Origin of the sequence: Enterobacter sp. RHBSTW-00175, from assembly GCF_013927005.1 — a bacterium.
Classification (GTDB): domain Bacteria; phylum Pseudomonadota; class Gammaproteobacteria; order Enterobacterales; family Enterobacteriaceae; genus Enterobacter.
Window position 1 is genome coordinate 1725355 of sequence record NZ_CP055930.1, and the last position, 57378, is coordinate 1782732.

General features: G+C 54.7%; 52 protein-coding genes (2 of these 52 cut by a window edge). 15 read left to right on the top strand and 37 right to left on the bottom strand.

Annotated elements, in window-relative coordinates; all coding sequences use genetic code 11:
• Positions 1-2554: the 3' portion of an HTH-type transcriptional regulator MalT gene (malT, locus tag HV107_RS08235; protein WP_182063486.1), read on the top strand. Its footprint begins 152 nt before the window's first position; 2554 of the gene's 2706 nt are visible here — the last part of the coding sequence; its start codon lies off the left edge, out of view; it ends in the stop codon at positions 2552-2554.
• 176 nt (positions 2555-2730) lie between these two features.
• Here malT and HV107_RS08240 read toward each other — a convergent pair whose 3' ends face one another.
• Genes HV107_RS08240 through glpE form a run of 3 tightly spaced genes read right to left on the bottom strand, consistent with a single transcriptional unit; the run spans position 2731 to position 4721 of the window.
• Positions 2731-3489: a DeoR/GlpR family transcriptional regulator gene (locus HV107_RS08240; RefSeq protein ID WP_182062817.1), complete on the bottom strand. Its 759-nt coding sequence runs from the start codon at positions 3487-3489 to the stop codon at positions 2731-2733.
• Positions 3490-3505: 16 nt separating this feature from the next.
• Complete coding sequence (gene glpG, locus HV107_RS08245; protein ID WP_182062818.1) at positions 3506-4336, bottom strand: rhomboid family intramembrane serine protease GlpG; 831 nt, start codon at positions 4334-4336, stop codon at positions 3506-3508.
• 52 nt (positions 4337-4388) lie between these two features.
• Positions 4389-4721, bottom strand: a complete 333-nt coding sequence (gene glpE, locus HV107_RS08250) for a thiosulfate sulfurtransferase GlpE (protein WP_014072135.1) — start codon at positions 4719-4721, stop codon at positions 4389-4391.
• Between the two features lie 249 nt (positions 4722-4970).
• Between glpE and glpD the strand changes: the two genes are divergently transcribed.
• Positions 4971-6479: a glycerol-3-phosphate dehydrogenase gene (gene glpD / locus HV107_RS08255; RefSeq protein ID WP_182062819.1), complete on the top strand. Its 1509-nt coding sequence runs from the start codon at positions 4971-4973 to the stop codon at positions 6477-6479.
• A gap of 95 nt (positions 6480-6574) precedes the next feature.
• Here the strand turns inward: glpD and glgP are convergent, their stop codons facing one another.
• The 6 genes from glgP to asd all read right to left on the bottom strand — a co-directional run bounded on the left by glgP (position 6575) and on the right by asd (position 17281).
• Positions 6575-9022, bottom strand: coding sequence for a glycogen phosphorylase (gene glgP / locus HV107_RS08260; RefSeq protein ID WP_182062820.1), 2448 nt, complete (start codon positions 9020-9022; stop codon positions 6575-6577).
• An 18-nt stretch (positions 9023-9040) separates the two neighbouring features.
• Entirely contained in the window at positions 9041-10474 is a 1434-nt protein-coding gene (glgA, locus tag HV107_RS08265; RefSeq protein WP_182062821.1) for a glycogen synthase GlgA, read from the bottom strand.
• The gene (gene glgC / locus HV107_RS08270) at positions 10474-11769 is read right to left on the bottom strand and encodes a glucose-1-phosphate adenylyltransferase (protein ID WP_182062822.1); all 1296 of its coding nucleotides are present in this window, start codon (positions 11767-11769) and stop codon (positions 10474-10476) included. Before glgC ends, glgA begins: the two co-directional genes overlap by 1 nt.
• A gap of 17 nt (positions 11770-11786) precedes the next feature.
• On the bottom strand, positions 11787-13760 hold the full coding sequence (gene glgX, locus HV107_RS08275) for a glycogen debranching protein GlgX (RefSeq protein ID WP_182062823.1): 1974 nt from the start codon (positions 13758-13760) through the stop codon (positions 11787-11789).
• Positions 13757-15943: a 1,4-alpha-glucan branching enzyme gene (gene glgB, locus HV107_RS08280; RefSeq protein WP_182062824.1), complete on the bottom strand. Its 2187-nt coding sequence runs from the start codon at positions 15941-15943 to the stop codon at positions 13757-13759. Before glgB ends, glgX begins: the two co-directional genes overlap by 4 nt.
• 234 nt (positions 15944-16177) lie before the next feature.
• Positions 16178-17281 (bottom strand): aspartate-semialdehyde dehydrogenase, encoded by a 1104-nt coding sequence (gene asd, locus HV107_RS08285; protein ID WP_182062825.1) that lies wholly within the window; start codon positions 17279-17281, stop codon positions 16178-16180.
• 177 nt (positions 17282-17458) lie between these two features.
• On the opposite strand from asd, the gene yhgN reads away from it, so the two are divergent.
• The 3 genes from yhgN (at position 17459) to HV107_RS08300 (ending at position 20033) form a co-directional block, all read left to right on the top strand.
• Positions 17459-18052, top strand: coding sequence for an NAAT family transporter YhgN (gene yhgN, locus HV107_RS08290; protein ID WP_003861574.1), 594 nt, complete (start codon positions 17459-17461; stop codon positions 18050-18052).
• Positions 18053-18192: 140 nt separating this feature from the next.
• Complete coding sequence (locus tag HV107_RS08295; RefSeq protein WP_182059485.1) at positions 18193-19347, top strand: IS481 family transposase; 1155 nt, start codon at positions 18193-18195, stop codon at positions 19345-19347.
• A gap of 245 nt (positions 19348-19592) precedes the next feature.
• The gene (locus HV107_RS08300) at positions 19593-20033 is read left to right on the top strand and encodes a hypothetical protein (protein ID WP_182062826.1); all 441 of its coding nucleotides are present in this window, start codon (positions 19593-19595) and stop codon (positions 20031-20033) included.
• Between the two features lie 127 nt (positions 20034-20160).
• Here the strand turns inward: HV107_RS08300 and gntU are convergent, their stop codons facing one another.
• The 5 genes from gntU to HV107_RS08325 form a co-directional block, all read right to left on the bottom strand.
• Positions 20161-21501, bottom strand: a complete 1341-nt coding sequence (gene gntU / locus HV107_RS08305; RefSeq protein ID WP_182062827.1) for a gluconate transporter — start codon at positions 21499-21501, stop codon at positions 20161-20163.
• 3 nt (positions 21502-21504) lie between these two features.
• Positions 21505-22032 carry a gluconokinase gene (gntK, locus tag HV107_RS08310; RefSeq protein ID WP_182062828.1) on the bottom strand — a complete coding sequence of 176 codons (528 nt, stop codon included), beginning with the start codon at positions 22030-22032 and terminating at the stop codon, positions 21505-21507.
• Positions 22033-22158: 126 nt separating this feature from the next.
• Positions 22159-23154, bottom strand: coding sequence for a gluconate operon transcriptional repressor GntR (gene gntR / locus HV107_RS08315; RefSeq protein WP_152082572.1), 996 nt, complete (start codon positions 23152-23154; stop codon positions 22159-22161).
• 100 nt (positions 23155-23254) lie between these two features.
• On the bottom strand, positions 23255-23950 hold the full coding sequence (locus HV107_RS08320; RefSeq protein WP_014072147.1) for a pirin family protein: 696 nt from the start codon (positions 23948-23950) through the stop codon (positions 23255-23257).
• A gap of 123 nt (positions 23951-24073) precedes the next feature.
• On the bottom strand, positions 24074-25111 hold the full coding sequence (locus tag HV107_RS08325; RefSeq protein ID WP_182062829.1) for an oxidoreductase: 1038 nt from the start codon (positions 25109-25111) through the stop codon (positions 24074-24076).
• Positions 25112-25366: 255 nt separating this feature from the next.
• Between HV107_RS08325 and yhhY the strand changes: the two genes are divergently transcribed.
• Positions 25367-25855 (top strand): N-acetyltransferase, encoded by a 489-nt coding sequence (yhhY, locus tag HV107_RS08330; protein ID WP_182062830.1) that lies wholly within the window; start codon positions 25367-25369, stop codon positions 25853-25855.
• 106 nt (positions 25856-25961) lie between these two features.
• Here the strand turns inward: yhhY and ggt are convergent, their stop codons facing one another.
• Entirely contained in the window at positions 25962-27704 is a 1743-nt protein-coding gene (ggt, locus tag HV107_RS08335; RefSeq protein WP_182062831.1) for a gamma-glutamyltransferase, read from the bottom strand.
• Between the two features lie 125 nt (positions 27705-27829).
• On the opposite strand from ggt, the gene HV107_RS08340 reads away from it, so the two are divergent.
• Positions 27830-28210, top strand: coding sequence for a DUF2756 family protein (locus HV107_RS08340; protein WP_182062832.1), 381 nt, complete (start codon positions 27830-27832; stop codon positions 28208-28210).
• On the opposite strand, the gene ugpQ is transcribed toward HV107_RS08340, so the two are convergent.
• The 11 genes from ugpQ to livK form a co-directional block, all read right to left on the bottom strand.
• Positions 28191-28940, bottom strand: coding sequence for a glycerophosphodiester phosphodiesterase (gene ugpQ / locus HV107_RS08345; RefSeq protein WP_182062833.1), 750 nt, complete (start codon positions 28938-28940; stop codon positions 28191-28193). The two genes, HV107_RS08340 and ugpQ, sit on opposite strands and share 20 nt — an antisense overlap.
• On the bottom strand, positions 28937-30007 hold the full coding sequence (locus HV107_RS08350; protein ID WP_014072153.1) for a sn-glycerol-3-phosphate import ATP-binding protein UgpC: 1071 nt from the start codon (positions 30005-30007) through the stop codon (positions 28937-28939). The genes ugpQ and HV107_RS08350 overlap by 4 nt, the downstream gene beginning before the upstream one ends.
• Position 30008: 1 nt before the next feature.
• On the bottom strand, positions 30009-30854 hold the full coding sequence (gene ugpE, locus HV107_RS08355; RefSeq protein WP_028015153.1) for a sn-glycerol-3-phosphate ABC transporter permease UgpE: 846 nt from the start codon (positions 30852-30854) through the stop codon (positions 30009-30011).
• Complete coding sequence (gene ugpA / locus HV107_RS08360) at positions 30851-31738, bottom strand: sn-glycerol-3-phosphate ABC transporter permease UgpA (RefSeq protein WP_182062834.1); 888 nt, start codon at positions 31736-31738, stop codon at positions 30851-30853. The genes ugpE and ugpA overlap by 4 nt, the downstream gene beginning before the upstream one ends.
• Positions 31739-31851: 113 nt before the next feature.
• Positions 31852-33168, bottom strand: coding sequence for a sn-glycerol-3-phosphate ABC transporter substrate-binding protein UgpB (gene ugpB / locus HV107_RS08365; RefSeq protein ID WP_182062835.1), 1317 nt, complete (start codon positions 33166-33168; stop codon positions 31852-31854).
• Between the two features lie 253 nt (positions 33169-33421).
• Positions 33422-34576, bottom strand: coding sequence for an IS481 family transposase (locus tag HV107_RS08370; protein WP_182059485.1), 1155 nt, complete (start codon positions 34574-34576; stop codon positions 33422-33424).
• A 137-nt stretch (positions 34577-34713) separates the two neighbouring features.
• Positions 34714-35427: a high-affinity branched-chain amino acid ABC transporter ATP-binding protein LivF gene (gene livF / locus HV107_RS08375; RefSeq protein ID WP_182062836.1), complete on the bottom strand. Its 714-nt coding sequence runs from the start codon at positions 35425-35427 to the stop codon at positions 34714-34716.
• Between the two features lie 17 nt (positions 35428-35444).
• Positions 35445-36212, bottom strand: coding sequence for a high-affinity branched-chain amino acid ABC transporter ATP-binding protein LivG (gene livG / locus HV107_RS08380; protein ID WP_182062837.1), 768 nt, complete (start codon positions 36210-36212; stop codon positions 35445-35447).
• Positions 36209-37486 carry a branched chain amino acid ABC transporter permease LivM gene (gene livM, locus HV107_RS08385; RefSeq protein ID WP_182062838.1) on the bottom strand — a complete coding sequence of 426 codons (1278 nt, stop codon included), beginning with the start codon at positions 37484-37486 and terminating at the stop codon, positions 36209-36211. Before livM ends, livG begins: the two co-directional genes overlap by 4 nt.
• Positions 37483-38409, bottom strand: a complete 927-nt coding sequence (gene livH / locus HV107_RS08390) for a high-affinity branched-chain amino acid ABC transporter permease LivH (RefSeq protein WP_182062839.1) — start codon at positions 38407-38409, stop codon at positions 37483-37485. Before livH ends, livM begins: the two co-directional genes overlap by 4 nt.
• Positions 38410-38455: 46 nt before the next feature.
• Complete coding sequence (gene livK / locus HV107_RS08395) at positions 38456-39565, bottom strand: high-affinity branched-chain amino acid ABC transporter substrate-binding protein LivK (protein WP_182062840.1); 1110 nt, start codon at positions 39563-39565, stop codon at positions 38456-38458.
• Positions 39566-39988: 423 nt separating this feature from the next.
• On the opposite strand from livK, the gene panM reads away from it, so the two are divergent.
• Positions 39989-40372, top strand: a complete 384-nt coding sequence (gene panM / locus HV107_RS08400; protein WP_182062841.1) for an aspartate 1-decarboxylase autocleavage activator PanM — start codon at positions 39989-39991, stop codon at positions 40370-40372.
• 110 nt (positions 40373-40482) lie between these two features.
• On the opposite strand, the gene livJ is transcribed toward panM, so the two are convergent.
• The 6 genes from livJ to ftsY all read right to left on the bottom strand — a co-directional run bounded on the left by livJ (position 40483) and on the right by ftsY (position 47550).
• Positions 40483-41583, bottom strand: a complete 1101-nt coding sequence (gene livJ / locus HV107_RS08405) for a branched chain amino acid ABC transporter substrate-binding protein LivJ (protein ID WP_182062842.1) — start codon at positions 41581-41583, stop codon at positions 40483-40485.
• Positions 41584-41812: 229 nt separating this feature from the next.
• Positions 41813-43078 (bottom strand): 4-aminobutyrate--2-oxoglutarate transaminase, encoded by a 1266-nt coding sequence (locus tag HV107_RS08410; RefSeq protein ID WP_182062843.1) that lies wholly within the window; start codon positions 43076-43078, stop codon positions 41813-41815.
• A gap of 146 nt (positions 43079-43224) precedes the next feature.
• A complete protein-coding gene (rpoH, locus tag HV107_RS08415) occupies positions 43225-44082 on the bottom strand; it encodes an RNA polymerase sigma factor RpoH (RefSeq protein WP_166718417.1) in 858 nt (285 codons plus the stop codon).
• Between the two features lie 252 nt (positions 44083-44334).
• Positions 44335-45390, bottom strand: a complete 1056-nt coding sequence (gene ftsX, locus HV107_RS08420; protein WP_182062844.1) for a permease-like cell division protein FtsX — start codon at positions 45388-45390, stop codon at positions 44335-44337.
• Positions 45383-46048 carry a cell division ATP-binding protein FtsE gene (gene ftsE, locus HV107_RS08425; protein ID WP_014072167.1) on the bottom strand — a complete coding sequence of 222 codons (666 nt, stop codon included), beginning with the start codon at positions 46046-46048 and terminating at the stop codon, positions 45383-45385. The genes ftsX and ftsE overlap by 8 nt, the downstream gene beginning before the upstream one ends.
• Positions 46049-46050: 2 nt before the next feature.
• Positions 46051-47550, bottom strand: coding sequence for a signal recognition particle-docking protein FtsY (ftsY, locus tag HV107_RS08430; RefSeq protein WP_182062845.1), 1500 nt, complete (start codon positions 47548-47550; stop codon positions 46051-46053).
• Positions 47551-47677: 127 nt separating this feature from the next.
• Here ftsY and rsmD point away from each other — a divergent pair, with 127 nt between their 5' ends.
• Both rsmD and HV107_RS08440 read left to right on the top strand, forming a co-directional pair.
• Positions 47678-48277: a 16S rRNA (guanine(966)-N(2))-methyltransferase gene (gene rsmD / locus HV107_RS08435; RefSeq protein WP_182062846.1), complete on the top strand. Its 600-nt coding sequence runs from the start codon at positions 47678-47680 to the stop codon at positions 48275-48277.
• Complete coding sequence (locus HV107_RS08440) at positions 48261-48542, top strand: DUF1145 family protein (RefSeq protein ID WP_010436509.1); 282 nt, start codon at positions 48261-48263, stop codon at positions 48540-48542. The genes rsmD and HV107_RS08440 overlap by 17 nt, the downstream gene beginning before the upstream one ends.
• 48 nt (positions 48543-48590) lie before the next feature.
• On the opposite strand, the gene HV107_RS08445 is transcribed toward HV107_RS08440, so the two are convergent.
• The 3 genes from HV107_RS08445 to HV107_RS08455 all read right to left on the bottom strand — a co-directional run bounded on the left by HV107_RS08445 (position 48591) and on the right by HV107_RS08455 (position 50649).
• Positions 48591-49097 (bottom strand): DUF1240 domain-containing protein, encoded by a 507-nt coding sequence (locus HV107_RS08445; protein ID WP_182062847.1) that lies wholly within the window; start codon positions 49095-49097, stop codon positions 48591-48593.
• A gap of 1 nt (position 49098) precedes the next feature.
• On the bottom strand, positions 49099-49980 hold the full coding sequence (locus HV107_RS08450; RefSeq protein WP_259349690.1) for a hypothetical protein: 882 nt from the start codon (positions 49978-49980) through the stop codon (positions 49099-49101).
• Between the two features lie 309 nt (positions 49981-50289).
• Positions 50290-50649, bottom strand: a complete 360-nt coding sequence (locus tag HV107_RS08455) for a DUF2500 domain-containing protein (protein WP_182062849.1) — start codon at positions 50647-50649, stop codon at positions 50290-50292.
• Between the two features lie 129 nt (positions 50650-50778).
• On the opposite strand from HV107_RS08455, the gene HV107_RS08460 reads away from it, so the two are divergent.
• Together HV107_RS08460 and zntA are read left to right on the top strand one after the other, a co-directional pair.
• Positions 50779-51405, top strand: a complete 627-nt coding sequence (locus HV107_RS08460) for a lysoplasmalogenase (RefSeq protein WP_182062850.1) — start codon at positions 50779-50781, stop codon at positions 51403-51405.
• A 76-nt stretch (positions 51406-51481) separates the two neighbouring features.
• On the top strand, positions 51482-53668 hold the full coding sequence (gene zntA, locus HV107_RS08465; protein ID WP_182062851.1) for a Zn(II)/Cd(II)/Pb(II) translocating P-type ATPase ZntA: 2187 nt from the start codon (positions 51482-51484) through the stop codon (positions 53666-53668).
• A 40-nt stretch (positions 53669-53708) separates the two neighbouring features.
• Here zntA and tusA read toward each other — a convergent pair whose 3' ends face one another.
• Complete coding sequence (tusA, locus tag HV107_RS08470; RefSeq protein ID WP_008503071.1) at positions 53709-53951, bottom strand: sulfurtransferase TusA; 243 nt, start codon at positions 53949-53951, stop codon at positions 53709-53711.
• Between the two features lie 167 nt (positions 53952-54118).
• Between tusA and HV107_RS08475 the strand changes: the two genes are divergently transcribed.
• Entirely contained in the window at positions 54119-54784 is a 666-nt protein-coding gene (locus HV107_RS08475) for a 7-cyano-7-deazaguanine/7-aminomethyl-7-deazaguanine transporter (protein ID WP_014072175.1), read from the top strand.
• 72 nt (positions 54785-54856) lie between these two features.
• Positions 54857-55414 (top strand): DcrB family lipoprotein, encoded by a 558-nt coding sequence (locus HV107_RS08480; protein WP_182062852.1) that lies wholly within the window; start codon positions 54857-54859, stop codon positions 55412-55414.
• Between the two features lie 4 nt (positions 55415-55418).
• On the opposite strand, the gene HV107_RS08485 is transcribed toward HV107_RS08480, so the two are convergent.
• Entirely contained in the window at positions 55419-56636 is a 1218-nt protein-coding gene (locus HV107_RS08485) for an MFS transporter (protein ID WP_182062853.1), read from the bottom strand.
• A gap of 144 nt (positions 56637-56780) precedes the next feature.
• Here HV107_RS08485 and HV107_RS08490 point away from each other — a divergent pair, with 144 nt between their 5' ends.
• Positions 56781-57378, top strand: the 5' portion of a protein-coding gene (locus tag HV107_RS08490; RefSeq protein ID WP_182062854.1) for an AI-2E family transporter. 452 nt of this gene lie beyond the right edge of the window; the window shows 598 of its 1050 coding nt (coding positions 1-598); the start codon lies at positions 56781-56783; its stop codon lies beyond the right edge, outside the window.

A 57378-nucleotide genomic window follows, 5' to 3' on the forward strand; every position in this document is an offset into this window, starting at 1 on the left:
ATGGGCCGCAGGGAAAAATGATCTGGGCTGGTACTCCCTTGATGAGGGCGATAATCAGCAGGAGCGTTTTGCCAGCTATTTGATTGCCGCTATTCAGCAGGCGACCAACGGGCACTGCGTCACCAGCGAAGTGATGGTGCAAAAGCGCCAGTATGCAAGCCTGTCCTCCCTTTTCTCACAGCTGTTTATCGAACTGGCCGAATGGCATCGTCCGCTGTATGTGGTGATTGATGATTATCATCTGATTACCAACCCGGTTATTCACGAGTCGATGCGCTTCTTCCTGCGCCATCAGCCGGAAAACCTGACCCTGGTGGTGTTGTCGCGCAATCTGCCGCAACTGGGCATTGCCAACCTGCGCGTGCGCGACCAATTACTGGAAGTTGGCAGCCAACAGCTCGCCTTTACCCACCAGGAAGCCAAACAATTCTTCGACTGCCGTTTGACGTCCCCGATTGAGGCTTCCGAAAGCAGCCGCCTGTGTGATGACGTGGCTGGCTGGGCGACCGCGCTACAGCTGATCGCCTTATCAGCACGCCAGAACAACAGCCCGACACATCAGTCTGCACGCCGTCTGGCAGGGATCAACGCCAGCCATCTGTCGGATTATCTGGTGGATGAAGTGCTGGATAGCGTCGATCCTGCTACCCGTAATTTCCTGCTGAAAAGCTCCCTGCTCCGCTCCATGAACGACGCGTTGATTGTGCGCGTCACCGGCAGCGAGAACGGCCAGCTTCAGCTCGAAGAGATTGAACGTCAGGGCCTGTTCCTGACCCGCATGGACGACCCCGGCGAGTGGTTCAGCTATCACCCGCTGTTTGGCAGTTTCCTGCGCCAGCGTTGCCAGTGGGAGCTTGCCGTCGAATTGCCGGAAATCCACCGCGCCGCCGCCGAAAGCTGGATGGCGCAAGGTTTCCCGAGTGAGGCCATTCACCACGCGCTTGCCGCCGGTGATGCCAGCATGCTGCGCGATATTCTGCTCAACCATGCGTGGGGGCTGTTTAATCACAGCGAACTGACGCTGCTGGAAGAGTCCCTGAAAGCTTTGCCGTGGGAAAGCCTGCTGGAAAATCCGCGCCTGGTGTTGTTACAAGCCTGGCTGATGCAGAGCCAGCACCGCTACAGCGAAGTAAACACCCTGCTGGCTCGCGCCGAGCAGGAGATGGAAAGCGACATGGATACCACTCTGCACGGCGAGTTCAACGCGCTACGTGCACAGGTGGCGATTAACGATGGCGATCCAGAAGAAGCTGAACGCCTGGCGATGGTCGCGCTCGACGAGCTGCCGCTGGCAAACTTCTACAGCCGCATTGTGGCCACATCGGTTCACGGTGAAGTGCTGCACTGCAAAGGCGATCTCACCCGTTCGCTGTCGTTGATGCAGCAAACCGAACAGATGGCGCGTCGCCACGATGTCTGGCATTACGCGTTGTGGAGCCTGATTCAGCAAAGTGAAATCCTGTTTGCTCAGGGGTTCCTGCAAGCTGCCTGGGAAAATCAGGAAAAAGCCTTCCAGCTCATTCGCGATCAGCATCTGGAACAACTGCCGATGCATGAGTTCCTGTTGCGTATTCGTGCCCAGCTTCTGTGGGCGTGGTCGCGTCTGGATGAGGCAGAAAGTTCTGCTCGTCAGGGCGTGGATGTTCTCTCCAGCTTCCAGCCGCAACAGCAGTTACAGTGTCTGGCACTGCTGGTGCAATGCTCGCTGGCGCGCGGGGATTTGGACAACGCCCGCAACCACCTTAACCGCCTGGAAAACCTGCTCGGTAATGGCCAGTACCACAGTGACTGGGTATCGAACGCCGATAAAGTACGGGTGATTTACTGGCAGATGACCGGCGACAAAAAATCCGCCGCCAACTGGCTTCGCCAGACGCCAAAACCTGAATTTGCCAATAACCACTTCCTGCAAAGCCAGTGGCGCAATATCGCCCGTGTGCAGATCCTGCTCGGCGAGTTTGAACCTGCCGAAATAGTACTGGAAGAGTTGAACGAGAACGCGCGCAGCCTGCGCCTGATGAGCGACCTGAACCGCAACCTGCTGTTGCTTAACCAGCTCTACTGGCAGGCAGGGCGTAAAAACGATGCTCAGCGTGTGCTGCTGGAAGCATTACAGCTTGCTAACCGCACCGGCTTTATCAGTCACTTTGTGATTGAAGGCGAAGTAATGGCACAGCAGCTACGCCAGCTCATTCAGCTGAATACGCTGCCGGAGCTGGATCAGCACCGCGCTCAGCGTATTCTGCGTGAAATTAACCAGCACCATCGCCACAAGTTTGCGCACTTTGATGAGAACTTTGTTGAACGTCTGCTGAATCACCCGGAAGTGCCGGAGCTTATTCGCACCAGCCCGCTCACCCAGCGTGAATGGCAGGTGCTTGGACTGATTTATTCAGGCTACAGCAATGAGCAGATTGCCGGTGAACTGGCCGTGGCGGCAACCACCATCAAAACGCATATCCGAAATCTGTATCAGAAACTGGGTGTCGCACATCGTCAGGATGCAGTGCAACATGCGCAGCAGCTGTTGAAGATGATGGGGTATGGTGTGTAGGTTTTGTGTGGCCTGATGCCCTCACCCCAGCCCTCTCCCACAGGGAGAGGGAGAAAACATTAAAAAAGGCAACTTGCGTTGCCTTTTTGCATTTACCCTGGCCTAATGCCCTCTCCCACAGGGAGAGGGAGAACAATTTGTAGGTCGGGTAAGCGCAGTGCCACCCGACACAACCGTTAGCACAGTTCCAGCTGCAAGTTATTATCTTTAATCACCTGCATCACACCCGCTGGCGGCATCACGTCGGTATACACCGCATCCACCATGCTGATGCTGCCCATATTCACCATCGCGTTACGGCCAAATTTAGAGTGGTCCACCACCAGCATCACATGGCGGGAGTTCTCAATAATCGCGCGCTTGGTGCGCACTTCGTGGTAATCAAACTCCAGCAGTGAGCCGTCGGTGTCGATGCCACTGATCCCCAGAATGCCGAAATCCAGACGGAACTGAGAGATAAAATCGAGCGTCGCTTCGCCAATGATCCCACCGTCGCGGCTGCGCAATTCACCACCTGCCAGGATGATGCGGAAATCGTCTTTTTGCATCAGCGTGTTGGCCACGTTCAGGTTGTTGGTCACTACTCGCAGGTTCTCGTGATCCAGCAGTGCGTGCGCGACCGCTTCAGGCGTAGTGCCGATGTCAATAAAAAGCGTGGCCCCGTTCGGGATCTGGCTGGCAACTTTACGGGCAATACGCTCTTTTTCTGCCGTTTGCGTCGCTTTACGGTCGTGCCACGAAGTGTTGACGGAACTGGACGGTAACGCGGCTCCACCGTGGTGGCGCAGGATACGGCTTTGATCGGCAAGGTCGTTCAGGTCACGGCGAATGGTCTGAGGGCTGACGGCAAACTGCTCTACCAACTCCTCGGTGCTAACGTATCCCTGTTTTTTAACCAGTTCGATAATAGCGTCATGACGTTGTGTTTGTTTCATGAAATATCCCTGGAAATTATGTTCGTTTACGCGCATGGAGCGTGTCGGCAAAGGCCATCGCCAGCCCAACGGCCAGCCCGGTAACGTGTGCACCGTTAGCGATAGACATGCCAAACAGATCAAACCATCCGGCAATAAGCCATATTAACGCAAAGGTTATTAAACCGCGTTGCAGATAGATGCCGCTTTGTGGGTCACGCTCTCCCCGGAGCCAGACGTACCCCATCAGCGCATAGACCACACCCGATAACCCGCCAAACCACGGGCCGCTAAATTTGTGCTGCACATACCCGCTTAACAAGGCGCTAATCAGGGTAATGACAATCAGTTTTCCGCTGCCAAGCCGCTTCTCCACTGCACCGCCAAGATACCACCACCACAGAAGGTTAAAGAGGATATGCATCACTGAGAAATGCATCAGCGCATGGGTAAAGTAACGCCAGACGTCAAATTCCAGAGAGGGATCGTACGGCCATGCCAGGGCTATCATCACACTCTGGTCGCCCACCACATTCATTATGATGAACACCAGAATACAGGCGGCCATCAGCAGCAGGGTAAATGGCCCTGCTCGCTCACGCACGGTGGCAAGAAAAGGAAAGCGACGATAGTGCAATCCGCTGCCCGTATGGCCGGATTGCCAGCTGGCGGCCAGATATCGCGGATCGCCAGGGTTCTCAAGAAAGCGTGCCAGTTCGGCATTCACGCGTTCAGCCTGGCTTTCATCTGCCAGCCAGACATCCGTTTGCGTATGTTGCTGAATGGTCAGGATAACGCCCTGCGTCGCCATGTAATCGACAAACGCCTGGGCAACGCGCGGGTTGGTAAAAGAGGTAATCATCAGCATTGCAACAGTCGCTTATTTCCACACAAAAGGGGACAGTATAGAGCGAATGGTATTAGCCGCCAAACGCGTGCTCAACTTCTGCCGGGAAATGGCGATGCCAGGCATCGAAGCCACCATCAACGCTATATACTGCGTCGTAACCCTGCTGGAGCAGATACTGCGCTGCACCTTTACTGCTGTTGCCGTGGTAGCACATGACCATCACTGGCGTTTCAAAGTCGTTATCGCGCATAAACGCACCCAGCGTGTCATTGGTCAGATGGAACGCGCCTGGCGTGTGGCCCATTGCAAAACTCTGCGGATCACGGATATCCACCAGCACCGCCGTTCCCTGGTGCATCTTCTGATGGGCTTCTTCTACGTTAATACATTCAAAGTGATCCATGGTGTTCTCTTTCGGTTGCTCAGGTTGGGTGCGCGCTAATGCCCTGACCCCAACCCTCTCCCACGGGAGAGGGGGAAAAGTTAGTCGCACTATTTTACCCCGTAGTGTACGTCCTGGCGGCGGGTAAACGCCATTATGTTATCCATATCACTCTAAATTGTTTTTTTGATGTTACCAAAAGCGCGTTCGTTTGCTATTATGAGCGATATCGAACATTTCTGAGCTTTAACGAAAGTGTGTGAGGGTGACATGGAAACCAAAGATCTGATTGTGATAGGCGGTGGCATTAACGGTGCCGGTATTGCGGTCGATGCCGCAGGACGCGGTTTATCCGTACTGATGCTGGAAGCTAACGATCTCGCGTGTGCGACATCGTCCGCCAGCTCAAAACTGATCCACGGTGGCCTGCGCTACCTGGAACACTACGAATTCCGTCTGGTCAGTGAAGCGCTGGCTGAACGCGAAGTGTTGCTGAAAATGGCACCACACCTGGCCATCCCGATGCGTTTCCGTCTCCCTCATCGTCCACATCTTCGCCCGGCGTGGATGATTCGAATTGGTCTGTTTATGTACGATCATCTGGGTAAACGCACCAGTCTGCCAGGTTCGAGTGGTTTGCGTTTTGGCTCAGAATCGGTCCTTAAGCCAGAAATCGTGCGCGGATTCGAATATTCTGACTGTTGGGTGGATGATGCACGTCTTGTGCTGGCGAACGCACAGATGGTGGTGAAAAAAGGTGGTGAGGTGAAAACCCGCACCCGTGCCACTTCTGCCCGCCGTGAAAACGGCCTGTGGATTGTCGAAGCCGAAGACGTGGATACCGGCGAGAAATTCAGCTGGAAAGCCCGCGGCCTGGTCAACGCCACCGGCCCATGGGTGAAACAATTCTTCGACGAAGGAATGCAATTGCGTTCCCCGTACGGCATCCGTCTTATCAAAGGCAGCCATATTGTCGTTCCGCGCGTTCATGCCCAGAAACAGGCTTACATCCTGCAGAACGAAGACAAACGCATTGTGTTTGTGATCCCGTGGATGGACGAGTTCTCCATCATTGGCACTACCGACGTAGAGTACAAAGGCGATCCGAAAAATGTCGAAATCGACGAGAGCGAGATCAACTACCTGCTGAAGGTCTATAACGCGCACTTTAAGAAACAGCTGGCACGTAACGATATCGTCTGGACGTACTCCGGCGTACGTCCACTGTGCGATGACGAGTCAGACTCTCCGCAGGCTATCACCCGCGACTATACGCTTGATATCCATGATGTAGATGGCCAGGCTCCGCTGCTGTCGGTGTTTGGCGGCAAGCTCACCACCTACCGCAAGCTGGCCGAACACGCACTGGAAAAACTGGTGCCGTACTACAAAGGCATTGGCCCGGCGTGGACGAAAGGGGCGGTATTGCCTGGCGGCGACATTGACGGCAATCGCGATGACTTTGCGGCAAAACTGCGTCGTCGCTACCCGTTCATCACCGAATCTATGGCGCGTCACTTTGCCCGTACCTACGGCAGCAACACGGAGTGGATCTTAGGCGAGGCGAAAGAACTTGCAGATCTGGGCGAACATTTCGGGCATGAGCTGTACGAAGCCGAATTGCGCTATCTGGTTGAGCACGAATGGGTTCGCCGTCTGGACGATGCTATCTGGCGTCGCACCAAAGAAGGGATGTGGCTTAATGCGGAACAGCAGTCTCGCGTAGCGCAGTGGCTGTTGCAAAACGCGGGGAAACGCGAGTTGTCGTTAGCGTCGTAATGCGATCGGTGCGGGCTGATGCCCTCACCCTGCCCCTCTCCCTGTGGGAGAGGGAACAAACACTAAAAACGGCAACCAGGGTTGCCGTTTTGCTTTTATAACCTCACCGGATCAATGTGCCAAATCGAATCGGCATACTCTTTGATGGTCCTGTCCGACGAGAAGTAGCCCATATTGGCGATATTATACATCGCAGCATTGGTCCACTTCTCTTGATGACGATACAGTTCATCCACCCTGTCCTGGCAATCCACATAGCTACGATAATCCGCCAGCACCTGATAGTGATCGCCAAAGTTAATCAGCGAATCCACCAAATCACGGTAGCGGCTTGGCTCTTCAGGGTTAAACACACCGGTCGCGATTTGCATCAGAACCTGGCGTAACTCTTCGTCCTGCTCGTAATATTCACGTGGTTTGTAACCCTTCTTACGCAGCTCCTCCACCTCTTCCGTCGTATTACCGAAGATAAAGATGTTATCTGAGCCCACGTGTTCGAGCATTTCGACGTTAGCACCATCCAGCGTGCCAATGGTCAGCGCGCCGTTCAGGGCAAACTTCATGTTACTGGTCCCGGAGGCCTCCGTCCCTGCAGTGGAAATCTGCTCGGAGAGATCCGCTGCCGGTATGATCAGCTGGGCCAGGCTCACGCTGTAGTTCGGGATAAACACCACCTTCAGCTTATCGCCAATATCCGGGTCGTTGTTCACCACCTTCGCCACATCGTTGATGAGGTGAATGATGTGTTTCGCCATGTAATAAGCGGAAGCCGCCTTACCAGCAAAAATTTTCACGCGCGGAACCCACTCGGCTGTCGGATCGGCCTTGATGCGGTTGTAGTGCGTAATCACATGCAGCACGTTCATCAGCTGGCGCTTGTACTCGTGGATACGTTTGATCTGCACATCGAACAGCGCTTTCGGGTTGGCGACCACATTCAGGTGCAGCGCGAGGTAAACCGACAAGCGTTTTTTGTTCAACAGCTTGGCTTCACGTACGGCTTTGTTCACCGTCGGGAAATCAATATGCTGTTCAAGCTCGCGCAACTGCCCCAAATCGGTACGCCATGTCCGGCCGATGTTGGTGTCCAGCACCTCAGACAACGGCTGGTTTGCCAGCGCCAGCCAGCGGCGCGGCGTGACACCATTGGTCACATTGCAGAAACGTGTCGGGAAGATCTTCGCAAAGTCAGCAAACAGCGACTGCACCATCAGGTTCGAGTGCAGCTCAGACACACCATTCACCTTGTGACTTATCACCACCGCCAGCCAGGCCATACGCACGCGACGGCCATTTGACTCATCGATTATCGATGTGCGGCTCAGCAGGCCAGTATCATTCGGATACTGCTCCTGAAGCGTTTTCAGGAAATAGTCGTTGATCTCAAAGATAATCTGCAAGTGGCGCGGCAGGATCTTACCCAGCATGTCCACCGGCCAGGTTTCCAGCGCTTCGCTCATCAACGTGTGGTTGGTGTAGGAGAACACCTGGCAAGTGACTTCAAACGCGTCATCCCAGCTGAACTTATGCTCGTCAATCAGCAAACGCATCAGCTCAGGGATCGACAGCACCGGGTGGGTGTCGTTCAGGTGGATGGCGGTTTTTTCGGCCAGGTTGTTGTACGTTTTGTGCAACAGGTAGTGACGGCTCAGGATGTCCTGAATCGTCGAGGAGACCAGGAAATACTCCTGACGCAGACGCAGCTCACGCCCGGAGTAGGTTGAGTCATCCGGGTAAAGAACACGGGACACGTTCTCGGAGTGGTTTTTATCTTCCACCGCCGCAAAGTAGTCGCCCTGGTTAAATTTACCGAGGTTAATTTCACTACTGGCCTGCGCGCTCCACAGGCGCAGCGTGTTGGTGGCGTCGGTGTCGTAGCCCGGGATAATCTGGTCATAGGCTACGGCCAGGATCTCTTCAGTTTCGACCCAGCGGGACTTTTTGCCTTCCTGCTGAATGCGTCCGCCAAAGCGCACTTTATAGCGGGTGTTGTGACGCTTGAACTCCCACGGGTTGCCGTATTCCAGCCAGTAATCCGGGGACTCTTTCTGACGTCCGTCAACGATGTTCTGTTTGAACATACCGTAGTCATAGCGAATGCCGTAGCCACGGCCCGGCAGCGCCAGCGTTGCCAGTGAATCCAGGAAGCACGCCGCAAGGCGCCCCAGACCACCGTTACCAAGCCCTGGGTCGTTTTCTTCGTCAATCAGCTCTTCTAAATCCAGCCCCATCTCTTCCAGCGCATTTTTGACGTCGTCATAAATACCGAGCGATAACAGTGCATTAGAAAGGGTGCGGCCAATCAAAAACTCCATCGACAGATAGTAAACCTGACGCGTTTCTTGTGAGAGCTGGGCGCGGTTGGAGCGCAACCAGCGTTCGACTAAACGGTCACGTACCGCAAACAGCGTGGCGTTAAGCCACTCGTGTTTGTTGGCGATGACCGGATCTTTCCCAATGGTGAACATCAGCTTATAGGCGATGGAGTGCTTTAACGCCTCGACGCTGAGTGTCGGTGAAGAGTAGCTAAAAGGTGCATTCATATCAGTGACTCCGCCTCGTTACATCAAGCGTTGATAGAGATCGCGGTATGACTGCGCCGCAACGTGCCAACTAAAATCCATGGCCATCGCCTGGCGTTGAACGTAACGCCACAAAGAAGGACGGGACCACAATACGAAAGCACGCCGAATCGCCCTTAGAAGCGACCAGGCATTACTGTCTTCAAAAACAAACCCGCTGGCAATACCGTCCGCCAGGTTTTCCAGAGAGCTATCGGACACAGTATCGGCCAGCCCGCCCGTGCGTCGCACCAGCGGTAACGTGCCGTACTTCAGGCCATAGAGCTGAGTCAGGCCACAAGGTTCGAAACGGCTCGGCACCAGAATGACGTCTGCACCGCCCATGATGCGGTGTGAAAACGCTTCGTGATAACCAATTTGCACGCCTACCTGGCCTGGGTGTTCAGCCGCCGCCGCGAGGAAACCTTCCTGCAATACCGGATCGCCTGCGCCCAGCAACGCCAGTTGCCCACCCTGTTCCAGTAATCCCGGTAAAGCTTCCAGCACCAGATCCAACCCTTTCTGGCTGGTCAGGCGACTGACCACGGCGAACAACGGCGCTTTGTCATTGACCTTCAGCCCCATCGCGATTTGCAGCTGACGTTTGTTTTCCGCTTTGTCTTCCAGGGAATCACGATCATAGCGGGACGCCAGCAGGAGATCGGTTTCGGGGCTCCAGATTTTCTCGTCGACACCGTTCAAAATCCCCGACAAGCGCCCTTCACGATGACGCTGGCGCAACAGCCCTTCCAGACCGTAGCCAAACTGTGCCTCGGTGATTTCGCGGGCATATGTTGGGCTGACCGCCGTAATATGATCGGCGTAGTACAGCCCCGCTTTCAGGAAGGAAATTTGTCCGCCAAATTCCAGTCCGTGCATGTTAAAGAACGACCATGGCAGCTCGATGTCATTCATATGATGGGCGTAATACATGCCCTGATACGCCAGATTGTGCACCGTAAAGACAGATTTCGCCGGGTGGCCGCGTGCGGCAAGGTACGCGGGAGCCAGCCCCGCGTGCCAGTCGTGCGCGTGAACCACATCCGGGCGCCAGAAGGGATCCAACCCCGATGCCATCTCCGCCCCCACCCAACCGAGCAGCGCAAAGCGCTGCACGTTGTCCGGGTAAGCAAACAGATTGGTGTCGTGGTATGGACTCCCCGGTCTGTCGTATAAATGCGGTGCGTCAATCAGGTAAATTCCCACACCATTGTAATGTCCAAACAGTAGCGTGATGCGCCCGGCGAACGTTTCACGGCGGGTCACGACCTGAGCATCAGGAATACCGCGCCGGATATCTGGAAAAGCGGGTAACAGGACTCGGGCATCAACACCGCCGGCAATTTGCGCCGCAGGTAATGCACCAATAACATCCGCCAGACCGCCCGTTTTTAATAACGGGAACATCTCTGAACATACATGTAAAACCTGCATTATCGCTCCTGTTTGACATGCAATTTCCGCAGCATTTCCCGTGTTACCAACACGATCCCTTCTTCTGAACGGTAGAAGCGACGCGCATCTTCTTCCGCATTCTCGCCAATCACCATACCTTCAGGGATGACGCAAGCGCGGTCGATAACGCAACGGCGCAAACGGCATGAGCGCCCTACCCAGACATCTGGCAGCAATACTGCCGAGTCGATATTACAGAAAGAGTTCACGCGCACGCATGGGAACAACACGGACTGCACCACCACAGAGCCGGAAATAATGCACCCGCCAGAAACCAGCGAGTTCAGCGTCATGCCGTGGCTGCCAGAGCGATCCTGAACGAATTTCGCCGGTGGCAGGGATTCCATATGGGTACGAATTGGCCAGTTCTGGTCGTACATATCCAGCTCAGGCGTCACCGATGCCAGATCCAGGTTTGCTTTCCAGTATGCTTCCAGTGTTCCTACATCGCGCCAGTACGGCTCCGAGTTCGGGTCAGACTGTACGCAGGACAATGGGAATGGATGTGCATAAGCCATGCCAGCTTTGGTGATTTTCGGGATGATGTCTTTACCAAAGTCATGGCTTGAGTTTTCGTCTTTGTCGTCCTCTTCGAGCAATTCATAAAGATAATCTGCATCAAAGATATAGATCCCCATACTGGCGAGCGATTTGGTTGGGTCGTTCGGCATGGTCGGCGGATTAGCCGGTTTTTCGACAAAGTCGATAATCTTGTCGTCTTCATCCACATCCATTACGCCAAACGCCGCCGCCTCAGCAACGGGCACAGGCAGACATGCTACGGTGCAACGCGCCCCTTTTTCGACATGGTCGATAAGCATGTGGGAGTAGTCTTGTTTGTAGATATGGTCACCGGCGAGGATCACGATGTATTCCGCGCCGTAGCGACGAATGATGTCGAGGTTTTGCGTCACCGCATCTGCCGTGCCGCGGTACCAGTTTTCACCGTGAACGCGCTGCTGAGCAGGAAGCAAATCGACAAACTCATTCATCTCTTCGCTGAAAAATGACCAGCCACGCTGAATATGCTGAACCAGAGTGTGCGACTGGTACTGAGTAATGACGCCAATTCGACGGATGCCGGAGTTAAGGCAGTTGGACAATGCGAAGTCGATAATACGGAACTTACCACCAAAGTGAACGGCCGGTTTGGCGCGTTTGATGGTCAAATCTTTAAGACGGGTACCGCGCCCACCAGCCAGTATCAAAGCAACTGTTTTTAATGGTAGCTGGCGCGCCAACATTAAGGGATCGTTCTTCTCTAATCTCACCATGACTAACTCCTTTTTTATCATCTCTGGAATACGCACACTCCGTGCGCAGGCCCATGCCAGACTGCCATTACGACCGGGTTATCCTCTCCGGCAAAAGGGGGAATGGCGTGCCACGCCCCATCAGGTAATACAAAATTAACCACGTCTTGCGTGGCGTTTAACGTGATAAGCCAGCGTTCCGAAAGCAGGATTTGCAGGCATGGCGCGCCGCTTTGCCACTCTTGTGCGCTCAGCGGTTGCGCCTCTTTGTTTAACCAGACAACATTGCCATCACCCTCTTCCCACCACTGATTTGCCGTCAGCGCGGGGATGGTCTGGCGAAGATGAATCAGTGCAGCTGTAAAATGCACCAGCCCGCTGTTCGCCTGTTCCCATTCAAGCCAGGTGAGAGTGTTATCCTGGCAATAGGCATTGTTGTTGCCATGCTGGCTGTGTCCATGTTCATCACCCGCCAGCAGCATCGGCGTGCCTTGTGACAACAACAGCGTTGTCAGCAGCGCATGGATGCTGGCGCGGCGTCTCTCGATGATGTCCTGACTACCGCCTAATCCTTCTATACCATGATTAAAGCTATGGTTATTGTTAGTGCCATCGCGATTCTCTTCGCCGTTTGCCTCATTGTGTTTCTGATTGAAACAAACGCAGTCGCGCAGAGTGAAACCGTCATGCGCCGTCACCAGGTTGACGGTGGCAGAAGGTTGTTTCCCATCGCGTTTAAACAGATCGCTGGACGCCGCAAAGCGTCCGGCAAATTCCCCCAGCGACACACTTCTTTCCAGCCAGAAGCGGCGCGTGGCATCACGGTAATGATCGTTCCACTCGGCAAATAACGGCGGGAAATTCCCCACCTGATAACCGCCATCGCCAATGTCCCACGGCTCCGCAATCAGTTTGACCTGCGAGAGCACTGGGCAGTTTTTTATCACCTCAAACAGCGGCGCCTGTTGGCTGAATGTCGGGGTCCGCCCCATCACCGAGGCTAAATCGAAACGAAAGCCATCGACATGGAACGTTTCAACCCAATACCTCAGGCATTCATACGCATAGTGCGTCACGGCCGGATGGCTGAGATTGAGCGTGTTACCGCAACCGGTCCAGTTGTGGTAATCGCCATCTTCCCTTATCCAATAATAGCTACGGTTATCAATTCCGCGCAGGGAGAGCGTGGGGCCATCAAGATCGCTTTCAGCGCTGTGGTTCAACACCACATCCAGAATGACCTCAATGCCCGCCTCATGCAGCGCCTTCACCGCATCGCGGAATTCATCCCGCGCCTTATCCGGGTGCGCCGCATAGCGCGGCTCAAGCGCAAACATCGCCAGCGGGTTGTAACCCCAGTAGTTGCTCAGCCCCAGTCGTTGCAGGCGCGGTTCGCTGGCAAAATGCGCTACTGGCAGCAGCTCCAGCGCAGTGATCCCCAGATGCTTCAGGTACGCAATCATCACCGGATGCGCGAGCGCCTTATAGGTGCCGCGGATCTCTTTGGGGATCGACGGATGCAGTTGCGTCAGCCCCTTGACGTGCGCTTCGTAAATCACGGTTTTGCCCCACGGCGTGCGCGGCGGTTCGTCACCTTCCCAGTCGTAGAGCTCGTTGACCACCATGCTTTTTGGCGCAACGAGCGCACTGTCGCGGTGATCGGGTTCGCCGTAGCCAACGTGTAAAACCGGGTCGTCAATCAGATCGCCTTCCACGCGGTGCGCGCAGGGGTCGAGCAACAGCTTCGCCGGGTTAAACCAGTGGCCTTGCGCTGGCTCCCACGGGCCATGAACGCGAAAACCGTAGTGCATTCCTGGCCGTCCTCCGGCCAGGTAGCCATGCCAGGTATCCCCTGTGCGTGCGGGCAGGTCGTAACGATGTTCGTTGCCTTCCCCGTCAAACACACACAGTTCCACCCGCTCTGCATGAGCGGAAAAGAGGGTGAAATTCACACCCTTTCCGTCAAAACTCGCCCCGAGCGGTTCGGATCTACCTGCCGTGAGTTGCGTCATTCACCCTCCCGAACCAGCCAGATTGTGCTCAGCGGCGGCAACGTCAGGCTCAGTGAGTTCGGGCGTCCGTGGCTTTCCATCGCATCACTTTGCACCAGCCCGCCGTTACCCGTGTTACTGCCGTGGTAGTGCATGGAATCGGTGTTCAGTATTTCGCGCCATTTACCGGCCTGATTAATGCCGAAGCGATAATGCTGACGAGGAACAGGGGTAAAGTTGCTGACGACAATGATCTCGTTGCCTGCTTTATCGCGACGGACAAAGGCCAGCACCGAACGTTCGTTATCGTCCACCACCAGCCACTCAAAACCGTATGCGTCGAAGTCGAGTTCATGCAGGGCTTTATGGTGGCGGTAAGTCAGGTTCAGGTCGCGAACCAGGCGCTGAACGCCGTGGTGCCAGTTGTCGCCGCCTTCGAGCAGATGCCAGTCAAGGCTCCCATCGTGGTTCCACTCGCGCCCCTGGGCAAACTCGTTGCCCATAAACAGCAGTTTTTTGCCTGGGAAGGCAAACATCCAGCCGTAGTAGGCGCGCAGGTTGGCAAACTTCTGCCAGGCATCGCCAGGCATCCGGTCGAGAATGGATTTTTTGCCATGCACTACTTCGTCGTGCGACAGCGGCAGCATGAAGTTTTCGGTGTAGTTGTAGAGCATCCCGAAGGTGAGTTTATTGTGATGATACTGGCGATGAACAGGATCGAGCTTCATGTAGTCGAGCGTGTCGTGCATCCAGCCCAGGTTCCACTTGTACCAAAAGCCCAGACCACCCAGTGAAGAAGGGCGAGACACGCCAGCGAAGTCGGTCGACTCTTCCGCCATCGTGACAGCCCCCTCAACCTGCTCACCAATAATGCGGTTGGTGCTGCGCAGGAACTCGATCGCTTCCAGATTTTCGCGCCCGCCAAACTCGTTAGGGATCCACTCCCCTTCTTTACGGCTGTAGTCGCGATAGATCATCGATGCCACCGCATCGACGCGCAGGGCATCAATCCCAAAACGTTCAATCCAGTACAGGGCATTACCTACAAGATAGTTCGCGACTTCACGGCGACCGTAGTTGTAGATAAGCGTGTTCCAGTCCTGGTGATACCCTTCGCGCGGGTCACTGTGCTCATACAGAGGGGTGCCATCAAATTCGGCCAGACCAAAATCATCCGACGGGAAATGGCCTGGCACCCAGTCGAGGATCACGTTCAGCCCGGCGGCGTGTGCAGCACTGATGAAATAGCGGAAGTCATCGCGCGTGCCGAAGCGGCGTGTCGGCGCATACAGCCCGGTGGGTTGGTAGCCCCAACTGCCATCGAAAGGGTGTTCGTTAACTGGCAAAAGCTCCAGATGGGTAAAGCCCATCCATTTGGCGTACGGCACCAGTTGATCGGCCAGTTCGCGGTAGCTCAGCCAGAAGTTGTTATCGGTGTGGCGACGCCATGAACCCAGATGCACTTCATACACGGAAATAGGCGCATCAAAGCGGTTCGCCTGCTTGCGCTCCTCGCTCTGGGTGACCTTTTCCGGCAGGCCGCAAATCAGCGATGCCGTGTCCGGTCGCATCTGCGCTTCGAAGGCATACGGGTCGGCTTTAATGCGCAGCTTTCCGTGCGCGTCAATCATCTCGAATTTATAGAGTTGGCCGTTATTCGCGCCGGGGATAAACAGCTCCCAGATGCCGGTTTCGCGGCGCAGGCGCATCGGGTGACGACGACCGTCCCAGTAGTTGAACTGGCCGACGACAGACACGCGTCGTGCGTTAGGCGCCCACACGGAAAAACGGGTTCCCGTGATACCGTCCATCGTGTCTGCATGTGCGCCCAGCGTTTCGTAAGGGCGCAAATGGGTACCTTCAGACAGCAGCCATGCGTCCATCTCCTGTAAAAGAGGACCAAAGCTGTAAGGATCATCAATGAGATTTTGCTGGCCGTGCCAGACAACGGCGAGCTGATAACGGAAAGGGTTTTTACGGCGAGGCATTACGCCCGAAAAAAAGCCGCGTGAATCAAGGCATTCCAGATTGCCCACTTTACGCCCGGTTTTAGGTTCAATGACCCACACTTCTGTGGCATCCGGTAACAGCGCGCGGACTTCAAGCCCGGCGTCGGTACGGTGCATTCCCAGAATGGAAAAAGGGTCGGCGAAATGACCCGCAATAAGCGCATTAATCACGTCTCTATCCACACGATCAGACATGGTATTCATCCTGTTTTTTAGTAATCGCCCCTTTTTAAGCGCCCGGGTGCGATTTTTAATGTGACCTGAACGAAGCTCCTCTCTGCTTCGTCCTACCCTCAGGTAAGAAAGACTCTCCCTTAAAGCATAGCCAACGCTCTAAATGACTCCTGATAAAAAATAAGACATACGCGTTTACTCCATGTAGTACGCAAAAAAAGGGGTGACAATGCACCCCTGAGATTTAACAAATTATTACGCCAGCTGGCGAAGCATTCTGCGAAGCGGCTCGGCAGCGCCCCACAGCAGCTGGTCGCCCACGGTGAACGCGGACAGGTATTCCGGCCCCATGTTCAGTTTACGCAGACGACCAACCGGGGTGGTCAGCGTACCGGTGACTGCCGCCGGAGTCAGTTCACGCATGGTGATATCACGATCGTTCGGCACCACTTTCGCCCACGGGTTGTGCGCAGCCAGCAGCTCTTCAACGGTCGGAATAGACACATCTTTTTTCAGTTTAATGGTGAAGGCCTGGCTGTGGCAGCGCAGCGCGCCGATACGCACGCACAGACCGTCAACCGGAATGGTGTTCGCGGTTGCGAGGATTTTGTTGGTCTCGGCCTGGCCTTTCCACTCTTCGCGGGTCTGGCCGTTATCCAGCTGTTTGTCGATCCACGGGATCAGGCCACCGGCCAGCGGTACGCCAAAGTTATCTACCGGCAGCTCGCCACTGCGGGTGAGCTGAGTGACTTTACGCTCGATATCGAGAATAGCGGACGCCGGGTTGGCCAGTTCAGTCGCAACGCTGTGGTGCAACTGACCCATCTGGGTCAGCAGTTCGCGCATGTGGCGCGCGCCGCCACCAGAAGCCGCCTGATAGGTAGCAACAGAAACCCACTCCACCAGATCCTGCGCGAACAGGCCGCCCAGAGACATCAGCATCAGGCTGACGGTGCAGTTACCGCCAACAAAGGTTTTCACGCCTTTGTTCAGGCCGTCGGTGATCACGTCCTGGTTAACCGGGTCGAGAATGATGATGGCATCGTCTTTCATGCGCAGCGAAGATGCCGCGTCAATCCAGTAGCCCTGCCAGCCGCTTTCACGCAGCTTTGGATAGATTTCGTTGGTATAATCGCCGCCCTGGCACGTGACAATAATGTCGAGTGCCTTCAGCGCTTCCAGATCGTAAGCATCCTGCAACGTGCCTGTGGTACCACCAAAGGACGGTGCAGCCTGGCCGAGCTGGGAAGTGGAGAAGAAGACCGGGCGGATAGCGTCGAAATCGCGCTCTTCAACCATGCGTTGCATGAGTACAGAGCCGACCATACCGCGCCAACCGATAAAACCAACGTTTTTCATAGCATTTTTTTCCTGGAGAGGTGTGTGCTGTTTGTGCAAACCAGTATTTAACTGGGATATGCTTCACATTACAAAATGCTGCCAAAGTCGCAAGCGAAATTAATCGATGATTGCCAGACAATCAGAAAAGCAGCTAATCATCAGAATGACCATAGAAAGTATCAGGGATAACTTACGATGAGTGAAATCATTTCCGCAGCGGTTTTATTGATCCTGATTATGGATCCACTCGGAAACTTACCTATCTTCATGTCGGTGCTAAAACACACCGAACCGAAGCGCCGCCGGGCAATTATGATCCGCGAGCTGCTGATTGCGTTGCTGGTGATGTTTATCTTCCTTTTCGCGGGCGAAAAAATCCTCGCGTTCCTGAATTTACGCGCAGAAACGGTCTCTATTTCCGGCGGGATTATCCTGTTCCTGATTGCCATTAAGATGATTTTCCCGAGCGCGGAAGGGAGCAGCAGCGGGCTACCTGCGGGTGAAGAGCCGTTTATTGTGCCGCTGGCGATTCCACTGGTTGCCGGGCCGACAATTCTGGCGACGCTGATGTTGCTGTCGCATCAGTATCCGAACCAGATGAGCCATCTGGTGATTGCCCTGCTGATTGCCTGGGGCGGGACCTTTATTATTTTGCTGCAATCGTCGCTGTTTTTACGTCTGCTGGGCGAGAAAGGGGTGAACGCGCTGGAGCGCCTGATGGGGCTGATTCTGGTGATGATGGCGACACAGATGTTCCTGGACGGGATCCGGGCGTGGATGAAAGGCTAGCAAGGTAAATGCAAAACGGCAACCACGTTGCCGTTTTTAGTGTCTGCTCCCTCTCCCCGTGGGTGTACGGTCCGGGGACATAGTGAACACTTGTTCGGGGACATGGTAGACACTTACAACTAAGGCATAAGAACCCGTTTATGGAGTCGCTTATGTCCTGGGATGCGAGAGATACCATGTCATTACGTACCGAGTTTGTTTTGTTCGCCTCGCAGGACGGGGCGAACATCCGTTCCCTCTGCCGTCGCTTCGGCATTTCACCTGCCACCGGCTATAAGTGGCTTCGCCGCTGGGCGGAGGAAGGGGCCTCCGGCCTTCAGGACCGCCCGCGCATACCGCACCATTCCCCGAACCGCTCATCTGACGACATCACTGCCCTGCTGCGTATGGCGCATGACCGCCATGAACGCTGGGGCGCACGCAAGATAAAGCGCTGGCTGGAAGACCAGGGGCACACCATGCCCGCCTTCAGCACCGTCCATAACCTCATGGCCCGTCACGGTCTGCTGCCGGGCACTTCACCGGGCATTCCCGCCACGGGACGGTTCGAACATGACGCGCCGAACCGCCTCTGGCAGATGGATTTTAAGGGCCACTTTCCCTTTGGAGGCGGCCGCTGCCATCCGCTCACCCTGCTGGACGACCACTCCCGATTTTCCCTGTGCCTGGCGCACTGTACCGATGAACGGCGCGAGACCGTGCAGCAGCAGCTGGTCAGCGTGTTTGAGCGCTACGGCCTGCCGGACCGGATGACGATGGACAACGGTTCTCCGTGGGGAGACACCACCGGCACCTGGACGGCGCTGGAGCTGTGGCTGATGCGTCTGGGTATCCGGGTGGGGCACTCCCGGCCGTATCATCCGCAGACGCAGGGTAAGCTGGAGCGTTTTCACCGGAGCCTGAAGGCAGAAGTGCTGCAGGGGAAGTGGTTCGCGAGCGGGGGCGAACTGCAGCGCGCCTTCGACCACTGGCGGACAGTCTATAACCTTGAACGCCCGCATGAGGCGCTGGATATGGCGGTACCGGGGTCGCGGTATAAGCCGTCAGAGCGGCAGTACAGCGGCAACACCACGCCCCCGGAATACGACGAGGGCGTGATGGTCAGGAAAGTGGATATCAGCGGAAAGCTGAGCGTGAAAGGGGTAAGTCTGAGCGCAGGCAAGGCGTTCAGGGGAGAACGGGTCGGGCTGAAGGAGATGCAGGAAGACGGCAGCTACGAGGTGTGGTGGTACAGCACGAAAGTGGGGGTGATCGACCTGAAGAAAAAGTCGATCACCATGGGTAAAGGATGTTAAAAAGTGTTCACCATGTCCCCGAACACCTGTCTACCATGTCCCCGGACCGTACAGTGGGAGAGGGCCGGGGTGAGGGCATCAGGCCGCACCCTAAAATAATATTTCGTTTTGCGAGCCGCCTTCCAGAGCCTCTCTTGCCACCCGATCTTCAAAGCAGTATCTTCTCGCCACGCCTGCAAAATCAGGCGTCAGGGTTGGTCCCCTGAATATCCTCATCATCACTTCTCACTTGAGGAATATTATTCATGGAATACACCTTTTCTCACACCTTATTTACCGCCCCGTTCGATCACACCACCGATTTCACCGAACTGGCAGACAACTGCGCGCGGTTTGTCGACGTACTGGTTGAATGTGACGATCCAACCCAAAAGATGGCGCTGTGCGGACAGCTCTCTACCTGCCTTTCCCTGCTTCAGCCAACGTTGCTTGAACCTGTTCCTGAACATTTAAAAGCGAGCCTGACGGTGGATGACCTGCCGCTGGACGTGCCGGTCTTTGAGCCGGAAATGGATCAACTGGGGAGATACTGCCAGCTGCTAACGCAATTGCTATTGGCTCGAACGCTCCCGGCGAGCGATGAAAGAGTGGCGGGAGATTTATTGCAGGACCTTACAGGGTTTTACGGCGATACGCTGAAAGCACCGCGCTGGCTGCGTACCACTGAAGGTGTCGTACAGTTGTAAAAAAGCCGTCACCCGACAAATCCAGCCTCTGCGGCCTGATGCCCTCACCCACAGGGAGAGGGAGCAAACATCAAAAAGGCAACTTACGTTGCCTTTTGCGTTTTCCTTGAGAGGGAGAAAACCGGAGTTAGCTCAGCAGCGTAAACGCAATCATCCCGACAATTGCACCTGTTGTGCCGAGGATAGTTTCCATCAGCGTCCAGGTTTTCAGGGTTTGTGCTTCGGTCGCACCGGTGAATTTACCGAACAGCCAGAAGCCTGCGTCATTCACGTGAGACACCACGATAGACCCACCTGCAATACAAATTGACAGCGCGGCCATCTGTGCACCGGAGTAATGCAGCTGTTCAATCACCGGCATCACCAGACCCACGGCGGTTAAACACGCCACGGTCGCAGAGCCCTGAATGATACGCACCGCAGCCGCCAGCACAAAGCAGGTTACCGCAATCGGCAAGCCCATGCCGGTCAGCGCTTCACCCAAAGCCGGGCCCACGCCAGAATCCACCAGCACCTGCTTGAACACGCCACCGGCACCGATCACCAGCAGGATGATACCCGCCGGTTGCAGCGCAGCACCGCAGATCTCCATCACCCGGTCTTTCGGCATCCCCTGACGCATCGCCAGGCCGTAAATCGCCACCAGACACGCCACCAGGATCGCCGTGAACGGATGGCCGATAAACTCAAACCATTCGTAGGCGCTAGAGCCCACCGGCACGAAACGCGCAGCGATGGTTTTCAGGCCCACCAGAACCAGCGGCAGCAGGATCAGCGACAGACTGAATCCGAAGGACGGCATTTTGCCTTCGCCGAGGTGCGGCTCGGTAATGTCATCAGGAATGTGCAGTTCAACATAACGGCTGATAAAATTGCCCCACAGCGGGCCGGCAATAATCATCCCCGGAATTGCCGCGCACAGGCCAATCAGGATCATCCAGCCAAAGTCAGCGTGCATCTGGGACGCCAGCAGCATCGGTGCAGGCCCCGGCAGCAGGAACGCTGCGGCGGCGGCCACGCCCGCAAACAGCGGAATAACCAGCTTCACAAGGTTGGTGCCAGTATGGCGCGCCATCGAGAATGCCACGCTAATCAGCAGCACCACCGCCACTTCGAAGAACAACGGCAGCGCGCAAATCAGACCGGCCAGACCAATCGCATAGTGCGCGCGGCTGTGCCCGAAGGATTTCAGCATTTTGACGGCTATCTGATCGACTGCGCCCGTCTCATGCAAAATCTTGCCAAACATCGCACCCAGTGCCACGACAATCGCCAGGAAGCCCAGCGTGCCGCCCATCCCTTTTTCCATGGTCGCTGCGATTTTGTCGAGCGGCATTCCGGAAAACAGACCTGCACCAATAGAAACCACCATCAAAGCAACGAAAGCGTGCATACGCGCTTTCATCACTAAAAACAGCAGCAGCAAAACAGAACCTACTGCTGTTAAAACAAGCGTTAATGTACTCACAACTTACTGCCTTTTATTAATAACCTCGATGGTGCTGGCAACAACACCTTCCAGTGACTGATCGATATCAACCACTAAGACATCTTTTTCATCCGAACCCGGCTCCTGCAACGCTTCAAACTGCGTCACCAGCATCTGGGTTTTGAAGAAGTGACCTTTGCGCGCCTTCAGGCGGCTTTCAATCACCTCGAAATCACCTTTCAGGTAGATGAAAGAGAGGTTCGGGTTACCGTCACGCAGCAGGTCGCGGTAGGTTTTTTTCAGCGCGGAACACACAATCAAAGAGACTTTGTTGGTGCGCTGCATCGCGAACGCAGCGTCGTTCAGCGCCTGCAACCACGGTTTGCGGTCGTCGTCGTTCAGCGGTTCGCCTGCGGCCATTTTGGTGATGTTGCTGCGCGGATGGAGGAAGTCGCCATCAAGAAACGCGGCATGAAGTTGATGCGCCACTTCGCTGGCAACGGCAGATTTACCGCTACCGGAAACGCCCATCAGGACGTAAACGTGGTGATCATGATTAGTCGTGCTCAAAGGGAGTCCCTCAGTCAATTGTTACGGGTAACTGTTATCGGTAACATTGTCCTGCCGGGGCAAAACAGAAGCAATATCCAAACGTGCGCGAAGTGAATAAGTGTGAGCTACTTCAAATTTGTCAGGTTAAATAGATCCACCTGGTGACAAGGTGAAACCTAAATCTAACATTTTAGGGGTCACAACCTCACCACGAATGCGCGCCAGCAGGCGTTCTGCGCCAATACGACCCATGCGTTCACGCGGTGTCAGGACGCTCGCCAGACGCGGCTCCATCACCTGGCCAATGTCATGGCCGTGGAAACCAGCAATCGCCATATCATCAGGGATTTTCAGCCCCAGACGCTGACATTCAAACGCCGCACCGACCGCGAGGTCATCGTTGGTGCAGAAAATACCGTCCAGTTGCGGATACTCGCGTCGTGCCTGGCGCATCAACTCAATACCCGACGTATAGGAAGAGGACTGCTCCACCATCACGCTGTACGGGGTTAAGTTTGCGTCGAGCATCGCCTGCTCGTATCCCTTCTGTTTGATGATAGTACGTTCATCAAGACGCGCACCCAGGTAGGCCACATGGCGATGACCGCGGGCGATGATCGCCGCGGTCATTTGACGCGCCGCTTCGAAGTTATCAAACCCGACGGCGATATCGAGGCAGGGCGACTGGCTGTCCATCAACTCCACCACCGGGATGCCGGCCACTTCAATCATTTTCAGCGTGCGCGGGGTGTGAGTACGTTCCGTTAAAATCAGGCCGTCGATGTTCCAGGAAAGCATTGATTCAAGACGTTCTTCTTCCAGTTCCGGCTTGTACCCGTAGTGCGCCAGCATGGTCTGATAACCAAACGCATCGGTCACACTTTCGATACCGCGTAATACTTCGGCGAAAACCTGGTTGGTCAAGGAAGGAAGCAAGACACCTACCGCGCGGCTGGTGGCATTGGAGAGAATATCGGGTGCGCGGTTGGGGATATAACCCAGTTCATCGAGGGCAGCGGCAATCTTGCCACGCAACGCCACGGAAACCTGTTCCGGGTTACGTAAAAAACGGCTGACCGTCATTTTGGTCACACCGACGCGATCGGCTACATCCTGAAGTACGGGGCGTTTCTTTTTCATCGTCCTGAGAAATCTTAAGTGATAGATTTTCTCAGTTTATCACGGACAAAGCCCATCCTTCCCCTTTCAGAGGGAAGGATGGGCAATTATTTATGAATTATTAAACCGGCGGCAGATCGAACAGCAGAATTTCGCTTTCGCTGTCGGCATGAACGGACAGTGCCTGCTCATCCCAGATTGCCAGACCATCAGCCGTGGTGGCTTTAGTACCGTTAATGGTCACTTCACCTTTCACCACCTGGATCCACACGCGGCGGTTGGCAGCAATCTGATGCACAGACTGTTCGTTTTTCGCCAGCGCCCAGCGATACAGTTCCATATCCTGGTTCACTTTCAGGGAACCTTCACGCGCATCCGGGGACAGCACCAGCTGTTTGCCCTGCTCTGCGTCGAAACGACGCTGTTCGTAACGCGGCGTGATGCCGGTTTTTTCTGGAATGATCCAGATTTGATACAGGTGCAGTTTTTCCGTTTTGCTTGGGTTGTACTCAGAGTGACGCACCCCGGTACCCGCGCTCATAATCTGGAACTCGCCCGCCGGAACCTGCTCTTTGTTGCCCATGCTGTCCTGGTGCTCAACCGCCCCTTCCAGCACATAAGTCAGGATTTCCATGTCTTTGTGCGGATGGGTTCCGAAGCCCTGGCCTGCGTCAATCACGTCGTCGTTAATCACGCGCAGTGCAGAGAAGCCCATGAAATTCGGGTCGTAGTAATCAGCAAACGAGAATGAATGCCATGAGTCCAGCCAGCCATGATTCGCGTGACCACGTTCGTTTGCTTTGCGTAAGTAGATCATTGTTTTCACCCTCAGTTCGTTTCGATGGAGTAAGTGTGGACGTAAACGGCCTGGGATCATAGAGGGTGAAAATTGACTCCTCTGTTCAAAAAATATGAATAATTACAGAGGAGCCATTTTTACTTATCTGGCGAGGGTTATCGTGGCAGGAGAAGCCTGTGCAAAGGCCCGTTCAAGGATTTCAAGGTTGGTCAGAACTTCAGTTTCCTTGACGTAATTCGGCGCGCCGTTGCTGAGGGTGTCAAACAACGCATCGTACACGCGGCCATAGTCGCCCGTTTCAGGTGCCAGTTCTTCCCTGACCGTTACGCCATCGTCATTCACGTACTCCAGCACGCCCACGGAATCATCCGCCGCAAAACCGGGATCGCCCGGCATGATATTGGCCTTCAGGCTGGTTTCCTGCTGGTCAATGCCGTACTTGATAAACGACCCTTTCGTGCCATGGACGATGAATTTCGGATAGTCGATTTTCACCAGATGGCTGGTTTTGACGATGGCCTTCAGGTCGCCGTAAAACAGCTGCGCTTCGAAGGTATCGTCCGGGTTGGCTTTATTACGCAGGCTGCGGATGTCATAGGCCACGTCACCCGGGCGGCCAAACAGAGAGATAATTTGGTCCATCGTATGCACGCCCAGGCCATAGAACGCGCCATCCTGCGGCTGGCCGGGTTTGGTTTCCGCCACCGGACGGAAGTAATCAAAATGGCTTTCAACCTCAACGATATCACCGAGCTTGCCGCTCTCAATCGCCTTTTTTGCCGTCAGGAAGCAGCTGTCAAAACGGCGATTCTGGTATGGCGTGACGATCAGCCCTTTGCTTTTCGCCAGCGCAAACAGGGTTTTCGCTTCGGCAAGCGTCGGGGTGAACGGTTTTTCCACCAGCACATTTTTCCCGGCTTCCAGCGCGCGTTTTGCGTAGTCGAAATGGCTGTCAGCGTGGGTACAAACGATAACCAGTTTGACCTGCGGATCGCTTAAGACTTCATCAAGGTCGCTGGTGAAATGAATATGGGAATACTGCGGGGATTGCTCTTCGGGTTTCGCGCTGCGGCGGTAGACGTGGGCAACGTGCCAGCGGTCTTTACGGTTGAGAACATACGGCAGGTGATACCGGGTGGTGCTTTTACCAAATCCAATAAATGCGCAATGTAGGGTCATAGCTCAGTCCTTTTGGAAGGTTACTGGGACTTACCATAACAAAAAAAAAGCCAGCTAGAAGCTGGCTAAAGTAATACTGGAAGCAATGTGAGCAATGTCGTGCTTTCAGGTTCCCGTAGCGGTTCTCCTGAATGCGAGACAATAATAATCATTCTCATTCGCACTTGTCCAATACTTTTTGCAAAAAATAGCGGTTGACTCAAGTTTTAAAGTCACTGATGTTGAAAGAGACATTAACCCACAGAGGACGAAGGAATGAGTGAGATAGTGATACGCCACGCTGAACCGAAAGATGCCGAAGCATTACGCCAGAATTATATGCATCCGGAGGTGTATCACGACACGCTACAACTACCTCATCCTTCCCTTGAGCATTGGCAGGAACGCCTTATCCCTAAGCCTGGCCAAAAACGCCTGGTGGCCTGCATCGACGAGAAAATCGTCGGCGATCTGGCGCTTCAGGTGGAAGCAAGCCCGCGCCGCAGCCACGTGGCAACCTTTGGTATCAGCGTTGCAGCACAGGCTCAGGGGCGCGGAGTCGGCAGCGCGTTAATGCGTGAGATGATCAACCTTTGCGACAACTGGATGCGCATCGACCGTATTGAGTTAACGGTGTTTGCTGATAACCCGCCAGCGCTGGCGTTGTACCGGAAATTTGGTTTCGAAATTGAGGGTACGGGCAAGAAATTCGCGCTGCGCAACGGCGAGTATGTGGATGCCTATTATATGGCAAGAATGAAGTGACACACTCCCCTCACCCCGGCCCTCTCCCCATAGGGGCGAGGGAGAAAAGACCCCACCGTGCAATCCCCTCTCCCCTATGGGGAGAGGGTTAGGGTGAGGGGAATAATCAGTACCCTGCCGTTAAATCATCCACCGAACGTGGATCCGATGCCCCAAACAGCGCACCGTCCGGCCCGACCATAATGCTCTGGGTGCTGCCCATCGCCTCTTTCACGGCCACTTTTTGCCCGCGCTGCTCCAGCAGTTTGAGGGTGTCCGGGCTAAAGCCCTTCTCAACGCGCAGCTCATCCGGCAACCACTGATGGTGGAAACGTGGGGCGTTAGTGGCTTCCGCCACGTTCATCCCAAAATCGATACTGTTCACCACCATTTGCAGCACGGTCGTGATAATACGGCTGCCACCAGGGCTACCGGTCACCAGCCAGGTTTTACCGTCTTTCACCACGATAGTGGGCGACATAGACGACAGCGGACGTTTCTTCGGCCCGACGGCGTTGGCATCACCACCCACCAGCCCGTAGACGTTTGGCACGCCCGGTTTGGCAGAGAAATCATCCATCTCGTTATTCAGCAGAATACCGCTGTTACCCGCCACAATCCCGGTACCGAAGGTGGTGTTAAGCGTGTAGGTCACCGCCACCGCGTTACCGTCTTTATCCACTACCGAGAAATGCGTGGTCTGGTTGCTTTCATACGGTGCCAGCTTGCCGGGGCGGATTTCACTCGACGGTTTAGCTTTATTGATATCAATCTCATCAGCAATGGATTTGGCATAGGCTTTGTTGGTCAACGCCTGCCACGGCACCTTCACAAAGTCCGGGTCACCAAGATATTCCGAACGGTCGGCGTAGGCGCGTTTTTCCGCCTCCGCCATCACCTGCATGGCATCCGCGCTGCCGAAGCCAAACTTGTGCATATCGAAGTTTTCAAGAATGTTGAGGATCTGCACGATGTGGATCCCGCCGGAAGACGGCGGCGGCATAGAGAACACCTGATAACCACGATAGCTTCCGCTAATCGGCTCGCGCTCAACCGCCTTGTACTCAGCCAGATCCGCTTTGGTGATTAACCCGCCGTTCTTTTGCATCTCTTCGGCAATCTGGTCCGCTATCGCCCCTTTGTAAAAGGCATCCGGCCCGTGCTCCGCAATCAGCTCCAGGCTTTTCGCCAGGTTTTTCTGCACCAGCCTGTCGCCTTTTTTCAGCGGCTCGCCGTCTTTCCAGAAGATGGCCTTACTGTTTTCATGATTCGGGATCACTTCGCTGCCGTAGGTTTTCAGGTCGTCAGCCAGCGCATCGTTTACCACAAAACCGTCTCGCGCCAGTTTAATGGCAGGCTGCACCACTTTATTGAGCGGCATCGAGCCGTATTTTTCCAGCGCCAGGGAGAAGCCTGCCACCGTACCCGGCGTGCCGGATGCCAGGTGCGACGTCAGCGATTTTTTGCTGTCCGGGTTGCCCTGGTCATCAAGGAACATATCGCGGGAAGCCTGATTCGGCGCCATTTCGCGGAAGTCGATGGCCGTGGTTTTGCCATCTTTGGTGCGCAGCATCATAAAGCCGCCACCGCCCAGGTTACCGGCCTGCGGGTGCGTTACCGCCAGCGCGTAACCCACAGCCACCGCCGCATCTACCGCGTTCCCACCCTGCCTGAGAATATCCACGCCTACTCGCGTGGCCATCGCATCAACCGATGCCACCATGCCATGCGTCGCCCGCACGGGATGAAACACATCTTCCTCCACGCCGTAGGACACTGGCGGAGCGGCTGGCGGGTTCGCCGCCACGCTAAATGTGCCGCTGGCCATTAACGCCGCGATTGCAATCCAGCGCAAATATGTTGGTTTCATAGTTATTGTTCTCCAGGTGATGGGATCCATATGCCCGGGTTAAGCCTGGTTCACAACTCCTAAAAAATCATTGTTATGCTGGATCCGGGGTAAACTTAAGAAAAGCCTCAGAGGGGGAGAAAACCATGAAACGATTACTGATCCTGGCCGCATTGTTACCTTTTGCTGCACTTGCACAGCCACTCAACACCATGAATAACCCGAACCAACCGGGCTATGTCATTCCGAGCCAGCAACGTATGCAAACGGAAATGATGGGCCAACAGCAGCAACAAAAAGGGATGCTCAACCAGCAGTTGAAAACGCAAACCCAACTCCAGCAGCAGAGCCTGCAAAATCAAATGAATGCCAATACTCAACGCATTCAGCAGGGTCAGGTACGTGAACAACCGCTGCCAAATCAAAACGGCGGCATGTTAGGCGGGGGAACAACGCAGAGTAGCGGACAGCAGCATATGCTGCCGTCGCAGTCGAATGGCAGTATGCTTAATAATCCGCAGAATTAAAAGCCGGGCCAATCTGGTCAATGGCGTCAGTGCAGATGCTATCCACCCCCCAGCGCAGCAGTTCGGCTGCACGCTGGGGTTTGTTGACGGTGTAGACCAGAATATGCAGCCCCGCCGCTTTTAACATCTTCACCCGCGCTTCATCCAGCAGCTTGTGGTTCAGGTGAATCGACACGCAGGCTAAACGCGTGGTTAGCGCGTGCCAGTCTTCACGCCACTCATCCAGCAGTAACCCGCGCGGCAGTTCCGGTACTGCCGCCTGAGCCGCTTCCAGCGCGTCAATTTCAAACGACGAGAGTAACGGCGCGGTCATCCCTTCCCACAGTTCGCGTGCGGCCAGGGCAATCACCTTGCCGGTTATCGGCCCGGTGCCGGTGGTCGGTTTGATCTCAATGTTGGCCATCATCCCGTGTTGACGACAGCGGTCGGCCACTTCCGCCAGCAGCGGCAGTGGTTCGCCTTTGAATTCGCCGCTGAACCAGCTTCCGGCATCCACTTTCAGCAGGTCGCGCCACGGCAGCTCACCCGCGACACCCCAGCCGTTGCTGGTGCGTTCAAGGTTGTCATCGTGCAGCAGAAAAATTTCGCCGTCTTTCGACAGCTTGGCGTCGAATTCGATCATCGTGTGACCATAACGCGCACCGGTGTCGATGGCAGCCAGGGTGTTTTCCGGCGCCAGTTTACCGCCGCCACGGTGGGCGACGATGTGGGGATAAGGCCAGTTACTCATATGCGTTGTCCTGTTTCACCGTCAAATAAGTGCAGGTGATTTTCCGGCAGATGTAGCCACAGCGTGCTGCCTGCTTTAGGGCGTTCCTGATGTGCCAGACGCACCACCAGTTTTTGCTCGCCCCAACGTCCGTGCGCCAGGTTGTCTGCACCCAGCATCTCCAGCGTGTCCATCACCAGCGGCACGCCGCCTTCCGCCTGAGAGGTCAAGCCAATATGCTCCGGGCGGATCCCGAGCGTCATTTTACGCCCGGCGTAGCCACGATAGTACCAGTTGACCGGCAAAGCCATACCGCTTTCCAGCTCAAAATGGGTACCCGCGCTGCTGATACGCCCTTCCAGCAGGTTCATTGCCGGGCTGCCGATAAAGCTCGCCACAAAGCGGGTGGCCGGTTTTTCGTACACTTCAACCGGGGTGCCAATCTGCTCGGCGATCCCTTTATTCATCACCATCACGCGCTGGGCAAGCGTCATCGCTTCGACCTGGTCGTGGGTCACGTACAGGGATGTCGTTTTAAGACGACGGTGCAACTGTTGCAACTCAAGGCGCATCTGCACACGCAGCTTGGCATCCAGGTTTGAGAGCGGTTCATCGAACAGGAACACCGCCGGGTCACGCACGATAGCGCGGCCCATTGCCACGCGCTGACGCTGGCCACCGGAAAGCTCGCGCGGGCGGCGTTTGAGAAGGCCGTCCAGCTCCAGAATACGGGCCGCTTCTTTGACGCGCTCATCGATATGGCTTTTACCCATACCGCGGATTTTCAGCCCCCAGGCCATGTTCTCTTCCACGCTCATGTGCGGATAAAGCGCATAGTTCTGGAACACCATCGCGATACCGCGGTCTTTTGGCTCCATTTCGGTGACGCGCTGGCGGTCAATCCAGATATCGCCGGATGTCACGCGCTCAAGCCCCGCCACCATGCGCAGCAGCGTCGATTTGCCGCAGCCTGACGGGCCAACCATCACGATAAATTCTCCGTCCGCTACGTCGAGCGTTAACGGCTGAATGACCTGGGTTTTGCCGTCCCAGCTTTTGGTTACTGCCTGAAGTTTTAAACCTGCCATCTTATTTCTCGCTATCGACCAGGCCGCGGACAAACGCACGCTGCATGGCTAAAACAATGACTACGGGTGGGATAAGGGTGAGCAGCATCGCCGCCATCACCTGGTTCCAGAGGGTGGTGCCTTCGCCGGTGGCGATCATGCCTTTGATGCCCGCCACGGCGGTGCCGAGGTTGACGTCCTGGATAATCAGCAGCGGCCAAAGATACTGGTTCCAGCCGTAGATAAAGGTGATCACAAACAGCGCCGCGAGGTTGGTTTTCGACAGCGGCAGCACGATGTCGCGGAAGAAGCGCATCGGTGAAGCGCCGTCGATACGCGCGGCTTCAATCAGTTCGTCCGGCAGGGTCATAAAGAACTGGCGGAACAGGAAGGTGGCGGTCGCCGAGGCCATCAGCGGCAGGGTTAAGCCCGCGTAACTGTCCAGCATCTTGAGGTTGGCGATCACTTCCACCGTTGGGAAAATACGCACTTCCACCGGCAGCATCAGGGTGATGAAGATCATCCAGAAGAACAGGTTACGCAGCGGAAAGCGGAACCAGACGATGGCGAAAGCCGAGAGCATCGACACCGTGATTTTGCCGACCGTAATGCCGAACGCCATGATGAAGCTGTTAAGCATCATCAGCCAGAACGGTGCGCTGTTGGCGCCCACGCCCTGGGTCCAGATGGTTTTCATGTTCTCGAACAGATGCCCGCCCGGGATCAGCGTCATGGGGGTGTCGAACACCGCTTTGGTATCAAGCGTGGCGGCAACAAAAGCCACGTACAGCGGGAACAGAATGACGATGATGCCCAGAATGAGCATGGTATGGCTGAAAATCGTCAGCCCGCGACGGTTCTCAATCATTGGTAGCGCACCTTACTTTCGACATAACGGAACTGCACCACCGTAAGGATGATGACAAGGAACATCAGCACGACGGACTGCGCGGCAGAGGCCGAGAGATCCAGGCCGGCAAACCCTTCGCGGTAGATCTTATAGATAAGCGTGGTGGTCGCCTGCACCGGGCCACCGGCGGTGGCGGCATCGATCACCGGGAAGGTGTCGAAGAAGGCGTACACCAGGTTGACCACCAGCAGGAAGAAACTCACCGGGGCGATCAGCGGCAGCGCCAGCTTAAAGAAGCGACGGATCGGGCCTGCGCCATCAATCGCGGCCGCCTCAACCAGCGAGCGCGGAATGGATTGCAGCGCGGCAAAGAAGAACAGGAAGTTATAGCTGATCTGCTTCCATACAGAGGCGAACACCACCAGAAACATCGCCTGGCCACTGTTCTGCGCGTGGTTCCAGTCGTAGCCAAACTCCGCCAGAAAATGGGTAATCAGCCCGCGCCCCGGGTTAAACAGGAAGATCCACAGCACGGCGGCGACGGCAGGCGCAACAGCGTATGGCAGCAGCATTAACGTCTGATAAATACGGCTGCCACGCACCACATAATCCACCAGCGCGGCAAAGAACAGCGAGGCGACAAGGCCGCTCACGGTCACCAGGGTGCTGAATTTGATCGTCGTCCAGAAGGCGTCGATATAGTAGCTGTCATGCCACAGGGCTGCGAAGTTATCCAGGCCAACGAACTGGCTGGAAAGACCAAATGGATCAACGCTTTGCACCGAGTACCACAGCGCTTCGCCCGCAGGCCAGATAAAGAAGATGACGGTGATGACCAGTTGCGGCGCGACCAGCAGATACGGCAGCCAGCGCGAACGGAACACCGGACGGGATGATGACATAGGTTAGCTCAGGTTGGTTTCCCCTCACCCTAACCCTCTCCCCAAAGGGGCGAGGGGATAATTACACCCTCTCCCCAAAGGGGAGAGGGTCGGGGTGAGGGGTAAGGTTTTAATTACGATTTGGTCGACTGCTCAAAGCGGCGCAGCAGCTGGTTACCACGTTCTACCGCTGAATCCAGCGCCTGCTGTGGCGTTTTCTTGCCGGTCCACACGCTTTCCAGCTCTTCATCGACGATGGTACGGATCTGCGGCATATTGCCCAGACGCAGACCTTTCGTGAACGGCAATGGCGGCTTGTTCAGCATCTGACGCGTGGCGATATCCGCACCCGGGTTCTTGTCATAGAAGCCCTGCTGACGGGTCAGGTCATACGCGGCTTTGGTGATTGGCAGGTAGCCGGTCTTCTGGTGCCATTCGGCGGCATTTTCTGGCTTCGCCAGGAAATCCAGGAACTCGGCAACGCCTTTGTAAGTCCCGTTGTCTTTACCTTGCATCACCCACAGGCTTGCCCCGCCGATGATGGCGTTCTGCGGTGCGCCTTTCACGTCAGCGTCGTAAGGCATCATGCCCACGCCGTAGTTGAATTTGGCGTAATGACGGATATCCGCCAGCGAGCCGGAAGAGGCGGTAGTAATGGCGCAATCACCGTTGTAGAACTTCTCGGTGGATTCGTCTTTACGGCCGAAGTAGCTGAAATCGCCCTTCTTGTTCAGTTCTTCCAGCAGCGCGATGTGTTTCACCTGCTCTGGTTTGTTGAACTCCAGTACCGCGTCAGTGCCGTCGAAACCGTTGTTTTTGGTGGCAACCGGCAGGCCGTGCCAGGCGCTGAAGTTCTCAATCTGGATCCAGCCCTGCCAGCCACTCGCATAACCACACTTCATCCCCGCGGCTTTCAGCTTCGCGGTGTACTCAGCCAGATCCTGCCAGGTTTTTGGCGGCTGCTCTGAATCTAAACCGGCTTTCTTGAAGGCGTCTTTGTTGTAGTACAGAACAGGGGTGGAGCTGTTAAACGGCTGAGACAGCAGGTGGCCGGTTTTGGAGTCGGTGTAGTAACCGGAAACGGTCGGCACGAACTGGGATTCGTCGAACTTGATACCCGCGTCTTTGAACACTTCGTACACCGGTTTAATGGCTTTAGAAGCCATCATGGTGGCGGTGCCGACTTCATAAACCTGTAACAGTGCAGGCGCGTTGCCGGTACGGAAAGCAGCAATGCCCGCACTCAGGCTCTGCTCGTAGTTACCTTTGTACACCGGCACAATTTTGTAATCCGGGTGGGTGTCGTTGAAACGTTGCGCCAGGGAGTCAACTTCTTTACCCAACTCCCCTTCCATGGAATGCCAGAACGGAATGGTGGTGACAGCCATTGCGTTCGTCGCAAAAGCCAGACCAATTGCCAGACCCAAAGCTGTGTGTCGTAACGATGTCATTGTCATCTCTCTTATTGTGCCGGATGCGCGATATCACGCGTTTTATGCTCGCGAGGTAACATGACATGCTCGAATGACAGAAAAATAACTGTTTATTTACAGAATGATGACAACAAAGCGTCAGGGGGATGATGGTTGTGTGAAGGGGATTGGGGTTTGGTTTGGGTGCGGTCTGGTGCCCTCACCCCGGCCCTCTCCCATGTACGGTCCGGGGACATGGTAGACAGGTGTTCGGGGACATGGTGAACACTTTTTAACATCCTTTACCCATGGTGATCGACTTTTTCTTCAGGTCGATCACCCCCACTTTCGTGCTGTACCACCACACCTCGTAGCTGCCGTCTTCCTGCATCTCCTTCAGCCCGACCCGTTCTCCCCTGAACGCCTTGCCTGCGCTCAGACTTACCCCTTTCACGCTCAGCTTTCCGCTGATATCCACTTTCCTGACCATCACGCCCTCGTCGTATTCCGGGGGCGTGGTGTTGCCGCTGTACTGCCGCTCTGACGGCTTATACCGCGACCCCGGTACCGCCATATCCAGCGCCTCATGCGGGCGTTCAAGGTTATAGACTGTCCGCCAGTGGTCGAAGGCGCGCTGCAGTTCGCCCCCGCTCGCGAACCACTTCCCCTGCAGCACTTCTGCCTTCAGGCTCCGGTGAAAACGCTCCAGCTTACCCTGCGTCTGCGGATGATACGGCCGGGAGTGCCCCACCCGGATACCCAGACGCATCAGCCACAGCTCCAGCGCCGTCCAGGTGCCGGTGGTGTCTCCCCACGGAGAACCGTTGTCCATCGTCATCCGGTCCGGCAGGCCGTAGCGCTCAAACACGCTGACCAGCTGCTGCTGCACGGTCTCGCGCCGTTCATCGGTACAGTGCGCCAGGCACAGGGAAAATCGGGAGTGGTCGTCCAGCAGGGTGAGCGGATGGCAGCGGCCGCCTCCAAAGGGAAAGTGGCCCTTAAAATCCATCTGCCAGAGGCGGTTCGGCGCGTCATGTTCGAACCGTCCCGTGGCGGGAATGCCCGGTGAAGTGCCCGGCAGCAGACCGTGACGGGCCATGAGGTTATGGACGGTGCTGAAGGCGGGCATGGTGTGCCCCTGGTCTTCCAGCCAGCGCTTTATCTTGCGTGCGCCCCAGCGTTCATGGCGGTCATGCGCCATACGCAGCAGGGCAGTGATGTCGTCAGATGAGCGGTTCGGGGAATGGTGCGGTATGCGCGGGCGGTCCTGAAGGCCGGAGGCCCCTTCCTCCGCCCAGCGGCGAAGCCACTTATAGCCGGTGGCAGGTGAAATGCCGAAGCGACGGCAGAGGGAACGGATGTTCGCCCCGTCCTGCGAGGCGAACAAAACAAACTCGGTACGTAATGACATGGTATCTCTCGCATCCCAGGACATAAGCGACTCCATAAACGGGTTCTTATGCCTTAGTTGTAAGTGTCTACCATGTCCCCGAACAAGTGTTCACTATGTCCCCGGACCGTACACCCACGGGGAGAGGGAGAAAACACTAAAAAAGGCAACGTGCGTTGCCTTTTTGCTTTTACCTAGCCGCCTAAATACGCACTCCGCACCGCTTCGTTGGCCAGCAGCGCATCGCCGGTATCGGATAGCACGACGTGACCGTTCTCCAGCACGTAGCCGCGGTCGGCGAGTTTCAACGCCTGATTGGCGTTCTGCTCGACGAGGAAGATGGTCATCCCTTCTTTACGCAGCTGTTCGATGGTGTCGAAAATCTGCTGGATGATGATCGGCGCAAGACCGAGCGACGGTTCATCAAGCAGCAGCAAACGTGGCTGGCTCATTAGCGCACGGCCAATCGCCAGCATCTGCTGTTCACCGCCGGACATGGTGCCTGCACGCTGAATACGCCGCTCCCACAGGCGTGGGAAGAGTTCATACACTCGCTTGATACGGGTCTGGAACTGGTCACGGTCGGCAAAGAAGCCGCCCATCGCCAGGTTCTCTTCCACCGTCATACGCGAAAACACACGACGCCCTTCAGGGACAATCGCCACCGCTTCACGCATGATTTTGGCGGTCTGCCAGTCGGTAATATCTTTGCCATCAAACACAATCCGCCCGCTGGTGGCACGCGGATCGCCGCACAGGGTGCCGAGCAGCGTGGTTTTACCTGCGCCGTTCGCCCCAATCAGGGTAACGATTTCACCCTGATTGATATGCAGGCTGACATCATGCAGCGCCTGAATCTTGCCGTAGTGGGCACTTACATTGTCAAACGTTAACATCGCTTTTTCCATCTTATGGCTCGCCCCCATTATGCTTCACCTAAATAGGCGCGGATCACGTCCGGGTTGTTGCGGATCTCTTCCGGCGTCCCGTTAGCCAGCGGCGTGCCCTGGTTTACCACGTAGATACGGTCAGAAATGCCCATCACCAGCTTCATATCATGCTCAATCAGCAGAATGGTGGTGTCATGATGATCGCGCAGCTCGGCAATCAGCTCGTCCAGCTCTTTGGTCTCTTTCGGGTTCAGACCGGCCGCCGGTTCATCGAGCATCAGGATTTCCGGCTGTGTCACCATGCAGCGCACGATTTCAAGACGACGCTGATCACCGTAGGCCAGGTTACTCGCCTGACGGTTAGCGTGCTGAAGCAGACCAATACGATCAAGCCAGGTGGCCGCTCTGTCGAGGGCTTCGCTCTGTGCGCGACGGAAGGCTGGCGTTTTCAGCAAACCGGAGAACAGACCGGATTTCAGCTGCTGATGTTGCGCCACCAGCAGGTTCTCAATCACCGTCATTTCACGGAACAGACGCACGTGCTGGAAGGTACGCACCACGCCCATACGCGCAATCTGCTGACCCGGCAGTCCTTCCAGGTGCTGGTCGCGCAGCATGATGGTGCCGCCCGTCGGCTTGTAGAAGCCGGTCAGGCAGTTGAAGACCGTGGTTTTCCCCGCGCCGTTCGGGCCAATCAGGGAGACAATCTCTTTTTTGTGCAGATCCAGATTCACGTTGTTGACCGCCAGCAGGCCGCCAAAACGCATCATCAGACCGTTAACGGATAATAATGGCTGACTCATGCCTGCTCTCCTTTCGCTTGCCCGTTTTTCAGCTTCAACTGTGGACGGGTCATCGGCAGCAAGCCCTGCGGACGCCAGATCATCATCAGCACCATCAAACCACCCAGCATCAACATGCTGTACTCGTTAAAGTCACGCATCAGCTCACGGGAGACCACCAGCAGAATGGCGGCAAGGATAACGGCGAACTGCGAGCCCATCCCACCGAGCACCACAATCGCCAGCACGAAGGCGGATTCGGCAAAGGTGAAGGATTCCGGGCTGACAAAGCCCTGACGCGCAGCAAACAGCGTCCCGGCAAAACCAGCAAACGCGGCGCTGATGGTAAATGCCGTCAGCTTGATACGGGTCGGGTTCAGACCCAGAGAACGACAGGCAATCTCATCTTCGCGCAGCGCTTCCCACGCGCGGCCCAGCGGCATCCGCAGCAGGCGGTTAATCACGAACAGGGTAATCACTACCAGCAGCAGTGCCACCAGATAGAGCCAGATGACACGGTCAGACGGATCGTATTTCACCCCGAAGAAATTGCTGAAGGTATCCCAGCCGCCTTCACGCGCGGTGCGGCTGAATTCCAGGCCAAAGAAGGTCGGTTTCGGGATCTGGCTGATACCGTTCGGGCCACCGGTTACTTCGGTGTTGTTAAGCAGCAGGATACGGACGATTTCGCCGAAGCCTAAGGTCACAATCGCCAGGTAGTCACCGCGCAGGCGCAGTACCGGGAAGCCCAGCAGGAAGCCCGCAGCAGCAGAGACCAGCCCCGCCAGTGGCAAACAGGTCCAGAAGCCCAGGCCGTAATAGTGGTTCAGCAGTGCAAAGGTGTAGGCACCGATGGCATAGAAACCGCCGTAACCCAGTACCAGCAGGCCAGACAAACCTACAACCACGTTCAGACCCAGGCCCAGAATCACGTAGATCATGGTCAGGGTGGCAATGTCTACCGTACCGCGTGATACCACGAACGGCCAGGCAACAGCCGCGACCAGCAGCGCCACGAGGAACAACTTCTGCTTAACGGTTGAGCCATCGATAGCAGGGAGAACGAATTTCGGGCCAGAGACGTTTTTCAGCGTCTTCTGGAACACCGGACGCAGCAGCTGGAACAGGAACACCACCGCAGTGCCGATAAACACCCACTGCCAGCGGATGTCGGCGGCGGTATCCACCACCAGCTTAGTGCCATCCAGCTCTAACTGAACGCCCATAAAGACGCCCGCCAGCACGAAGAACATGGCGGCAGAGAGCAGCGCCATTGCAAAATGCATCGGTTTCATACTTTCTCTACCTCCGGACGGCCCAGAATACCGGTAGGCATTACCAGCAGAACCAGAATCAGCAGGGCAAACGACACCACATCTTTGTATTCAGTGCTCAGATACGCCGAGGAGAGTGCTTCAGCCACGCCAAGGATCAGGCCGCCGATCATCGCACCAGGAATACTGCCGATACCGCCAAGTACCGCTGCGGTGAAAGCTTTCATCCCGGCCATAAAACCGATATACGGGTTGATAACACCGTAGAACTGGCCGAGCAGCACGCCCGCCACCGCCGCCATCGCCGCACCAATCACGAAGGTGAGCGCAATCACGCGGTCAGTGTTGATACCGAGCAGGCTCGCCATTTTCAGGTCTTCAGCGCAGGCACGGCAGGCGCGCCCCATGCGGGAATAACGAATGAACAAGGTCAGCGCCAGCATCGCAACAAAGGTGACGATCCAGATAACCAGCTGCATGGTGGTAATAGACGCAGAGAAGTTGTCGCTCGCTCCTACAATCCACTGGCCGTTAAACAGGCTTGGCAGCGCCACATCGCGCGAACCTTCGGTCAGGCTGACGTAGTTTTGCAGGAAGATGGACATACCGATGGCAGAGATCAGCGCAATCAGACGCTTGGAGCTACGTACTGGCCGGTAAGCCACACGCTCAATGCTCCAGCCGTAGGCGCTGGCAACCACAATCGCCCCCACGAACCCGGCGGCAACCAGCAGCCAGCTGCTGTCGATCCCCATCATCATCAGCGCGGCGATAATCATAAAGGAGACATAACTGCCGATCATGTACACCTCGCCGTGGGCGAAGTTGATCATGCCGATAATGCCGTAAACCATCGTATAACCGATGGCGATCAGTGCGTAGGTGCTTCCCAGCGTGACGCCGTTAAACATCTGCTGCAAGAAATAGAGAAACTGCTCGGACATATGCAAACCTTTTTATACCCGCCCGGACGCCCGGGCGGTGGGATAATTATTTGGCGACCGAAGACGAACCGTCGGCGTGCCACTTAAAGACACCAAATTCAAATCCCTTCAGATCGCCTTTCTCATCCCAGTTCAGCGGCCCAATCACGGTGTTCGCCCCGTGAGCTTTTAAATCTTTCACTAAATCCAGCGGCTCTTTGCTGTCGGTACGTTCCAGTGCGGTTGCCAGAGACTGCACAGCAGCATAGGTGATCCACACATACGGACCGCTCGGATCTTTCTTCTGCGCTTTGAGCGCATCTACGATAGTCTTATTCGCCGGATCCTGGTCATAGCGTTTTGGCATCGTCACCAGCATCCCTTCCGCCGCATCACCTGCGATGTTAGAGAGTGACGCGTTACCTACCCCTTCCGGGCCCATAAACTGGGTTTTCAGGCCGGTGCCGCGCGCCTGGCGTAACATCTGGCCCATTTCCGGGTAGTAGCCACCGTAATACACGAAGTCGATATTTTCTTTTTGCAGGCGGGCAATCAGCGCCGAGAAGTCTTTCTCGCCTGCGGTGATGCCATCAAAGAACACAATATTCGCGCCGCCTTTTTTCAGGCCATCCTGTACGGAGCGCGCCAGACCTTCGCCGTATTGCTGCTTGTCATGAATAATGGCAATGCGCTTTGGCTTCACGTTTTCGAGGATAAATTTGGCGGCCGTTGGCCCCTGAGAGGAGTCCAGACCTGCGGTACGCATGATGTGCTGGTAACCGCGTTGAGTCAGTTCCGGGTTAGTCGCACCTGGGGTAATCATCAGAATGCCTTCGTCTTCATAGATATCAGACGCAGGCTGCGTGGATGAGGAGCAAAGATGGCCGATGACGTACTGAATGCCGTCGTTAACGATTTTGTTGGCGACCGCGACAGCTTGTTTCGGATCGCAGGCGTCGTCATATTCCACCCCGACCAGTTTGTCGCCCTTGATACCACCTTTGGCGTTGATGTCTTTAATCGCCTGGCGCGCACCGTTGAACTCCATATCGCCCCACTGAGCAACCGGACCGGACATTGCACCTACCACAGCAACTTTAATATCTTCCGCCATAGCTGCATGTGAAATCGCCAGTGCAACTATCCCCGCGACTAACGTCTTCGCGTTCCTTTTCATCTCTGAATCCCCATTCGTGATGTTGTGTATATATTTTGTTTTATTATGGTTAAAAAGCATTCTGTACTTTTAATGAACAACGCTATTTTTACCAGTGCCTTTAATGGTTTAGCGCAGTTTTTTGTCAAAAACCAGACTAAAATCTCTATTTTTCAGGCGATTAAGCAAAGATAATATTCTGAAATCAGGCAGAGATAAACAAATAAAAGTACGGTTTGCAGCATAAAATAACGGTACAAAGCGCCGAATAAATCGCTACTCTTTAGGTTAAAATTCTGCTTGTTTTTCGATCCATGTGTTTTCGAACTGCACATTGTGACGCCGAAAAACTAATCGCCTGGTAAATGGTTTAAAAAGAGGAAGCCGCTGGCTGAATAAATTGAGTACACTGCGCATACTCTTTTTGATTTGGACAAGCAGCTAATGAAACTGACTATCATCCGTCTGGTGACCTTTAGCGATCAGGATCATATCGACCTGGGCAAGATCTGGCCGGAATATTCCCCTTCATCACTGACCGTTGACGAGACGCACCGTATTTATGCCGCACGCTTTAATGAGCGTCTGCTGGCGGCCGTGCGCGTGACGCTGAGCGGGACAGAAGGTGCGCTCGATTCACTGCGCGTGCGTGATGCCACCCGCCGTCGCGGTGTGGGGCAGTATTTGATTGAAGAAGTGATCCGCGAAAACCCGAGCGTGACCTCCTGGTGGATGGCCGACGTGGGCGTAGAAGACCGCAGCGTGATGGCGGCATTTATGCAGGCGTTAGGGTTTACGGCACAGGAAAATGGGTGGGAAAAGCGCTAGGTTTGGTTTGTGCGGCCTGATACGTGCGGCCTGATGCCCTCACCCCGGCCCTCTCCCACGGGGAGAGGCGGCAACCACTAAAATGGCAACCTTAAGGTTGCCATTTGCGTTTATTTGGCGTCAGTAGCAGTACCGTTCGCATGCCAGTCAAACACGCCGAACTCGAAGCCTTTCAGATCGCCCTTCTCATCCCATGACAGCGGCCCCATAACGGTATTTACGGTATTCGCTTTCAGGTATTTCGCGATCTCAGCCGGATCGGCTGACTGATTCAGGCCCGCCTGCAGAGATTGCAGTGCCGCGTAGGTGGTCCAGACGAACGCCCCACTTGGATCCTGTTTCTTCGCTTTGATGGCGTCTACGATAGGTTTGTTCGCTGGAACCTGGTCGTAGTTCTTCGGTTTGGTCACCAGCAGGCCTTCCGCAGACTCACCGGCGATGTTAGACAGAGACACGTTCGCCACACCTTCTGGACCCATGAACTGAGTTTTCAGGCCGGCAGCACGTGCCTGGCGCAGGATCTGGCCCATTTCCGGGTGGTAGCCACCGTAGTAAACGAAGTCGATATTCTCTTTCTTCAGACGCGCCACCAGCGTGGAGAAGTCTTTCTCACCGGCAGTGATACCGTCAAAGAACACCACGTTAGCCTTGGCTTTCTTCAGGTTATCCTGTACGGCACGCGCCAGGCCTTCACCGTATTGCTGTTTATCGTGAACGATCGCGATACGCTGCGGCTTCACTTTTTCCAGAATGTATTTCGCGGCAGTTGGGCCCTGGTCAGAGTCCAGACCGGTGGTACGCAGGGTCAGCTTATAGCCACGCGCAGTCAGTTCCGGTGCGGTTGCCGCCGGGGTGATCATCAGAATGCCTTCGTCTTCGTAGATATCAGACGCTGGCTGGGTGGAAGAGGAGCACAGGTGGCCGATAACGTATTTAATCCCGTCGTTTACCACTTTGTTCGCAACAGCTACCGCTTGTTTCGGATCGCAGGCATCGTCATATTTTACGATTTGCAGTTTTTCGCCTTTAATACCGCCCTTGGCATTAATGTCTGCAACCGCTTGTTCTGCGCCAGTAAACTCCTGGTCGCCGTATTGTGCTACCGGACCGGACATTGCGCCGACAACAGCCACTTTAATATCTGCATGTGCCATCGTGCTGAATGCCAACGTGATACATCCTGCCAGTAACGCTTTACCCTTCTTGTTCATCCTGAGAATCCCCATTGTTATGGTTTTTGCAATTGTTGTGATGTTGTTGTGCGGTACATTATTTTTCTTATAGGCATAAGAAAAGCATATGATAGTTATGTTTTGGGTCACTGCCCGTACCAAAGCAGCATACTCTGCTAGAACATACCCCATTTTTATGAATTTGGAATAGCTAATTTGAAATGTATATATGCTAAGCCCGGCAACGTTTCGCTGCCGGGCAGTGGCTTTATCGTGTCAGCGAGGCAGAGATAATATCCAGCGCTTTACGGAACTGTACTTCGGGGATGGTAAGCGGATAAAGGAAGCGAATAACATTGCCGTATACACCGCAACTCAGCAGCAACAGGCCTTCCTGCAATGCACGCTCCTGGACCTGGCGGGTAAAGTCGGGTGAGGGTTGCCCGGTTTGCGGATCGTTAAATTCCACCGCTACCATCGACCCTTGCGCCCGGATATCAGCAATAAACGGACAATCCGCCTTCGCTTTGTTGAGCACTTCTACCAGATGATGACCAAGGTGCGCCGCGCGTGTGCAGAGATCTTCTTCGTCAATCACGTCCAGCACGGCATGTGCCGCGGCAATCGCCAGCGGGTTACCCGCATAGGTGCCGCCCAGCCCGCCCGGTGCAGGGGCATCCATAACCTCTGCCCGGCCAGACACAGCCGAGAGCGGCATCCCGCCCGCCAGGCTTTTCGCCATGGTGATCATGTCAGGCTTCACGCAGTGGTGTTCCATCGAGAAAAGTTTACCGGTACGGGCAAACCCGGTTTGTACTTCGTCGGCAATCAGCAAAATACCGTGGGTATCGCATAATGCGCGCAGCGACTGCATGAAATCGGCAGGCGCGACGTTAAAACCGCCCTCTCCCTGTACCGGCTCAAGAATAATGGCGGCAACCTGGTCTGGGGCAATATCCGCTTTAAAGATACGCTCGATGCTTTTTAACGCCTCCTGGCTGCTCACGCCGTGAAGTGCATTGGGATATTGTGCGTGGTAAATCGAGCCCGGGAAGGGACCAAAACCGATTTTGTAAGGCGCGACCTTGCCGGTCAGCGCCATTGTCATATAGGTGCGGCCATGAAAACCGCCACCAAAGGTGATAACGCCAGGACGTTTGGTGTAAGCACGGGCAATTTTTACCGCGTTTTCGACGGCTTCTGCGCCCGTTGAGAAGAAGGCCGTTTTGGCCGGACCGTCAATAGGCACACGTTCGTTAATCCGCTCTGCCAGCGCCACGTAGCCTTCATACGGTACAATTTGATAGGCGGTGTGGGTAAAGGCATGGAGCTGTTTTTCAATTGCCGCAATCACTTTTGGATGGCGATGCCCGGTATTCAGCACGGCGATCCCGGCGGCGAAGTCGATAACCTCGTTACCTTCCACATCCCACAGCGTGGCGTTCTCTGCTTTATCGGCATAAAAATTACACATGACACCGATACCGCGCGGCGTCGCCTGCAAACGCCGGTCATTCAGTTCTTTATTTTTCACCCTGTCCCCCTGAGATTTCAGCAGCCCAAAATGCAAATAGCGCATCTGTAAGTGTTTGCCAGGGGGGAGGAATTCGCCAGAGGAGGCGCTAAAAAAACAAAACCCCCGAATTTACATTCGAGGGTTCTCGTCATACTTCGCGGAAATTACGCTTCGATAGCGGCGCGAAGTTTTTTCATGGCGTTCTTTTCAAGCTGACGTACACGTTCAGCGGAGACACCATAGCGGTCGGCCAGCTCCTGCAAGGTGGACTTGTTGTCTTCGTCCAGCCAGCGGGCACGGATAATATCCTGGCTGCGCTCATCGAGGCCTTCCATCGCATGAGTCAGTTTGTTGGCAGCCTGGTCTTCCCAGTTGTCCTCTTCAATGCCATCAGCAAAGTTGGAGGATTTATCCTGAAGATACAGAACCGGCGCCATCGGCTGGCTGTCAGACGCATCGTCGTCAGAAGACATATCAAACGTCATGTCCTGAGCGGCCATACGAGACTCCATCTCACGCACATCTTTGCTGGACACACCCAGCTCACGCGCCACCATTTCAACTTCATCCTGATTGAACCAGCCCAGACGCTGCTTGGTTTTACGCAGGTTGAAGAACAGTTTGCGTTGCGCTTTTGTCGTGGCGACTTTCACGATACGCCAGTTACGCAGGACATATTCGTGAATTTCAGCTTTGATCCAGTGTACGGCGAAGGAGACGAGTCGCACACCCACTTCCGGGTTAAAGCGTCGTACTGCCTTCATCAGACCGATGTTACCTTCCTGAATCAAGTCCGCCTGCGGCAGGCCGTAGCCCGCATAATTACGAGCAACGTGAACAACAAAGCGCAGGTGAGACAGGATCAGCGTCTTAGCTGCTTCCAGATCGCCCTGGTAATGCAGCTTTTCAGCAAGCTCCTTTTCTTCCTCGGCCGTTAACATCGGCCAGGTGTTTGCAGCCCGGATATAAGATTCCAGGTTACCAACAGGGGCTAAAGCTAAAGTTTGCATTTCTTTGGTCATTCATTCCTCTCAATGTTTCTTCTGGTCCAGGTTATCCCCATCAGGCAACAACCATGCCAAAGCGTTTGAGCAACGAGATTAGCATTCACTCTTTTATCAGACAGTGATTTTATCCACAAGTTCCAGGTGCAACAGTGAATAAATTACGCACAAAATGTGACATGAAGATGATATTGCGGGGGAAGAGAAAACAGGGACTCTTTCCCTGCAAGCGAACAGCTCGGTGCAGGGAAAGATTATATCACGCTTTTATTATTCGGGAGTAAAGTGACGTAAATGTTGAACCGTCGCCAGCCATGCCGCTACCCAGCCGATCATAGAGCAAACCAGCAGTAGCAACAGGCACTCATCGAACCCTAACCCACTGATATTAAACTTAGTTCCAAAAACCTGCGCCACTTCGGTAACGGCAGATGACAGCCGCATCACCAAAATTTCTGACAATATCAATGAAAGAAATGCGCCAGAAAAACCCAGCAATGCGCCGCCGTACAGGAACGGACGAAGGATAAACCCATCCGTGGCGCCAATCAGTTTTTGCACGTTGATGGTGTCCCGGCGGGCAAAGATGCTCAGGCGTACGCTGTTACCAATGACGAGGAAGACCGCAGCCACCATCAGCACGCCGATCATCGCCGACACACGGCCAACCAGTCCCGTCAGGGCCGACAACCGCGCAAACCAGCTATCGTCCATCCGCACTTCATCAATCCCCTTAATGCGCGAAATACGGTCACGCAGGGTATTCAGGGCTTCTGTTCCCTGGAAGTCGAGCTTCGGGTTCACCACAGCCACGGCAGGCAGCGGGTTCTCTTCGAGCATATCCAGCGCACCGCCAAACCCGGACCAGTTGCGGAACTCACCCAGCGCCTCTTCGCGCGAAAGATAGTTCACCTTATCGACGCCCTGCTCAGCCTGGATTTGCCCCACAACCTGCGCTGCCGCGTTATCGTCGAGCGCTTTATCCAGATACACCGTGATTTGCGGTGAAGGGTAGTACTGCGAAGCTGCCTGATTAACGTTCTTGTAGACCATGTAGCAGACGCTTGGCAGCGTCAGGGAGATGGCAATCACCATCACCGTCAGGAACGTGGCCAGTGGTTTGCTTTTCAGATCCTGCAACGCACCGTGGAAGGCATAGCGTACCTGCTCGTTGAAGACGTTGGTTTTACGCGAGTTCGGTTTTGGCGCAGCTTTCGCACGCTTTGGCGTATTGCGGTTGTTATCTCCGCCGCCCTGCGGTTTACGGAACCGGTCAAAGCGGTTCCCAAACTGCCGAATCTGGTTTATTGCGTCACGCTTATTCACCCAGGCCTCCGTGCAAATGACCGTCGCTCAGGGTCAGCATCCGGTACGAACGACGGGAGATAAGCCCGATGTCGTGCGTTGCCATCAATACTGTCACCCCAACACGGTTAAATTCCTCAAACAGACGCAAGATCCCTTCCGACAGGGCGTCATCCAGGTTACCGGTAGGTTCATCCGCCAGCAGCACAGCAGGTTTGTTCACCACCGCGCGGGCGATACCCACACGCTGCTGTTCACCGCCAGAGAGCTGGATCGGGAAATTCTTCGCTTTGTCCAGCAGCCCGACTTTATCCAGCGCCGCCGACACACGGCGACGAATATCATCATAGCTGGCACCGGCAATGATCAGTGGGATCGCCACGTTATCAAATACGGTGCGATCCATCAGCAGGTGGTGATCCTGGAAAATCATACCGATCTGGCGACGCAGGAACGGCACCTCACGGTTTTTCAGGCGGCTAATGTCATGGCCGCTGAAATAGATTTTCCCGGCGCTTGGCCGTTCGATCCCACAGATAAGCTTGAGCAGGGTACTTTTCCCCGCGCCGGAATGGCCGGTCAGGAATGCCATCTCGCCCGGTTGCAGGTGGAACGTTACCCCCTGCAACGCTTGTCTCCCACCGAGATAGGCCTTGCTGACGTGTTCAAAGCGAATCATTGTTAATCCTCTCGGGCAAATAATGCCTCAATAAAGTCGTCCGCTTTAAACGGACGTAAATCCTCAATACGCTCGCCCACACCGATATAACGGATAGGAATGCCGAACTGATCTGCCACGGAGAAGATCACCCCGCCTTTGGCTGTACCGTCCAGTTTGGTCAGCGTAATCCCTGTCAGCCCTACCGCCTCATGGAACAGTTTCGCCTGACTGATGGCGTTCTGCCCGGTGCTGGCATCGAGAGTCAGCATAATTTCATGTGGCGCTTCTTCGTCCAGCTTCTTCATGACGCGAACGATTTTCTTCAGTTCTTCCATCAGGTGCGATTTGTTCTGCAAACGCCCTGCAGTATCAGCAATCAGCACATCCACATTACGCGCTTTAGCCGCCTGAATGGCGTCAAAGATAACGGACGCAGAATCTGCACCCGTGTGCTGCGCAATGACCGGGATGTTGTTGCGCTGACCCCAGACCTGCAACTGCTCCACCGCTGCCGCACGGAAGGTGTCGCCAGCCGCCAGCATCACCGATTTGCCCTGCTGTTCGAACTGACGCGCCAGCTTGCCGATGGTAGTGGTTTTACCCACGCCGTTAACGCCAACCATCAGAATAACAAATGGTGTTTTGCCTTCAATATTAAGCGGTTCGTCAACTTTTGCGAGAATTTCGCCCATCTCGTCTTTCAGCAGACCGTACAGCGCTTCGGCGTCACGCAGCTGTTTGCGGCTCGCGCCTTCCGTCAGGCTGGTGATGATTTTACGGGTTGTTTCAACGCCTACGTCCGCAATCAGCAGTTGCTCTTCCAGCTCTTCAAACAGATCATCGTCGATCTTTTTGCCGCGGAAAAGACTGATAAATCCGGAACCTAAGTTTTCTTTGGTTTTTAACAGGCTGCGTTTCAGACGCGCGAAGAAACCTTCTTTAGTCGGTTTTTCCTGCTCCTGAACCACTTCTTCTGCCTGCTCTTCCTCCGGCACGACGATAACCGCTTCTTCTGCGGCTTCTGCCGCCAGTGCCTGAGCTTCCAGCTCTTCATCGGTGAGTTCTGGCTCGAGCTCTGCTTCTTCTTCGACCGCCTCAACAATTTCAACGGTTTCTGCTTCTGCCTGCCACTCTTCTGCGGCGATCTCTTCGGCTTTCACCTCTTCCGGTAGCGGCAACTCTTCATGCTCAACAACCGCCTGAGGCGCTTCTTCAATAATATCTTCGCGCTCAACTTCAACCTGAAGGGTTTCAGATGCCTCTTCCAGCGCTTCAGGCTCTGGCGTCTCGCTTTCCTGAACCTGTTCGGTGACGTCAACAATCTCTTCAGCAAAGGCTTCTGTCTCTTCTTTGCTGTGCGTATGTTCTTCCGCTTCTACAACTGCGGCGGTTTCGACAGGCGTTTCAGCCGGCGTATGCTCTTCAACCGCCAGCTGTTCTTCGATTTTCTGTTCTGTTTCTTGCTCTTTTTCACCGAAGCCCAGCCAGGAAAAGAAGCCACGTTTTTTTTGTTTTGCCATCTGCGACTACACTCCTCGCGGCGCTATATACATGGAAGCTAAAAAAATGATGAAATAGTCTATCACTTAACTTAATTAACATCATCGCCTGCAATCGCAGGCCAATTGTTAGCAGAGCTTTCCTGAAATGAAGAAAACTACCCGCCAGGCCGGGCAAATTCGTATTATCGGCGGCCAGTGGCGAGGCCGGAAATTACCGGTGCCGGACAGCCCCGGTTTGCGCCCAACGACTGACCGCGTAAGAGAAACCCTGTTCAACTGGCTGGCACCTTCAATGGTCGATGCCCGCTGCCTTGACTGCTTCGCCGGGAGCGGCGCTTTAGGTCTTGAAGCGCTGTCGCGCTATGCCGCCAGCGCCACGCTGCTCGAAATGGAGCGTGGTGTTGCTCAACTGCTTGTGCAAAATCTGGCGACGCTGAAAGCCGCTAATGCCAAAGTGGTGAACACCAACACCCTTTCCTTCCTGTCACAGCCGGGTACACCGCATGATGTAGTGTTTGTTGATCCGCCGTTCCGTAAGGGGCTGCTGGAAGAGACGCTCTCCCTGCTTGAAAACAACGGCTGGCTGGCCGATGGCGCGCTGATCTACGTAGAAAGCGAAGTTGAAAACGGTTTACCACCAGTGCCTGTTTACTGGGATCTGCACCGTGAAAAGGTAGCAGGCCAGGTTGCCTATCGTCTGTATCACCGACAAGTACAAGGAGGATCCGATGCCGGTACTGATTAATCTGGGACGTTTACTGATGCTGGGTGTATGGGCATTTCTGATCCTGAACCTGGTGCATCCATTCCCGCGTCCGATGAATATTTTCGTCAACGTGGCGCTGATCTTTACCTCATTTATGCACGCGTTGCAGATGGTGATGCTGAAAAACGGCCTGCCGAAAGATGGCCCACAAATGACCGGCTGGCAGCAGCTGCGGGTGTTTATTTTTGGCGTGTTTGAACTGCTGGTGTGGATGAAAAAGTTTAAGGCGCAGGTGAAGAAGTAAGTGGCTTTTGCCCGGTGGCGCGATGCTTACCGGGCCTACGGATCACCATCACTGTGACGATACACCGTCAAGTTGGTCATTCAGTTTTTGGATATCCCTGGCTCTTGTTTTGAGCAGGTATTTTATCTGCGTACAAATCTCCTCGGTCCGGGTGTAATACGTACCTGAAAATGGTCCTGAACGTTCACATAAGACATAGTTGGTTCCAAGTGGATAAAATATGATAATAAATGAGAGTAAAGTGCCAATGATGAACGCCAAACCGAAATAGTGATATGCAAGGGTAATTCCTTTCGCCAGGAGTTTAGGTGCCTGAAGGTTTCTCGTAAAAAACACAAACACAAATACAAATGCGAAATAACAAAGAGCCGGAATGAATAACATACCAATAAAACACCCCCAGAAATAGTAGACAATACTTCTTGATTCAACCAAATCAATTATACTTTGCATACTCACGAAATAAGCCAACCAGGCAAACCCACAATAAAAAGCAATAACCAACAATAAAAAGAATCTTTTTTTTAAGTTAACAAGGTTAATTGTTACGTCCATATCAGTAACGCCCCCAGTAAAATGAACTATCATATACAGAATTGTGAGCGTTCCACTCTGCAATTTTTTGCTGCTCTTTCAGTCCCTTTCTTATGCAATCTATAATCTTATTTGATAAATCGTACTGTTTGTCTATCCTGTTGAGCGCATCAGCAATAATTATACCTAATACAACCACGCAAACTATTTGTCCCCAAACAGGAACAGCCGCACTCGCTACAAATGTTGATATAGCCAACGAGAACCCCCTCCCTGCCAAACTCGAAACAAAAACACTCACAATCACCTTCGCAACATCCATCGTCACATTCCCCAGCAATGCGGCAACATCATGATCGGATTTAAAGATCAACTCTACCAACCGCCAGCATACTGAAAACCAAATGCAGAATCTGGCTCCTGACATAATGCCGTTTCGATACCCGGCACTGCCAATACCCACCTCAAGCACTTTGGGGTGATTAATCCGGTAACGCGTTCCGTTAAGAATGCGTCGCAAAGAAGGGTAACCTGTAATCTTCACATACAGTTTTCCCTGATAAGCATACTGTGTTGCTTTGATCCCAAGACCTTTTAAGGTGAAAACAATCTTTCCGGCCTGCTGATAAGAAAACAACTTAGACAGGCTCTTCGTAGCAGAAACCGCCTCTTTGATATTACCGGCGTAGGTGGTAGAAAAACTGACAGGCTGACTACCTAACAAATCGTTAATCACGCCCTGAGCCTCATCGGGTGTTAACAACATGATGTGTTGTACATTATTTTCCAGGCTCTCTTGCAACATTCTGATTTCGTTTTCGAATTGCTGTGTACGTTGCCAGTTATTTCCCCTGATAATATCTTCTCGATGCTCGTTTATCCAGTCAGCATACTCGTCCATCATAGCTCCTTAAAAAACCGTCCCATACACTGTATGTATCTATCCCAGTAAATTAGATTCATTTGCCAAATAAATATATTAAGCCACTCTGGATACATATTTATACACTTAAAAAACCACGGATATGAAAGGATATAGAAAAGCACATTGAGAAATAGTGATATGAACAGTGCTTTACATCACTTTTAAAAAAGAAAACAAACACAGCCATCTGAAAAATAAAAACCACGATTATATTTTCATGAATTTATATATATTCCAGATGAGTCTATTTTCGGCACTGGTGTGAGAAACACAGTGCCGCTCAACAGATTACTGCTCCGGCGTAAATCCCTCGAACCGTGACCCTTTGTAGCTCAACGTCCCTCTGTCCCCGACCGTCAGCTGATGGTACTGCTGCGCGTCCAGACGGAACGTCATTTCCAGCCCGCCGGTTTCGGGTTTAAAGCTCGCCTCATACCGCACGGATGTCCCGGCTGGCGCTGTTTGCTGCTGGCGCGAACGGCGGTCGTTAAGGGTTTTTTCGCGCTTATTGCTGACTACCACACGTTTTTGCAGTAGCGGCGCGGCATCGTTATTGGCCTTTTCGCGGCGCTGCTGCACAAAACGGAACGAGGCGGCGATAACAATTATGGCCACCACGACAACGAAAAACAGCGGCATCTTGCTCATTGGTTTATCCCATCAGATTATGCGGAAATCAGGATACCTTGCCTTATCCGACATTGCCAAACGCCTGCCCACGTCACTACACTGAATCAGAAACTGATTATTCAGTCATAACAGATACAGGGAGTTAATATGCTTTGGTCATTTATCGCTGTCTGTTTGTCTGGCTGGCTCTTCGTCGATGCATCTTATCGCGGGCCTGCCTGGCAGCGTTGGTTGTTTAAACCCGTTACCCTACTTCTCCTGCTGCTGCTCGCCTGGCAGGCTCCAATGTTCAATGCCGTCAGCTACCTGGTGCTCGCAGGCCTGTGCGCCACGCTGGTTGGTGATGCCTTGACGCTGCTACCCCGTCAGCGTTTGCTGTATGCCGTAGGGGCATTCTTCCTTTCGCACCTGCTTTACACCATCTATTTTGCCAGTCAGATGACGCTCTCTTTCTTCTGGCCGTTGCCGTTGATATTGCTGGTGATTGGCGCACTGCTGGTCGCGGTGATCTGGACACGCCTTGAAGAGATGCGATGGCCAATCTGCACCTTTATCGCCATGACACTGGTGATGGTGTGGCTGGCGGGTGAGCTGTGGTTCTTCCGCCCAACATCGGCTGCGATGTCGGCATTCTTCGGCGCAACGCTGCTGCTTATTGGCAATATTGTCTGGCTGGGCAGCCATTATCGCGGCCGTTTCCGCGCGGATAACGCTATTGCCGCCGCCTGTTACTTTGCCGGGCACTTCCTGATTGTACGATCGCTGTACATCTAAATAACTCTTGACTCTGGAGTCGACTCCAGAGTGTATGCTGCGGCTAATGAGAAAATTATCATTACCGGAGAATGCCATGTCGACTCCAGAGACAAACAAAAAAGTGCCACAATTTTCGGCACTTAAGCTTAACCTTCTTCCCGCAAAAGACGATTGCTGCTGCGAAGGCTCCTGCACAACTCAGCCTGAACAGGCATTACCCGATAACGGAAACCGTTACAGTTGGGTGGTGAATGGTATGGATTGCGCCGCCTGCGCACGTAAAGTCGAAAATGCCGTCCGGCAGGTGAAAGGCGTCGACCATGTTCAGGTGCTTTTCGCCACTGAAAAACTGTTGGTCAGTGCTGCCTCAGATATCAGCGCCCAGGTTGAAGCCGCCGTGAAAGGCGCCGGATATTCCCTGCGCAGCGAAGATGCCCCGGCCGAAAAAGTCAGCCCGCTGCGCGAAAATCTCCCGCTGATAATGCTGATTATCATGATGGCGTTAAGCTGGGCACTGGAACAGTTCAACCATCCTTTCGGTAATCTGGCCTTTATCGCCACCACGCTGGTCGGGCTGTACCCTATCGCCCGCCAGGCAGTGCGTCTGATGAAAACCGGAAGCTGGTTTGCCATCGAAACACTGATGAGCGTTGCCGCGATTGGCGCGTTGTTCATTGGCGCAACGGCAGAAGCGGCGATGGTACTGCTGCTGTTTTTAATTGGTGAGCGCCTTGAAGGCTGGGCTGCAAGCCGTGCGCGTAAAGGTGTCAGTGCGTTAATGGCGCTGAAACCCGAAACCGCAACTCAGCTGGTCAACGGTGAGCGTAAAACCGTGGCTATCAGTGCACTGCGCCCCGGGGATGTTATCGAAGTGGCCGCAGGCGGCAGGTTACCTGCCGACGGCGCGCTACTTTCGGCAACGGCCAGTTTCGATGAAAGCGCCCTTACCGGCGAGTCGATTCCCGTGGAGCGTGAAGCGGGTGAAAAAGTCCCTGCCGGAGCCACCAGCGTCGACCGTCTGGTGCAATTGACCGTACTCTCCGAACCAGGCGACAGCGCTATCGACCGCATTCTGAAGCTCATTGAAGAGGCCGAAGAGCGCCGTGCGCCGGTGGAACGCTTTATCGATCGCTTTAGCCGCATTTACACCCCTGCCATCATGCTGGTTGCCCTGCTGGTCACCATTATCCCGCCATTGTTGTTTGGCGCGCCGTGGGAAGGCTGGATCTACAAGGGCCTGACGCTGCTGCTGATTGGTTGCCCGTGCGCGCTGGTTATCTCCACACCCGCTGCGATTACATCAGGCCTTGCCGCCGCAGCACGCCGCGGTGCGCTGATTAAAGGCGGTGCGGCACTGGAGCAGTTGAGCCAGGTTCAGCATATCGCATTTGATAAAACCGGCACGCTGACCGTGGGTAAGCCACAGGTGACTGGCGTTTATCCCCAGAACATCAGTGAAGACGAACTACTGGCACTGGCTGCCGCCGTTGAACAAGGTTCGACGCACCCGCTGGCCCAGGCGATTGTGCGTGAAGCGCAGTCCCGTGGGCTGACCATACCGGCAGCCACTGCCCAGCGTGCGCTGGTGGGTTCAGGGATTGAAGCCCACGTCGGGGACAAGAAAGTGCTTATCAGTGCTGCGGATAAATTCCCTGTGGCCGGGTTAGCTGCCCGCGTAAATGAGCTGGAACAGGCCGGGCAGACGGTCATTATTGTGGTGCAGGATGGCACTGCGCTGGGGATGCTGGCACTGCGTGATACCCTGCGTGAGGATGCAAAAGCGGCCATGGCTGATCTGCATCAGATTGGTGTTCAGGGCGTGATCCTGACGGGGGATAACCCGCGCGCCGCCGCGAGCATCGCCGCAGAGTTAGGCATGGAGTTTCAGGCCGGGCTGCTGCCTGCCGACAAAGTGAAGGCAGTCACCCGACTGAATGCCAGTGCGCCACTGGCGATGGTGGGTGATGGGATCAACGATGCCCCGGCAATGAAAGCCTCAACCATTGGCATTGCGATGGGTAGCGGCACCGATGTGGCACTGGAAACCGCGGATGCCGCGCTCACGCATAACCGGCTGACAGGGCTTGCGCAGATGATCCGCCTGGCGCGCGCCACTCGCGCTAACATTCGTCAGAACATCACGATTGCACTAGGCCTGAAAGGGATTTTCCTGGTGACCACGCTGCTTGGAATTACCGGGCTGTGGCTGGCGGTGCTGGCAGATACCGGAGCAACCGTGCTGGTAACAGCGAACGCGCTGCGGCTGTTGCGTAAAAGGTAAAACACCGCCCGGTGGTGGCTTCGCCTTACCGGGCAGGCGATTAACCTTTACGAATCAAATACCGGTACGGCAGCGCTTCCGTCTGCTGCGCGACCAGTTCGTGTTCCATAAAGGTACAAAAACCGGGGATGTCGCGGGTGGTTGCCGGATCGTCGGCAATGATTAAAAGCGTTTCGCCGGTCTGCATGTTACGCACGGTTTTGCGCACCATCATCACCGGTTCCGGGCAGCGAAGGCCCTGGGCATCAAGCGTATGGTCTGGGCTGGAAAACAGGTCGGTCATTTTCTTCTCGTTCACATAAAAACGGCTGTAGTTTACGCCCCGTTGCCGCCAATGCAAACCAGGTTAACGATTGCGTGAAAATTAGCCATTGCAAAGGTGAATGAAAGCAGTATCATGCAGCGGTTTTTATTGGGTTCCCTCACCCCAACGTTCAAAAAGGTCACAATATGACGCAGTTCTCTCAACCGCAGCGCGTAAAAGCGTTGTTCTGGCTTTCTCTTTTTCATCTGCTGGTGATCACCTCCAGCAACTATCTGGTACAGCTGCCGATCGCCATTTTTGGTTTTCATACCACCTGGGGCGCGTTCAGTTTCCCGTTTATCTTCCTCGCGACCGATTTAACCGTGCGTATCTTTGGTGCACCGCTGGCGCGTCGAATTATCTTTGCGGTGATGCTTCCGGCACTGTTCATCTCCTACGTGATTTCTTCCCTGTTCTATATGGGAAGCTGGCAGGGCTTTGAGGCGCTAACGCACTTCAACCTGTTTGTGGCGCGTATCGCTACCGCCAGCTTTATGGCCTATGCCCTGGGGCAAATCCTTGACGTTCACGTGTTTAACCGCCTGCGGCAAAACCACCGCTGGTGGATGGCGCCAACGGCCTCCACGCTGTTTGGTAACGTAAGCGATACGCTGGCCTTCTTCTTTATCGCTTTCTGGCGTAGCCCGGATGCGTTTATGGCTGAACACTGGATGGAAATCGCGCTGGTGGACTACTGCTTCAAGGTGCTTATCAGCATTGTGTTCTTCCTGCCGATGTATGGCGTATTGCTGAATATGCTGCTGAAAAGGCTGGCAGATAAATCTGAAATCTCTGCATTGCAGGCAGGTTAAGGGTTCGCTTTAACAGTTGTGATAAGATGCTCGAATGAGCCGTTATGGCCGTTTATCGAAAGGAAGAAGTCAATGCGCAATCTGGTTAAATATGTCGGGATTGGCCTGCTGGTTGTAGGCCTTGCCGCCTGTGATAACAGCGACACGAAAGCACCTGCTCAAGGCGCGTCAGCAGAAAGTAATGCGGCCGGGCAGCCGGTAAGTCTTCTGGATGGCAAGCTGAGTTTCTCTCTGCCAGCAGATATGACCGATCAGAGCGGTAAGCTGGGTACACAGGCGAACAATATGCACGTCTATTCCGATGCGACCGGGCAGAAAGCCGTGATTGTGATTGTGGGCGATGACACCAACGAAGATCTGGGCGTTCTGTCCAAACGTCTGGAAGATCAGCAGCGCAGCCGTGACCCGCAGTTGCAGGTTGTGACCAACAAGTCCATTGAGCTGAAAGGTCACGCAATGCAACAGCTGGACAGCATCATCTCTGCAAAAGGCCAGACCGCATACTCTTCTGTGGTGCTCGGCAAGGTCGACAACAAACTGCTGACCCTGCAAATCACCCTGCCAGCAGACGATCAGCAGAAAGCGCAGACCGCCGCTGAAAACATCATTAACACCATCGCGATTCAGTAATTACTCACGATGGTGACGTGGCCTCCGGGGTTTGCTCCGGGGGCCATTTTTTTAGCCTCCACGTCAGCAACAACGCCACCGCCACCAGCCCCGCTGCCGCAAGGTAGATAACCGGCACGCCTGCCCACGCCATCACCAGCCCCGCCAGTGGCCCGGTAATGCCCAAAGACATATCCATAAACACCGTATAGGTCGCAAGCGCTGCCCCCTGGTTTTGCTGCGGCACCGCCTTCACCGCCACCACACCCAGCGCCGGGAACACCAGCGAGAAACCGGCGCCCGCCAGGAAAACACCCATTTTTGCCATCCACGGCGCCGCGGCAATCCCGGTCAGCAGCAGCCCGACAATCTCCACGCTAAAACAGATCATCGCCACATTCAGCCCGCCCAGGCGGTTGATACCGTTCGGGAACAGCAAACGCGTCCCCACAAATGCACAGCTAAACAGGGTTAACGCAAATGCGGCCCCGTCCCACCCTTTTGCATCGTAGAACAAAGTAATAAAGGTCGCGATGACACCAAAACCAGCTGAGGCCAGCGCCAGCGACATGCCATAAGGCCACACGCGGCCAAGCACCGCACGAAACGGCATCGGCTTACCTTTGCTGGCTTTTACTTTCGGGCGCGGCAGGGCAAACAAAATCGCCAGCAGTGCGACAGCCATAATAGTCAGCGCCAGCCCGTTTAACCCCGCAAATGAAAAACAGACCACACCCAGCGGCGCGCCGATTGCCATCGCCCCGTAGGTGACAATGCCATTCCACGATATCACTCGCCCAATGTGGGAAGCACCCACAACGCCCACGCCCCACAGCGTTGACCCTGTTCCGGCCAGGCTTTGTCCGATACCGAGGATCACGCGCCCCAGGCACAGCAGCACCAGGCTCACTATCGGCCAGCCGCTACTCAATCCGGCCATCAGGTAACTCAGCCCGCTGAGGAAGCAGCCACACAGCCCTAAGACCACAATGCTTTTTGGCCCGAACAGATCGGCATAACGCCCCGCATAAGGGCGACTTAGCAGAGTCGCGAAGTATTGCAGGCTAATCACCAGCCCCGCCCAGAATGCGCTAAACCCCATGACATCATGGACATAGCCAGGTAAGACCGCCAACGGCAGGCCAATGGTCAGATAACTGGCAAAATTAAAAATGACGACAGAAACAATACGCAGATTAAGGCGTAATCCGCTGAGTGCCGGTTCGGCGGAAGGTTCGGGCATGGGGTTCTACCTGGATTTTTACAACAGTGTTTCACTATTACCACGATGGGTTAAGAAAAGCAGCAGTGACTTTCAGATTAACGGCGTCAGACGAAGCGCAACCCGCGCACTACACTTAACAGGCTCCCGGCAAAAGGAATCCGTATGACATCGACCCAGCCCGACAAGACAGGTCTGCATATTTTGTTAAAGCTCGCCAGCCTAGTGGTTATCCTTGCGGGCATCCATGCAGCGGCAGATATCATCGTACAGCTCCTGCTGGCCCTCTTTTTCGCCATCGTGCTGAACCCGCTGGTGACCTGGTTTATCCGCCGCGGTGTGTCGCGACCAGTGGCAATAACAATTGTGGTTATCGTCATGCTGATTGTCCTGACTGCACTGGTCGGTGTGCTTGCCGCCTCGGTGAATGAATTTTCCACCATGCTGCCAAAATACAACAAAGAGCTCACGCGCAAGGTCCTGCAATTACAGGATTCGCTCCCGTTCCTGCACATCCACATGTCCCCGGAGCGGATGCTGCAACGGATGGATTCAGAAAAACTCATGGCCTGGGCCACAACCCTGATGACGCAGCTCTCCGGCGCGATGGCCAGCGTGTTGCTGCTGGTGATGACGGTGGTATTCATGCTCTTTGAGGTACGTCATGTGCCTTATAAGCTGCGTTTTGCGCTGAATAATCCGCAAATCCATATTGCCGGCCTTCATCGCGCACTCAAAGGTGTGTCTCACTATCTGGCGCTGA

What these genes read in the sequence shown, in the direction of transcription:
- HV107_RS08295 (WP_182059485.1), top strand. Translation starts at nt 18,193, where the DNA reads ATGGAGTCGCTTATGTCCTGGGATGCGAGAGATACCATGTCATTACGT.
- ggt (WP_182062831.1), bottom strand. Translation starts at nt 27,704, where the DNA reads ATGAAACCAACATATTTGCGCTGGATTGCAATCGCGGCGTTAATGGCC.
- gntR (WP_152082572.1), bottom strand. Translation starts at nt 23,154, where the DNA reads ATGAAAAAGAAACGCCCCGTACTTCAGGATGTAGCCGATCGCGTCGGT.
- ugpA (WP_182062834.1), bottom strand. Translation starts at nt 31,738, where the DNA reads ATGTCATCATCCCGTCCGGTGTTCCGTTCGCGCTGGCTGCCGTATCTG.
- rpoH (WP_166718417.1), bottom strand. Translation starts at nt 44,082, where the DNA reads ATGACCAAAGAAATGCAAACTTTAGCTTTAGCCCCTGTTGGTAACCTG.
- HV107_RS08240 (WP_182062817.1), bottom strand. Translation starts at nt 3,489, where the DNA reads ATGAAACAAACACAACGTCATGACGCTATTATCGAACTGGTTAAAAAA.
- livK (WP_182062840.1), bottom strand. Translation starts at nt 39,565, where the DNA reads ATGAAAAGGAACGCGAAGACGTTAGTCGCGGGGATAGTTGCACTGGCG.
- ugpQ (WP_182062833.1), bottom strand. Translation starts at nt 28,940, where the DNA reads ATGAGTAACTGGCCTTATCCCCACATCGTCGCCCACCGTGGCGGCGGT.
- livJ (WP_182062842.1), bottom strand. Translation starts at nt 41,583, where the DNA reads ATGAACAAGAAGGGTAAAGCGTTACTGGCAGGATGTATCACGTTGGCA.
- HV107_RS08450 (WP_259349690.1), bottom strand. Translation starts at nt 49,980, where the DNA reads ATGATGGACGAGTATGCTGACTGGATAAACGAGCATCGAGAAGATATT.
- livM (WP_182062838.1), bottom strand. Translation starts at nt 37,486, where the DNA reads ATGAAACCGATGCATTTTGCAATGGCGCTGCTCTCTGCCGCCATGTTC.
- ftsE (WP_014072167.1), bottom strand. Translation starts at nt 46,048, where the DNA reads ATGATTCGCTTTGAACACGTCAGCAAGGCCTATCTCGGTGGGAGACAA.
- HV107_RS08485 (WP_182062853.1), bottom strand. Translation starts at nt 56,636, where the DNA reads ATGCCCGAACCTTCCGCCGAACCGGCACTCAGCGGATTACGCCTTAAT.
- glgX (WP_182062823.1), bottom strand. Translation starts at nt 13,760, where the DNA reads ATGACGCAACTCACGGCAGGTAGATCCGAACCGCTCGGGGCGAGTTTT.
- glgB (WP_182062824.1), bottom strand. Translation starts at nt 15,943, where the DNA reads ATGTCTGATCGTGTGGATAGAGACGTGATTAATGCGCTTATTGCGGGT.
- HV107_RS08325 (WP_182062829.1), bottom strand. Translation starts at nt 25,111, where the DNA reads ATGACCCTACATTGCGCATTTATTGGATTTGGTAAAAGCACCACCCGG.
- HV107_RS08455 (WP_182062849.1), bottom strand. Translation starts at nt 50,649, where the DNA reads ATGAGCAAGATGCCGCTGTTTTTCGTTGTCGTGGTGGCCATAATTGTT.
- HV107_RS08480 (WP_182062852.1), top strand. Translation starts at nt 54,857, where the DNA reads ATGCGCAATCTGGTTAAATATGTCGGGATTGGCCTGCTGGTTGTAGGC.
- panM (WP_182062841.1), top strand. Translation starts at nt 39,989, where the DNA reads ATGAAACTGACTATCATCCGTCTGGTGACCTTTAGCGATCAGGATCAT.
- glgA (WP_182062821.1), bottom strand. Translation starts at nt 10,474, where the DNA reads ATGCAGGTTTTACATGTATGTTCAGAGATGTTCCCGTTATTAAAAACG.
- glgC (WP_182062822.1), bottom strand. Translation starts at nt 11,769, where the DNA reads ATGGTGAGATTAGAGAAGAACGATCCCTTAATGTTGGCGCGCCAGCTA.
- HV107_RS08475 (WP_014072175.1), top strand. Translation starts at nt 54,119, where the DNA reads ATGACGCAGTTCTCTCAACCGCAGCGCGTAAAAGCGTTGTTCTGGCTT.
- HV107_RS08300 (WP_182062826.1), top strand. Translation starts at nt 19,593, where the DNA reads ATGGAATACACCTTTTCTCACACCTTATTTACCGCCCCGTTCGATCAC.
- livH (WP_182062839.1), bottom strand. Translation starts at nt 38,409, where the DNA reads ATGTCCGAGCAGTTTCTCTATTTCTTGCAGCAGATGTTTAACGGCGTC.
- yhgN (WP_003861574.1), top strand. Translation starts at nt 17,459, where the DNA reads ATGAGTGAAATCATTTCCGCAGCGGTTTTATTGATCCTGATTATGGAT.
- yhhY (WP_182062830.1), top strand. Translation starts at nt 25,367, where the DNA reads ATGAGTGAGATAGTGATACGCCACGCTGAACCGAAAGATGCCGAAGCA.
- HV107_RS08460 (WP_182062850.1), top strand. Translation starts at nt 50,779, where the DNA reads ATGCTTTGGTCATTTATCGCTGTCTGTTTGTCTGGCTGGCTCTTCGTC.
- zntA (WP_182062851.1), top strand. Translation starts at nt 51,482, where the DNA reads ATGTCGACTCCAGAGACAAACAAAAAAGTGCCACAATTTTCGGCACTT.
- glpD (WP_182062819.1), top strand. Translation starts at nt 4,971, where the DNA reads ATGGAAACCAAAGATCTGATTGTGATAGGCGGTGGCATTAACGGTGCC.
- glgP (WP_182062820.1), bottom strand. Translation starts at nt 9,022, where the DNA reads ATGAATGCACCTTTTAGCTACTCTTCACCGACACTCAGCGTCGAGGCG.
- HV107_RS08350 (WP_014072153.1), bottom strand. Translation starts at nt 30,007, where the DNA reads ATGGCAGGTTTAAAACTTCAGGCAGTAACCAAAAGCTGGGACGGCAAA.
- HV107_RS08320 (WP_014072147.1), bottom strand. Translation starts at nt 23,950, where the DNA reads ATGATCTACTTACGCAAAGCAAACGAACGTGGTCACGCGAATCATGGC.
- rsmD (WP_182062846.1), top strand. Translation starts at nt 47,678, where the DNA reads ATGAAGAAAACTACCCGCCAGGCCGGGCAAATTCGTATTATCGGCGGC.
- glpG (WP_182062818.1), bottom strand. Translation starts at nt 4,336, where the DNA reads ATGCTGATGATTACCTCTTTTACCAACCCGCGCGTTGCCCAGGCGTTT.
- HV107_RS08340 (WP_182062832.1), top strand. Translation starts at nt 27,830, where the DNA reads ATGAAACGATTACTGATCCTGGCCGCATTGTTACCTTTTGCTGCACTT.
- asd (WP_182062825.1), bottom strand. Translation starts at nt 17,281, where the DNA reads ATGAAAAACGTTGGTTTTATCGGTTGGCGCGGTATGGTCGGCTCTGTA.
- glpE (WP_014072135.1), bottom strand. Translation starts at nt 4,721, where the DNA reads ATGGATCACTTTGAATGTATTAACGTAGAAGAAGCCCATCAGAAGATG.
- ugpB (WP_182062835.1), bottom strand. Translation starts at nt 33,168, where the DNA reads ATGACATCGTTACGACACACAGCTTTGGGTCTGGCAATTGGTCTGGCT.
- HV107_RS08370 (WP_182059485.1), bottom strand. Translation starts at nt 34,576, where the DNA reads ATGGAGTCGCTTATGTCCTGGGATGCGAGAGATACCATGTCATTACGT.
- HV107_RS08445 (WP_182062847.1), bottom strand. Translation starts at nt 49,097, where the DNA reads ATGGACGTAACAATTAACCTTGTTAACTTAAAAAAAAGATTCTTTTTA.
- tusA (WP_008503071.1), bottom strand. Translation starts at nt 53,951, where the DNA reads ATGACCGACCTGTTTTCCAGCCCAGACCATACGCTTGATGCCCAGGGC.
- ftsY (WP_182062845.1), bottom strand. Translation starts at nt 47,550, where the DNA reads ATGGCAAAACAAAAAAAACGTGGCTTCTTTTCCTGGCTGGGCTTCGGT.
- livF (WP_182062836.1), bottom strand. Translation starts at nt 35,427, where the DNA reads ATGGAAAAAGCGATGTTAACGTTTGACAATGTAAGTGCCCACTACGGC.
- HV107_RS08440 (WP_010436509.1), top strand. Translation starts at nt 48,261, where the DNA reads ATGCCGGTACTGATTAATCTGGGACGTTTACTGATGCTGGGTGTATGG.
- ugpE (WP_028015153.1), bottom strand. Translation starts at nt 30,854, where the DNA reads ATGATTGAGAACCGTCGCGGGCTGACGATTTTCAGCCATACCATGCTC.
- livG (WP_182062837.1), bottom strand. Translation starts at nt 36,212, where the DNA reads ATGAGTCAGCCATTATTATCCGTTAACGGTCTGATGATGCGTTTTGGC.